General features: G+C 62.7%; 46 protein-coding genes (1 of these 46 cut by a window edge). 14 read left to right on the top strand and 32 right to left on the bottom strand.

All coding sequences use genetic code 11. The annotated features are described in order from the left end of the window. Positions 1 to 46 precede the first annotated feature (46 nt). Complete coding sequence (locus SPHINGO391_RS05790; RefSeq protein ID WP_152007937.1) at positions 47 to 3,103, top strand: PAS domain-containing protein; 3,057 nt, start codon at positions 47 to 49, stop codon at positions 3,101 to 3,103. Positions 3,104 to 3,280: 177 nt separating this feature from the next. On the opposite strand, the gene SPHINGO391_RS05785 is transcribed toward SPHINGO391_RS05790, so the two are convergent. Next, positions 3,281 to 3,916 carry a class I SAM-dependent methyltransferase gene (locus tag SPHINGO391_RS05785; protein ID WP_152007936.1) on the bottom strand — a complete coding sequence of 212 codons (636 nt, stop codon included), beginning with the start codon at positions 3,914 to 3,916 and terminating at the stop codon, positions 3,281 to 3,283. Positions 3,917 to 4,048: 132 nt separating this feature from the next. Between SPHINGO391_RS05785 and SPHINGO391_RS05780 the strand changes: the two genes are divergently transcribed. Then, positions 4,049 to 4,975, top strand: coding sequence for a LysR family transcriptional regulator (locus SPHINGO391_RS05780; protein WP_152007935.1), 927 nt, complete (start codon positions 4,049 to 4,051; stop codon positions 4,973 to 4,975). Here the strand turns inward: SPHINGO391_RS05780 and SPHINGO391_RS05775 are convergent. From SPHINGO391_RS05775 to SPHINGO391_RS05765, 3 genes are all read right to left on the bottom strand, one after another. Beyond that, a complete protein-coding gene (locus tag SPHINGO391_RS05775) occupies positions 4,920 to 6,098 on the bottom strand; it encodes an SAM-dependent methyltransferase (RefSeq protein WP_152007934.1) in 1,179 nt (392 codons plus the stop codon). The two genes, SPHINGO391_RS05780 and SPHINGO391_RS05775, sit on opposite strands and share 56 nt — an antisense overlap. Before the next feature lie 198 nt (positions 6,099 to 6,296). Continuing rightward, positions 6,297 to 7,082 carry an MBL fold metallo-hydrolase gene (locus SPHINGO391_RS05770; RefSeq protein WP_152007933.1) on the bottom strand — a complete coding sequence of 262 codons (786 nt, stop codon included), beginning with the start codon at positions 7,080 to 7,082 and terminating at the stop codon, positions 6,297 to 6,299. 90 nt (positions 7,083 to 7,172) lie between these two features. Then, positions 7,173 to 7,859 (bottom strand): zinc metallopeptidase, encoded by a 687-nt coding sequence (locus SPHINGO391_RS05765; protein WP_152007932.1) that lies wholly within the window; start codon positions 7,857 to 7,859, stop codon positions 7,173 to 7,175. A 219-nt stretch (positions 7,860 to 8,078) separates the two neighbouring features. Between SPHINGO391_RS05765 and ggt the strand changes: the two genes are divergently transcribed. After that, positions 8,079 to 9,824, top strand: a complete 1,746-nt coding sequence (gene ggt / locus SPHINGO391_RS05760; protein WP_152007931.1) for a gamma-glutamyltransferase — start codon at positions 8,079 to 8,081, stop codon at positions 9,822 to 9,824. A gap of 74 nt (positions 9,825 to 9,898) precedes the next feature. Here the strand turns inward: ggt and SPHINGO391_RS05755 are convergent, their stop codons facing one another. Together SPHINGO391_RS05755 and SPHINGO391_RS05750 are read right to left on the bottom strand one after the other, a co-directional pair. After that, the gene (locus SPHINGO391_RS05755; protein WP_244615123.1) at positions 9,899 to 12,586 is read right to left on the bottom strand and encodes a cation-transporting P-type ATPase; all 2,688 of its coding nucleotides are present in this window, start codon (positions 12,584 to 12,586) and stop codon (positions 9,899 to 9,901) included. 137 nt (positions 12,587 to 12,723) lie between these two features. Continuing rightward, complete coding sequence (locus SPHINGO391_RS05750) at positions 12,724 to 13,239, bottom strand: CreA family protein (RefSeq protein WP_152007929.1); 516 nt, start codon at positions 13,237 to 13,239, stop codon at positions 12,724 to 12,726. A 299-nt stretch (positions 13,240 to 13,538) separates the two neighbouring features. Between SPHINGO391_RS05750 and SPHINGO391_RS05745 the strand changes: the two genes are divergently transcribed. From SPHINGO391_RS05745 to SPHINGO391_RS05730, 4 genes are all read left to right on the top strand, one after another. Then, positions 13,539 to 13,730 (top strand): hypothetical protein, encoded by a 192-nt coding sequence (locus tag SPHINGO391_RS05745; RefSeq protein ID WP_152007928.1) that lies wholly within the window; start codon positions 13,539 to 13,541, stop codon positions 13,728 to 13,730. 88 nt (positions 13,731 to 13,818) lie between these two features. Further along, the gene (locus tag SPHINGO391_RS05740) at positions 13,819 to 14,418 is read left to right on the top strand and encodes an SCO family protein (RefSeq protein ID WP_152007927.1); all 600 of its coding nucleotides are present in this window, start codon (positions 13,819 to 13,821) and stop codon (positions 14,416 to 14,418) included. 33 nt (positions 14,419 to 14,451) lie between these two features. Beyond that, complete coding sequence (locus tag SPHINGO391_RS05735; protein WP_152007926.1) at positions 14,452 to 16,326, top strand: sodium:proton antiporter; 1,875 nt, start codon at positions 14,452 to 14,454, stop codon at positions 16,324 to 16,326. After that, complete coding sequence (locus SPHINGO391_RS05730; RefSeq protein WP_152007925.1) at positions 16,323 to 17,210, top strand: 50S ribosomal protein L11 methyltransferase; 888 nt, start codon at positions 16,323 to 16,325, stop codon at positions 17,208 to 17,210. Before SPHINGO391_RS05735 ends, SPHINGO391_RS05730 begins: the two co-directional genes overlap by 4 nt. Before the next feature lie 117 nt (positions 17,211 to 17,327). Here the strand turns inward: SPHINGO391_RS05730 and SPHINGO391_RS05725 are convergent, their stop codons facing one another. Continuing rightward, the gene (locus SPHINGO391_RS05725) at positions 17,328 to 17,501 is read right to left on the bottom strand and encodes a hypothetical protein (RefSeq protein ID WP_193217202.1); all 174 of its coding nucleotides are present in this window, start codon (positions 17,499 to 17,501) and stop codon (positions 17,328 to 17,330) included. Positions 17,502 to 17,795: 294 nt separating this feature from the next. On the opposite strand from SPHINGO391_RS05725, the gene SPHINGO391_RS05720 reads away from it, so the two are divergent. Next, entirely contained in the window at positions 17,796 to 19,625 is a 1,830-nt protein-coding gene (locus SPHINGO391_RS05720) for an aminopeptidase P family protein (RefSeq protein ID WP_152007924.1), read from the top strand. Between the two features lie 22 nt (positions 19,626 to 19,647). Here the strand turns inward: SPHINGO391_RS05720 and SPHINGO391_RS05715 are convergent, their stop codons facing one another. From SPHINGO391_RS05715 to SPHINGO391_RS05700, 4 genes are all read right to left on the bottom strand, one after another. After that, entirely contained in the window at positions 19,648 to 19,944 is a 297-nt protein-coding gene (locus tag SPHINGO391_RS05715) for an AzlD domain-containing protein (protein WP_193217407.1), read from the bottom strand. Positions 19,945 to 19,961: 17 nt separating this feature from the next. Beyond that, complete coding sequence (locus SPHINGO391_RS05710) at positions 19,962 to 20,672, bottom strand: AzlC family ABC transporter permease (protein WP_152007922.1); 711 nt, start codon at positions 20,670 to 20,672, stop codon at positions 19,962 to 19,964. 124 nt (positions 20,673 to 20,796) lie between these two features. Further along, a complete protein-coding gene (locus SPHINGO391_RS05705; protein WP_152007921.1) occupies positions 20,797 to 22,914 on the bottom strand; it encodes a bifunctional diguanylate cyclase/phosphodiesterase in 2,118 nt (705 codons plus the stop codon). Positions 22,915 to 23,054: 140 nt separating this feature from the next. Further along, on the bottom strand, positions 23,055 to 24,017 hold the full coding sequence (locus SPHINGO391_RS05700; RefSeq protein ID WP_244615122.1) for a LysR substrate-binding domain-containing protein: 963 nt from the start codon (positions 24,015 to 24,017) through the stop codon (positions 23,055 to 23,057). A gap of 71 nt (positions 24,018 to 24,088) precedes the next feature. On the opposite strand from SPHINGO391_RS05700, the gene SPHINGO391_RS05695 reads away from it, so the two are divergent. Together SPHINGO391_RS05695 and SPHINGO391_RS05690 are read left to right on the top strand one after the other, a co-directional pair. Then, complete coding sequence (locus SPHINGO391_RS05695; protein ID WP_210385765.1) at positions 24,089 to 24,286, top strand: YdcH family protein; 198 nt, start codon at positions 24,089 to 24,091, stop codon at positions 24,284 to 24,286. Between the two features lie 23 nt (positions 24,287 to 24,309). Continuing rightward, a complete protein-coding gene (locus SPHINGO391_RS05690; protein WP_152007920.1) occupies positions 24,310 to 24,489 on the top strand; it encodes a hypothetical protein in 180 nt (59 codons plus the stop codon). A 23-nt stretch (positions 24,490 to 24,512) separates the two neighbouring features. Here the strand turns inward: SPHINGO391_RS05690 and SPHINGO391_RS05685 are convergent, their stop codons facing one another. Continuing rightward, positions 24,513 to 25,235 carry a spermidine synthase gene (locus tag SPHINGO391_RS05685; protein ID WP_152007919.1) on the bottom strand — a complete coding sequence of 241 codons (723 nt, stop codon included), beginning with the start codon at positions 25,233 to 25,235 and terminating at the stop codon, positions 24,513 to 24,515. A 295-nt stretch (positions 25,236 to 25,530) separates the two neighbouring features. Here SPHINGO391_RS05685 and SPHINGO391_RS05680 point away from each other — a divergent pair, with 295 nt between their 5' ends. Beyond that, on the top strand, positions 25,531 to 27,027 hold the full coding sequence (locus SPHINGO391_RS05680) for an inorganic phosphate transporter (protein WP_152007918.1): 1,497 nt from the start codon (positions 25,531 to 25,533) through the stop codon (positions 27,025 to 27,027). 96 nt (positions 27,028 to 27,123) lie between these two features. Here SPHINGO391_RS05680 and SPHINGO391_RS05675 read toward each other — a convergent pair whose 3' ends face one another. Next, a complete protein-coding gene (locus SPHINGO391_RS05675; protein WP_152007917.1) occupies positions 27,124 to 29,595 on the bottom strand; it encodes an EAL domain-containing protein in 2,472 nt (823 codons plus the stop codon). 203 nt (positions 29,596 to 29,798) lie between these two features. After that, entirely contained in the window at positions 29,799 to 31,904 is a 2,106-nt protein-coding gene (gene ligA, locus SPHINGO391_RS05670; RefSeq protein WP_152007916.1) for an NAD-dependent DNA ligase LigA, read from the bottom strand. Between the two features lie 158 nt (positions 31,905 to 32,062). Here ligA and SPHINGO391_RS05665 point away from each other — a divergent pair, with 158 nt between their 5' ends. Continuing rightward, complete coding sequence (locus SPHINGO391_RS05665; RefSeq protein WP_152007915.1) at positions 32,063 to 32,662, top strand: hypothetical protein; 600 nt, start codon at positions 32,063 to 32,065, stop codon at positions 32,660 to 32,662. Between the two features lie 43 nt (positions 32,663 to 32,705). Here the strand turns inward: SPHINGO391_RS05665 and recN are convergent, their stop codons facing one another. From recN to SPHINGO391_RS05630, 7 genes are all read right to left on the bottom strand, one after another. Continuing rightward, positions 32,706 to 34,379 carry a DNA repair protein RecN gene (gene recN, locus SPHINGO391_RS05660; protein WP_152007914.1) on the bottom strand — a complete coding sequence of 558 codons (1,674 nt, stop codon included), beginning with the start codon at positions 34,377 to 34,379 and terminating at the stop codon, positions 32,706 to 32,708. Positions 34,380 to 34,390: 11 nt separating this feature from the next. Beyond that, on the bottom strand, positions 34,391 to 35,257 hold the full coding sequence (locus tag SPHINGO391_RS05655; RefSeq protein WP_152007913.1) for an outer membrane protein assembly factor BamD: 867 nt from the start codon (positions 35,255 to 35,257) through the stop codon (positions 34,391 to 34,393). 182 nt (positions 35,258 to 35,439) lie between these two features. Then, positions 35,440 to 36,393 (bottom strand): UDP-3-O-acyl-N-acetylglucosamine deacetylase, encoded by a 954-nt coding sequence (lpxC, locus tag SPHINGO391_RS05650; protein ID WP_152007912.1) that lies wholly within the window; start codon positions 36,391 to 36,393, stop codon positions 35,440 to 35,442. 291 nt (positions 36,394 to 36,684) lie between these two features. Next, complete coding sequence (ftsZ, locus tag SPHINGO391_RS05645; RefSeq protein ID WP_152007911.1) at positions 36,685 to 38,406, bottom strand: cell division protein FtsZ; 1,722 nt, start codon at positions 38,404 to 38,406, stop codon at positions 36,685 to 36,687. Positions 38,407 to 38,464: 58 nt separating this feature from the next. Continuing rightward, positions 38,465 to 39,793 (bottom strand): cell division protein FtsA, encoded by a 1,329-nt coding sequence (gene ftsA, locus SPHINGO391_RS05640; protein WP_152007910.1) that lies wholly within the window; start codon positions 39,791 to 39,793, stop codon positions 38,465 to 38,467. Continuing rightward, a complete protein-coding gene (locus SPHINGO391_RS05635) occupies positions 39,790 to 40,710 on the bottom strand; it encodes a cell division protein FtsQ/DivIB (protein WP_152011442.1) in 921 nt (306 codons plus the stop codon). Before SPHINGO391_RS05635 ends, ftsA begins: the two co-directional genes overlap by 4 nt. Then, on the bottom strand, positions 40,707 to 41,645 hold the full coding sequence (locus tag SPHINGO391_RS05630) for a D-alanine--D-alanine ligase (RefSeq protein WP_152007909.1): 939 nt from the start codon (positions 41,643 to 41,645) through the stop codon (positions 40,707 to 40,709). Before SPHINGO391_RS05630 ends, SPHINGO391_RS05635 begins: the two co-directional genes overlap by 4 nt. Positions 41,646 to 42,289: 644 nt before the next feature. On the opposite strand from SPHINGO391_RS05630, the gene SPHINGO391_RS05625 reads away from it, so the two are divergent. After that, positions 42,290 to 44,203 carry an EAL domain-containing protein gene (locus SPHINGO391_RS05625; RefSeq protein WP_152007908.1) on the top strand — a complete coding sequence of 638 codons (1,914 nt, stop codon included), beginning with the start codon at positions 42,290 to 42,292 and terminating at the stop codon, positions 44,201 to 44,203. Positions 44,204 to 44,397: 194 nt separating this feature from the next. Here the strand turns inward: SPHINGO391_RS05625 and SPHINGO391_RS05620 are convergent, their stop codons facing one another. Further along, positions 44,398 to 45,222 (bottom strand): GGDEF domain-containing protein, encoded by an 825-nt coding sequence (locus SPHINGO391_RS05620; protein WP_152007907.1) that lies wholly within the window; start codon positions 45,220 to 45,222, stop codon positions 44,398 to 44,400. 223 nt (positions 45,223 to 45,445) lie between these two features. Between SPHINGO391_RS05620 and SPHINGO391_RS05615 the strand changes: the two genes are divergently transcribed. Beyond that, entirely contained in the window at positions 45,446 to 46,552 is a 1,107-nt protein-coding gene (locus SPHINGO391_RS05615) for a P1 family peptidase (RefSeq protein WP_152007906.1), read from the top strand. Here the strand turns inward: SPHINGO391_RS05615 and SPHINGO391_RS05610 are convergent. The 10 genes from SPHINGO391_RS05610 to SPHINGO391_RS05565 all read right to left on the bottom strand — a co-directional run. Beyond that, positions 46,547 to 47,032: a DUF1579 domain-containing protein gene (locus SPHINGO391_RS05610; RefSeq protein WP_152007905.1), complete on the bottom strand. Its 486-nt coding sequence runs from the start codon at positions 47,030 to 47,032 to the stop codon at positions 46,547 to 46,549. The genes SPHINGO391_RS05615 and SPHINGO391_RS05610 overlap by 6 nt on opposite strands. 169 nt (positions 47,033 to 47,201) lie before the next feature. After that, positions 47,202 to 48,170: a UDP-N-acetylmuramate dehydrogenase gene (murB, locus tag SPHINGO391_RS05605; protein WP_152011441.1), complete on the bottom strand. Its 969-nt coding sequence runs from the start codon at positions 48,168 to 48,170 to the stop codon at positions 47,202 to 47,204. Positions 48,171 to 48,175: 5 nt separating this feature from the next. Continuing rightward, positions 48,176 to 49,600 (bottom strand): UDP-N-acetylmuramate--L-alanine ligase, encoded by a 1,425-nt coding sequence (murC, locus tag SPHINGO391_RS05600; protein WP_152007904.1) that lies wholly within the window; start codon positions 49,598 to 49,600, stop codon positions 48,176 to 48,178. Then, on the bottom strand, positions 49,597 to 50,724 hold the full coding sequence (murG, locus tag SPHINGO391_RS05595) for an undecaprenyldiphospho-muramoylpentapeptide beta-N-acetylglucosaminyltransferase (protein ID WP_152007903.1): 1,128 nt from the start codon (positions 50,722 to 50,724) through the stop codon (positions 49,597 to 49,599). The genes murC and murG overlap by 4 nt, the downstream gene beginning before the upstream one ends. A gap of 4 nt (positions 50,725 to 50,728) precedes the next feature. Next, complete coding sequence (ftsW, locus tag SPHINGO391_RS05590; protein WP_152007902.1) at positions 50,729 to 51,883, bottom strand: putative lipid II flippase FtsW; 1,155 nt, start codon at positions 51,881 to 51,883, stop codon at positions 50,729 to 50,731. Beyond that, positions 51,876 to 53,297 carry a UDP-N-acetylmuramoyl-L-alanine--D-glutamate ligase gene (gene murD, locus SPHINGO391_RS05585; RefSeq protein WP_152007901.1) on the bottom strand — a complete coding sequence of 474 codons (1,422 nt, stop codon included), beginning with the start codon at positions 53,295 to 53,297 and terminating at the stop codon, positions 51,876 to 51,878. Before murD ends, ftsW begins: the two co-directional genes overlap by 8 nt. Before the next feature lie 3 nt (positions 53,298 to 53,300). Next, positions 53,301 to 54,404, bottom strand: coding sequence for a phospho-N-acetylmuramoyl-pentapeptide-transferase (mraY, locus tag SPHINGO391_RS05580; protein ID WP_152007900.1), 1,104 nt, complete (start codon positions 54,402 to 54,404; stop codon positions 53,301 to 53,303). A 20-nt stretch (positions 54,405 to 54,424) separates the two neighbouring features. After that, a complete protein-coding gene (locus tag SPHINGO391_RS05575; protein ID WP_152007899.1) occupies positions 54,425 to 55,858 on the bottom strand; it encodes a UDP-N-acetylmuramoylalanyl-D-glutamyl-2,6-diaminopimelate--D-alanyl-D-alanine ligase in 1,434 nt (477 codons plus the stop codon). Beyond that, on the bottom strand, positions 55,855 to 57,324 hold the full coding sequence (locus SPHINGO391_RS05570; protein ID WP_152007898.1) for a UDP-N-acetylmuramoyl-L-alanyl-D-glutamate--2,6-diaminopimelate ligase: 1,470 nt from the start codon (positions 57,322 to 57,324) through the stop codon (positions 55,855 to 55,857). Before SPHINGO391_RS05570 ends, SPHINGO391_RS05575 begins: the two co-directional genes overlap by 4 nt. A gap of 78 nt (positions 57,325 to 57,402) precedes the next feature. Continuing rightward, a protein-coding gene (locus tag SPHINGO391_RS05565; protein WP_152007897.1) for a penicillin-binding protein 2 crosses the window boundary here: on the bottom strand, positions 57,403 to 57,671 show its 3' portion. 1,474 nt of this gene lie beyond the right edge of the window; only the last 269 of its 1,743 coding nucleotides appear in the window; its start codon lies off the right edge, out of view; its stop codon occupies positions 57,403 to 57,405.

The following is a 57,671-nucleotide window of genomic DNA, read 5'->3' as shown; positions in this document are numbered from 1 at the left end:
TGCCTGGCTCTTGACCATCCGGCCTCATCTCAGTGACGAAGATATTATGGACACATCCCTTTCAGCTCCGCTGATCTTTCTTGATTCCGATGCGGTGATCACCGGCTGGAGCGACGGCGCCCAGAGGGTGCTCGGCTGGAAGGCCGAGGAGATGATCGGTCATCCCTTCAGCGAGATCCATGATGATCGCGGCTTCTTCATGGGCGCAAGTGGCGCGCTCGACCTCGATTCCGTCTCGGTGCCGACGCCCGACAATGGCCGGGTCGTGGCGCTCAGGAGTTCCCAGACCAGGCATCTGCAAGAACGGCTCGACCTGACCATGACCAATGCCGATGTCATCGGCTCGTGGAACTGGGATGTCTCGCAGGATCTGATCTTCACCGACGGCCGCTTTGCCGCAAGCTTCGGGCTGGACCCGAAACAGGCCGAGACGGGGCTGCCGCTCGAGGAATTCATCAATCGCATCCATGAAGGCGACCGCGCGCGCGTTGCCGACGAGATTGTCCGCACCATCGAATCCGGGGACGCCTACAGTTCCGAGTACCGCATCAACCGGCCTGACGGATCGGTCTCCCACGTGCTGGCCCAGGGCAAGCTGGTCAAGGACGCCGAAGGCAAGCCGGCACGTTTTCCCGGCGTCCTGTTTGACGTCACGGCCCGCCGCAAGGCGGAAATGGACGCACTGGCCCAGCGCGAGCGCTACCGCAACCTGTTCGAGAACCTCGATTCCGGTTTTTGCGTGATCCGCATGATCTGGGACAAGGACGGAACCCCGGTTGACTACGAGTTCCTTGAAGCCAACAAGACCTTCACCCGCCATACGGGCATCGAGGATCCGATCGGCAAGTGGATGCGCCGCGACATTGCCCAGGGACATGAACAGCACTGGTTCGAGCTGTATGGAAATGTCGCCCGCACCGGTGAGCCGGTCAACACCGAGTTCCCGGCCAGCGAACTGAACCAGCGCTGGTTCAAGGTCCAGGCCTTTTCCATCGATGGTGTCGGCAGCGACAATGTCGCCGTGCTGTTTTCCGATACCACCGCGGAGAAGCGCTCCGAGCTCGCCCTCAAGGCCAGCGAGGAGGAATTCCGCTCGCTGTCGCAATCCCTGCTCAACCACATCTGGACCGCAACACCCGACGGCAAGATCGAATGGCTCAACGATCGTGTGCTTGCCTACAGCGGCGAGACCGCGGATCGACTGAAGGGCGATGGCTGGGCCAGTATCGTTCACCCGGAAGATTTTCCCGCCGCCGCTGCCGCATGGTCGCACTCTGTGGAAACCGGCGAGGTCTACCAGATCGAGTTCCGCATCCGCCGCCACGATGGCAACTACCGCTGGCACGTGGTCCGTGCCACGCCGGTCAAGACCGAGACCGGTGAAGTGCGCCGCTGGGTTGGCAGCAACACCGACATCGAGCACGCCAAGCTCAACGAGGCAGCGCTGGCGGAACTCAACGCAACACTGGAAGAGCGGATCGCCGAACGCACCGAAGAGCTGCTTCAGTCGCAGAAGGCCTTGCAGCAGTCCCAGAAGATGGAAACCATCGGCAAGCTCACCGGCGGCGTCGCGCACGACTTCAACAATCTGCTTCAGGTCGTCTCCGGAAACCTGCAGCTTCTGGCCAAGGATGTCTCCGGCAACGAGCAGGCCGGGACCCGGGTGAACAATGCCCTCGCTGGCGTTCAGCGCGGCGCCAAACTGGCAAGCCAGCTGCTGGCTTTCAGCCGCCGCCAGCCGCTCGAGCCGAAGGTCATCAATGTCGGCCGCTTCGTCCGCGGAATGGACGATCTGCTGCGCCGCTCCATCGGCGAAACCGTAGACATCGAGGTCGTGGTCGCCGAAGGCCTGTGGAACACCTCCGCAGATCCGACCCAGGTCGAAAATGCGATCCTGAACATGGCCATCAACGCCCGTGATGCCATGGACGGCACCGGCAAGCTGACGATCGAGGCTGCCAATGCGCGGCTCGACGACACCTATACCGCCGGCCTCGAAGACGTCGAAAGCGGCAACTACGTGCTGCTTGCGGTGACCGATACAGGCGCCGGCATGGATGAAGCCACGCTCGAGCAGGTGTTCGAGCCGTTCTTCTCGACCAAGCCCGAAGGCAAGGGCACCGGGCTCGGCCTGTCCATGGTCTACGGCTTCGTCAAGCAGTCCGGCGGACACATCAAGATTTACAGCGAACCCGGCCAGGGCACGACGGTCAAGATCTACCTGCCGCGAGCGCTTGCCGACGAGGAACAGGACATCCAGGCCCCCGCAGGCCCGGCCACGGGCGGAACCGAGACCATTCTCGTGGTCGAGGACGACGAGGATGTCCGCGCCACCGTGGTCGCGACGCTGAAGGACCTCGGTTACAGCGTCCTGACCGCGCGCGACGCCCAGGGCGGCCTGGCCGTCATCGAGAGCGGCGTTCCGGTCGATGTCCTGTTCACCGATGTGGTGATGCCGGGCACGCTGAAGAGCCCCGAGATGGCGAAACTCGCCAAGGCCATAAACCCTGATCTGGTGGTACTGTTCACCTCCGGCTACACGGAAAACTCCATCGTCCATGGCGGCAAGCTCGACCCCGGTGTCGAACTGCTCTCCAAGCCCTATACCCGCGAGGCGCTGGATGGCAGGATCCGGCATCTGATCGCCAACCAGAAACAGGCCTCGCAGGCGGCAGCCGCCCCGTCCTCGGCCCAGGCCACGGCCACCCCGGTCGGGGACGCAGAGCCGGCTGCGGCCACGTCCGGCCAGCGGAAGTTCAAAGTCCTTCTGGTCGAGGACGAGGCCCTGATCCGCATCAACACCGCCGACATGCTCACCGACATGGGCCATGACGTGATCGAGGCCGGAACCGCCGCTGAGGCGCTCGCGGCAACCTCGGAGCACGAGTTCGACATCCTCGTCACCGATGTCGGCCTGCCCGACATGAAAGGCGGTGAACTGGCCCGCAAGGTGCAGGCACTAAAACCGGGCGTAGGCATTGTCTTCGCCACCGGAGAGAGCCAGCTCCCTGAAGGCGCCGACGCCGAAGCGGTGCTGCTGACCAAACCCTATTCCGATGAGTCGCTGAAAGCGGCGCTGGAAAAGCTGGGTTCGCTTGCCTGACGGCGCTTGCTGAACCGCGGATTGATCCACTGCTGGACAGGCGTTGAGGCTGGGCATGCTCGACAGGGCTATTGAGCACAGACTCTCGCCTTCCGCAGTTTTCAGCCCGACGGGGTCCTGCAATTGTCCAGGAAGGACGATTGCGCCGCCGATGCAAGACCGATGCCCCTGCCCGCTTCACCGCTTGCGGGCCACGATGAAGAGTGCATGCCCTCCGGCTGCATGCAGGCCTGTTTCCTCAATGTCGAAACCGGCTTCCTGCATCGCTTGGCGCAACGCGTCCTTGCCAAAATAACTGACCGGCGGCGCCTTGCCGAACAGTTGCATCGCCGGGATGACCAGCCGGAGCATAACTGGCATGTCGCCGAGGCAGGGCGTTTTCGAGATCAGCAACCCACCCGGCTTGAGCAGCTTGCCAATCCGTGTCAGCGCATCCGGCAAGTCTTCAAGCAGGTGCAGCACATTGAAAGCCATCACGACGTCGAAAGCGGTCGGTTCGAGCCGCGCATCGGACAGCGCGGCGGCCAGGAAGGTGACATTGGCGGGACCACCGTCTGAGCGCCTTTCCTCGGCAATCGCGATCATTTCGGGCGAGATGTCAGTCCCGGTGATACGGCCGGAGTGGGGCGCAAGCCTGATCGCGGTGGAGCCCGTGCCGCAACCGATTTCGAGCACATCGTCAGTCGGTGTGAGCCATGCGCCGGTGCGCTCGAGCGTGGTCTCGTATGCCTTGCTGTCGGCGACCGGTCGGGCAGCATAACGTCGGGCCGAGCGGTCCCAGAAGCGGATCCTGGTGATCTCTGCAGGTGTCATGGCGTCGGTCCTGTTACATGCCGGTGCGATCATATCACGGAGCGCGCGGCCCCGCGGAGGGATCGCTGCTTATCACCCATGGATTTTTCTATGGAAATTGCGATTATTTGCAGCCTTGATATACATCTATGCATGAGCAAATTCGACTGGAATCATGCGCTGGCGTTCTGGACCACCGTGGAAGAGGGATCGCTCTCGGCCGCTGCCCGCAAGCTCGGATTGACCCAGCCGACCCTGTCGCGGCAGGTCGCGGCGTTGGAGCAGAGCCTCGGTGTCACCCTGTTCGAACGCCTTGGAAAGTCGCTGATGCTGACCGAAGCCGGCCTCGACCTGATCGAGCACGTGCGCGCCATGGGCGCCGCTGCCGAAACAGTTCGACTTGCGGCTTCCGGACAGACCCAGTCGATCGAGGGCCGCGTCACCATCTCCGCGTCCGATGGCCTTGCTGCCTATGTCCTACCCGACATTGTGCATCACATCCGGGAGGCCGCGCCACAGATCACGCTGGAGATTGTTGCCTCCAACGCCCTTAGCGACCTGCGACGCCGCGAGGCCGATATCGCCATCCGCCATGTCCGCCCCGATCAGCCCGACCTGATCGGCCGGCTGATCAAGGAATCCGAGGCGCATCTCTATGCTGCACAAAGCTGGGTAGAACAAAACGGCATGCCGCGCCATCCGGCCGATCTGGCAAGGACCGGCTTCATTGGCCTGGGCGGCGGCGCGCGGCTTGCGGGGCACTTGCAAAGCCGCGGCCTGCCGGTGACCGAAGCCAGTTTCATCCTCGCCTCGGAGAATTCGGTGGTGGTGTGGGAGATGGTCAAGCGCGGCCTTGGCATCAGCTTTCAGATGCACGAGATCGCCTCACGAACACCCGGTATCGTGCGGCTTCTACCGCAGATCGAGCCGTTTCCGGTGCCGATCTGGCTTGTCACTCACCGCGAACTGCGCACCAGCCGGCGCATTCGCACGGTCTTCGATCTTCTGGCCGAAGCACTGATCCTCACACCTCGAGCAACCCTTCGAGATGGTGGTGTTCAATCCCGAACATCGCCTTGATCTCGGCAATCTGCTTGAGCACCGCTTCGCGGTCGCGGCCAAACCGGCCGTCCTTTTCGGCCACGATCAGGTTGTTTTTCGGGGTGTGTGCGTCGGAGACGAACTCGAACACGCGGGTGCGGTAGCCGTTGAGTTCGAGCAGCAATGCGCGGAGTGTGTCGGTGACCATCTCGGCCTGGCGCTCGACGAAGATGCCGTGCCGGAGCAGCGGTTCCAGGGTCTCATCGGGCTTGCCGGCTTCCATCTGCCTACGGATCTGCTTGTGGCAGCACGGCGCCACGGCGATCAGGGCGGCCCCGGCGGCAATGCCCTTGAAGATGGCGTCGTCCGTGGCCGTGTCGCAGGCATGCAGCGCAATCACCGCATCGGCGCCCGAGGCGTCGAACGCCATGATCGTACCTGCCTCAAAACTCAATCCGGCGAAGCCCGACGCCTTCGCCGTGGCGTTGCCGTCCTCGACCAGTTGCTCACGCAGTTCAACGCCGACAATCCGCGCCGGCCGCTTCACCACGGTGGCGAGATAGTCGTAAAGCGCGAAATCGAGATAGCCCTTGCCCGCGCCCATATCGACGATCAGCGGCGGTTCGGCCTTCAGCGCGGCAACCAGCGGCGCAAAGATCTCGACCATCTTGTTGATCTGGCGGAACTTGTCCTGCGCGTCGTGGCGGATGGCGCCGTTCTTGCCGGCAAGCCCGAGCGCCTTGAGCCAGGGCTTTCCGGTTTCGGTCAGCGGCCGGTTCTTGGCGCGGTTGTGCTCGGTTGAGGGTGCCGCGCGGCCTTCCACCTCGGTCCGCTTGAGCCGCTGCTTTTCGCCGTTGCGCTCGAACAGCATGTCGAATCCGGTGGTCGCAAGCTGCGCGCTGCGGAATTCGACCGCCAGACCATCGCGCAGCAGTTCCATCGCCTCGTCTTCAGCGTAATTCTTGATCGTGTCGCGGGTCTTGTAGCGCCAGGTGAAGGAGTATTTCTCGCCGCCCTTGGTTGCGATCTTCTTGACCAGAACCGCCTTCAGTTCCGGCTCCGGTCCGTGGTAGCCGCCAAGCTTGAGCTGCACCAGCGCCCCGTTCGAAAAGGAGTCCCGGGTAGCGTTCAACAGCTCTTCGATGCGATCGGGGGAATTCACGGGCGGTCCTTCGGGGCGGTTGGCGTGCCTTCGGAAAATCAGGTTATCAGTGGCCCTTCTACCTGTCCGGCAGGAAGAAGCAAATCAGCCGGTTGGATATTCGGCCAATCGGGCTTTCGCGGTCCTCGACGCGAACCGGGCCCACGCTGGAAGCATGGGCCCGGTAGCACAAGTCAAAACTGGAAGACGCCTGTAGCCTCAGCCCATGGCGCCGTTGTACCAGTCGTGCAGTTTGACCTCGGTCGAACTGCCGGCCTCGCTCAGCATGTTTGCAAACACCTGCGGGTCCTGGGTGCCGCCGTCGCGGCCGCGGTAGTGGTAGGGGACGACCATGGCTGGCAAGAATTCGGCCACCGCGTCAGCCGCCTGTTCGGCGTCCATCGTGAACGGCAAATTCATGCAGACAAAGGCGAGATCGATGTTCTCGAGCGCCCGCATTTCCGGTGTCCCCTCGGTGTCTCCGGAGACGTAGACGCGGCTTCCGTCGATGGTCAGCACGAAGCCGAGGTCACCGCGGGCCTTGGGGTGGAAGTCCTGCCGGTCGGCGGAGGTGTTGTAGGACGCGATGGCCGCGATGGCGATGCCCATCATGTCGGTGCTGCCGCCCGGGGCGATGACCTCGGTGCGCGCCTGCAGGTCTTCCGGCATCATGCCCTTCACATCCGCATTGGTCAGGATTGGTGCCTCTGCAAGCGCGGCCAGAAGATCGGCATTGTAGTGATCACCGTGGCGGTGGGTGATCAGGATCAGGTCCGGCTTTGGCAGCGCCTCATACAGTCTGGCCTCGCCGACCGGATCGACATAGATGGTCCCCGCCGGGCTCTCCATGACGAAGGAGGCATGCTCCACCGGATGGATGACGATCTTTCCGTCCATCAGCTCGAAACTCGCCGCATGCGCGGCTGCAAGGCCGAGCGATGGCAACAGCGTGATGGCTCCGACAGCGGCGGCGCCGCCAACAATAAAGGTGCGTCTGGTGGTCATGGCAATCTCCTTCGGCATCGTTCTGGTTGGTGGTCTTGCAGGGACTTGGTTTTGCCAAATGCAGCGCCGCACCGGAAATTCAAGAGCACGTCACCTGAGCACCCTTATCCAGCGGGCCAGGTTGAGCACGCTGGTCAGGGCGGCGGCGACATAGGTGAAGGCCGCGGCCTTGAGCACGCTGCGGGCGCCGGCAAGGTCCTCGTCGGCGAGGTACCCGCCCTCGCGCAGGATCGGCAGCGCCTTGTTGAAGCTTGCATCATATTCGACCGGCAACGTGACCAGGTGCACCAGAACCCGAACGCCCAGCAGCCCGATGCCGATCACCGCCATGCCAAGCATCGCCGCCGGCGTGCGCAGCAGCACGGCCAGCACCGGTGCGGCAATGAAGAACACCGACGCGATCCGGTCCGTCGTCATTGCGACACCGACCAGCTTCTGCCTGAGCGCCAGCCCGCGCTCGCCGCCGTGATGCTGCAGCGCATGTCCGACCTCGTGCGCCGCCACGGCCACGGCGGTGAGGCTCGCGCCCTGGTAATTGGCCTGCGACAGGCGCACCACCCGCGCTTCCGGATCGTAATGGTCGCCCTTGTCGGTCATCTCCACGCCGACGCCGGACAGCTCAAAACGCTCGACCAGGTGCTGCGCCATCTCGCCGCCGGTACCGGGAAAATCGGGCCGCTCGTCGCTGTGACGACGCATCGTGTGGCCGACCCAGAACTGCGGCGCGTAAACCAGCGCCAGAATCAGCAGGACACCGAAGAGTCCGAGAAACGCCATGTCAGCCCTGATCCACCAAGATTGTTTCCATGCCTGTTAGATAGGTGCCGCGCCCGCCGGATAAAGGGCCGTACAGGCGGATCGGGCAGCAAAGCGCGAGGCCGTGACCGGCCCGCGGGTTGACGAACCGGCCGATGTGGCCTGTTGTAGTCCCTTGCCAGCCATGGCCTGCCCCGTCCCGGTCCTTGATCCAGGACGATCCGGAAAGGAAGTTATACCATGACACGCCCGATGCTCCGCCCGCTCACAGCGCTTACCGCTGCCGGTATGATCGCACTCGCACCTGTTGCCGCCAGCGCCCAGGAAGCGGCGATCTACAGCTCCATGGATGCCGTGCATCCGGTCTGGGCGAAATCCGCGATGGTTTCGGTACAGGAGGCGGTCGCCGCCGAAGTCGGGCTGCAGGTGCTCAAGGATGGCGGCAATGCGGTCGATGCAGGCGTCGCCGTGGCGCTGGCGCTGGCCGTCACCCTGCCCCGCGCCGGAAACCTGGGCGGCGGCGGCTTCATGATGGTGCATGACGCGGCGAGCGGCGAAACAAAGGCGATCGACTACCGCGAGATGGCGCCTGCGAGTGCCACACGCGACATGTATCTTGATGCCGAGGGCAATGCCGACAGCAATCTCTCGCGCTTTCACGGTCTGGCGGTGGGCGTGCCCGGCACCGTCGCCGGCATGCAGCTGGCGCTCGAAACCTATGGCACCATGACGCTTGAACAGGCCGCGGCCCCGGCGATCAAACTTGCCGAAGACGGCATCCTTGTCACCGCCGATCTGGCCGACAGCCTCAAGGCGCTGGAGAAGCGGCTCAAGACCTGGCCGGCCTCGGCGGCAATCTTCTACAAGCCCGATGGCAGTTTCTATGAGCCCGGTGACCTGTTCAAACAGCCGGACCTGGCGGCGACACTGAAGACGATCGCGGCGGAAGGCCCCGACGGATTCTACAAGGGCGAAGTCGCCGAGAAGATTGCGGCCTCCGTGCAGGAAGCCGGCGGCTCGATGACGGTGGAGGATCTGGCGAACTACAAGGCAGTGATCCGCGAGCCGGTGAGCGGGACCTATCACGGCCACGAGATCGTCTCGATGCCGCCGCCAAGCTCGGGCGGCACCCACATCATCCAGATCCTCAATGTGATGGAGGGCTACCCGATCGGTTTTCTCGGGCACAATTCATCGAACACCATCCATTTGATGGCGGAAGCGATGAAGCGCGCCTATGCCGACCGCTCGGAGTATCTGGGTGATCCGGATTTTGTCGATGTGCCGGTCAAGGCGCTCACCTCGAAAGACTATGCGGCCAAGATCCGCGAGGTAATCAGCCTCAACCGCGCCACGCCGTCGGCCTCGATCAAGCCGGGCAAGCTGGCGCCCTATGAGAGCGACCAGACCACGCATTTCTCGATCGTGGACAAGGACGGCAACGCGGTGTCGAACACCTACACGCTGAATTTCTCCTATGGCTCGGGCATGACCGCGGCTGGCACCGGCGTGCTGCTCAACAACGAGATGGACGATTTTTCCGCCAAGCCCGGCGTGCCCAATGCCTATGGCCTGATCGGCGGCGACGCCAATGCCGTCGAGCCCGGCAAGCGGCCGCTGTCCTCGATGAGCCCGACCATTGTGCTCAAAGACGGCAAGCCGTTCCTGGTCACCGGCAGCCCGGGCGGCTCGCGCATCATCACCACCACGCTGCAGGTGATCTCCAACATGATCGATCACGGCATGAATGTCGCCGAAGCCACCAACGCCGCGCGCATCCACCATCAATGGCTGCCCGACGAAATCCGCGTCGAAGACGGCGGGTTGAGCCGCGACACCGTGGCAGCACTCGAGGCCAGGGGGCATACGATTGCAGTCAAAAGCGTGATGGGCTCGACCCAGTCGATCCACGTCGATGCGGAGAAGGGCCTGCTTCTCGGCGCGTCGGATCCGCGCCGGACGGGCTCGGCCACGGTGGGGTATTGAGGGGCCGGAATCATACCGGAGGCTTCGCCCTGATCGCCGCCGGCGCGGCACTGGTGTTTCGAGGGTGAGCCGCCTCACCGCTTTCGAGGGCGAGTGAACGCCAGCCACGCCTGGCCGAGCACCAGTGGCACCAGGCTTGCGACGGCCGCCAGCGCCAGGCCTTGCGGGCCCGGCCAGGGCAGGCCGAGGAGGTTCGCGAGCGTCGGCAGCCCCACCGCAAAGCCGATCAGTCCGAGGCACAGCACGATTGCACCCCAGACGTAAGCGTTGCGGGTCACGTCGTTGCTGATGAGCCCGGCATCGGCATCGCGCATGTTGAACACATTCCACAATTGCGCCAGCGCCAGCGTCAGGAATGCCACGGTCACGGCGGCTGCGGGCGCCAATGCCAGCCAGGTGAGCGCCAGCAGGAAGGCGCCGAGCGTGGCGACGGTGATCAGCGCCCCCAGCACGGCGATGAGCCGCCAGCGCGCCCGGTCCAGGATCTGTTCCTTCGGATCGCGCGGCGGCTTGCGCATGACCTCCCCGTCGCCTCGCCCCAGCCCCAGCGCAAACGCCGGAAAGACATCGGTGACCAGGTTCAGAAACAGGATCTGCAGCGGCAAGAGCGGCATCGGCAGGCCTATGCCAACAGCAAGACCGACAACCAGCACCTCGCTGACATTGCACGACATCAGGTAGACCACGAATTTGCGGATGTTGTCGAAGATCACCCGGCCCTGCCGCATTGCCGAGATGATGGTGGCAAAGCGATCGTCGCGCAGCACCATGTGGGCTGCTTCCTGGGCAACCTGGGTGCCGCGCTTGCCCATGGCGATGCCGATATCGGCTTGCTTGAGCGCCGGCGCGTCGTTGACGCCATCGCCGGTCATGGCCACCACGTGACCGGCTTTCTGAAAGATCGACACCAGCACCAGCTTGGTTTCCGGCGCAACGCGCGCGAACACATCAGCCGACAACACCCGTTGCCGGGTCTCTTCACTGATCGCATCAGGGTCGATACCGCTGATGTCGTGGCCTTCGATCACGCTGAGATCGCCGTCGCCAAGGCCCGCCTGCCGGGCGATCGCCGCAGCCGTATCGGCGTGGTCGCCGGTCAACATGATGACCCGGACACCGGCAGCGCGGCTCGCGCGGATTGCCGGCGGCACATCCCCGCGCACCGGATCGTTGAGACAGACCAGCCCGACCAGGGTGAGGCCCGCATAGGGGTCCGCCTCGCCGCTTTCAGTTTGCTGCATCGCCAATCCGAGGAGCCGGTTCCCGGCTTGCGCGGCTTTCGAACTCCGGTCTTTCCAGGCTTTGCGGCTGGCGGCATCCAGCGGGCGCGGACCATCAGGGCCGAGACCATACTTGGCGCTGTCGATGACAGCCTCGGGCGCGCCCTTCACCGCAATCAGGAAACGGTCCCCGTCCTCATGGACAGTTGCCATCATCCGTATGGCGGGATCGAAGGCATGCTCGCGGATTTCCGGAAAATCCTTGAGGAGTTCGGACCGGGACAGCCCGGCTTGAACTGCCGCCTGCAACAATGCCAGCTCCATCGGATCGCCGGCATGCCCGTCTTCGCCGCCATCACCGAGTTCCGCATTGGTGCACAGGGCGCCGATCCGGATCGCCCAGCCAAGCGCCTTGTCTTCATCGGGATCGAGCCGTGCATCGCCAGCTTTGAGGATGTGTCCTTCACCATGACCTTCAGGGCCAACATCCCGCCCTTCGACCAGATAACCCACCACCGTCATCCGGTTTTCGGTCAGCGTCCCGGTCTTGTCTGTCAGGATCACCGTGGTTGCACCCAGCGTTTCAACCGAGGACAACCGCGTGATCACCGCATTGCGCCGGGCCATCCGCCACATGCCGCGCGCCAGGCTGAGCGTGGCGACCACCGGCAGCCCCTCGGGCACGGCCGCCACCGCCAGCGCCACGCCGGTCTGGATCATCGCAACCACGTCATGCCCGCGCAGAATGCCGGCACTGATGGTCAGCACCGCAAGCACGAAGGTCAGCCAAACCAGCCGGTGGCCGAGCCTGTCGAGCCGCCTCTCCAGCGGCGCCGCTTCGCTTTGCGCGCTTTGCACGAGATCGCTGATCCGGCCGATCTCCGTGGCCATTCCGGTTGCCACCACCAGCCCCTCGCCGGTCCCTTGCGTGATTGCCGTTCCCTTGAACGCCATTGAAGTCCGGTCGCCCAGAACCGCTTCGCGGTCCGTCGCTGTCTCGGCCTTGAGAACCGGGACAGATTCGCCCGTCAGCACCGATTCGTCGACCTGGAGATTGGAGGCCCGGCTGATCCGCAGGTCCGCCGTCACCACGTCACCCGCCTCGAGAATGACGACATCACCCGGCACGAGCCCGTGCGCATCGATCATCCGCTGCTGCCCGTCCCGCCGCACCCTGGTCTTGATCTCGGCGATGCGCATCAGCGCTTCCATCGACCGCGCGGCCCGGAGCTCGGTAAAGAAACCGATGGCGCCGTTGAGCAACAGCACCACGATGATGGCGCCGCCTTCGGCAATGTCACCTAGCAGAAAGGACATCAGCGCCGCCGCTGCCAGCAGCCAGACGATGACACTGCTGAACTGATGCGCGAGGATCGCAAGGCTGCTCTTGGTCTTTTGGCGGCGCAATTGGTTGGGACCGTGCGCGCTTAGCCGCTGACCCACGTCCCGATGGCTCAGCCCTGCTTCGGGATCGGTCTCCAGCCGGACGGCGACATCTGCCACGGAAAGCGCATGCGGGTTTTCAGGCCTGCCTTTTGTCACGTGAATGTCTGCCTTTGAAACGGATGCGGTTTGCTCGCCTGCCGCACAAGAAATGCGATGGACAGACAGACAGAACCACAAATCCCGTCACATCAGCATGACCGAGATCAAGTACCCGCAAACCGAAGGCGGACGGCTTACGGTTTGCCGTTTCTCCAGGTGACGTCCTGGCCGTAGAGCGGCACCGTCGAGATGTTCATCTTGGCCGAGCCGTCCTGCACCTGCTGCGAATTGACCAGGTAGATCAGCGTGTCGTTTTTCTTGTCGTAGATCCGGTTGACCACCAGCGACTTCCATATCAGCGAGCGTGATTCCTTGAACACCACTTCGCCGTTCTCATCCAGATCGATGTCGCCGATGCTGATCGGGCCGGTCTGGCGGCAGGCGATGGAGGCGTTGGAGGGGTCCTCGAACCAGTTGCCCTTCTGCAGCCTGTCGATGACACCGCGGTCGAAATAGGCGACGTGGCAGGTCACGCCCGCAACCTCGGGGTCGCTCACCGCATCGATCAGGATGTCGTTGCCGAGCCAGTCAACCCCGACCTCTCCGACCTGCTCGGCGGACGCCGGGCTTGCCAGCAGCGGCGCGGCGAGACAGCTCGCAGCAACCAGACCGGCGGACAGGATTGAACGGATGCGCGTGCTGTGGATCATGTATTTTCTCCTTAACCTGTGAAACGCGCCAGCAGGCGGGGTGTTCCACAAAGCGTGTTCTGTAAACTGACCATCCCGATATGGGTCCTTGACGTGACAAATGAAAATATGGGTCCTTGACGTGACAAATGAAAGAAGCAAGCCAAACCATGACGTTTCGCCAAGACGCATGCGGACAGACACCGTGCGCATTCCAACCACAGACCGCAGATCCGGTGCTCGCATCAGCGCGTCAACGGCGCGTTCTCCGTGCCATCAAACCTCTTCCCTTCGGACCTGATCGGCTCTAGATAGTGGACATGACCGCACGGACCGCGCTCAGGCGCCAAACATATCAGACCCGAACCGGGTCAAACGGGGTATTTGTCTACCGCGCACTCGGCCTTGTCGCTGCGGCCATGGTGACAGGTCTGGTTTTTGCCGCCTGGCAGTCAAACGGACCGGCCCTGCTCGAGGCGTTTGCCGCCAATGGTCTGGCCTGGTGCCTCTGATATAGATTGCGCACACTCAAGCCCACTTGCCATTTCAACTGCATGAGGCATCTGCCGCCAGCCTGCGGCAACCTTACTGGAGACATCGATGAAAACCATACGCCTTGTCCTTTGGGTTCTTGTCGCGGCCATGGCTGTGGCGCTCGGCTGGTTGACCTATGAATGGCAGCGGACCGAAAACGAACTGTCAGGCAAACCCTACGGCGTGCCGTTCGAGCTTGTCGATCAGAACGGTGAGCCCATCACCGAGACCGCTTTCCGCGGACGCCCGACGGCGATTTTTTTCGGCTTCACCCATTGCCCGGAAATCTGCCCTACCACCCTGTTCGAACTCGACGGGTGGCTCAGGCAGGTCGATCCGGATGGCGGCAAGATCGGTGCCTATTTCATAACCGTCGATCCCGAGCGCGACACGCCTGAACTGCTTGGATCCTACGTCTCAGGGGTCAGCGACCGGATCATCGGCATCTCGGGGGAACCCGATGACGTTTCCGGCGTTATCAAGGGATTCAACGTCTACGCCAAGAAGGTGCCGATCGATGCGGCCGACCCCGATGGCGAATACACCATGGATCACACCGCATCGGTATTCCTGCTGGATCCACAAGGCCGCTTCAAGGGAACCATCGCCTGGGGCGAAAATCCCGACATCGCCATAACCAAGCTTGAGAACCTGATCAAACCGTAACCAGCGCCAGGGGCGGCGCCAGAGGGGACAGACATGGACGACATCGTTCTCAAACTTGCCGTCATCGGAGCCGCCGGCATCGCCGCGCAATGGTTTGCCTGGCGGCTGCAGCTTCCGGCCATCGTCTTGCTGCTCGCGGCAGGTTTCATTGCCGGCCCGGCGACCGGATTTCTCGATCCGGCTGCCGATTTCGGTTCGATCTACCGGCCGATGGTCTCGATCGCCGTTGCGATCATTCTGTTTGAAGGCGGGTTGACGCTCAATTTCAAGGAAATCCGCGAAACCTCCACCGCCGTCCGCCGCATCATCATGTATGCCGGACCACTGACCTGGGGCATGTCGGCGCTTGCCGCTCACTACATCGGCGGCCTGAGCTGGCCCACGGCAATCGTGCTCGGCGCCATTCTCGTGGTTACCGGCCCGACAGTGATCATGCCGCTGTTGCGCCAGGCCCAGCTTGATGCCCGCCCGGCCTCGCTGCTGCGCTGGGAAGCGATCGTCAACGACCCGATCGGCGCCCTGTTCGCCGTGGTCGCCTTCGAGATCATCCTCGTCTATATCGGCCTGCACGAGGCTGACAACCTGATCCTGCTCTTGGGCGGCGGCTTCATTGCGGCCATCGGCCTGGGTTTCGCCGCAGCCAAGCTCATCGTCTGGTCCTTCGTGCGCGGCCATGTTCCCGAATTTCTCAAGGCGCCTGTGCTGCTCGCCTCCGTGGTGGCCGTCTATGCCGCGACCAATTCGGTGCTTGAGGAATCCGGCCTTCTGACAGTGACCGTGATGGGCGTCGTACTGGCCAACAGCCGCATCGCCTCGCTCACCGACATGCGCCGTTTCAAGGAAACCATCACCACCCTGCTGGTCTCCGGCGTGTTCATCATCCTCACCGCCTCGCTCAGTCTCGACGAGATCCGCTCGCTCGACTGGCGGGCCGCGCTGTTTGTCGCGGCCCTGCTTGTCGTCATCCGTCCGGTCGCCATCATGCTGGCCACCATAGGCTCCGGAGCCACTTTCCAGGAGCGCCTGCTCAGCGCCTGGATCGCGCCGCGCGGCGTTGTCGCTGTTGCCGTCTCGGGTCTCTTCGGCACGCTGCTGGCCGATGTCGGCGTCGAGGACGCGGGCCGCATGGTCGCCTTCACCTTCGCCGTGGTGGTCACAACCATCGTGCTGCATGGCTTCACACTGGCGCCGCTGGCAAGTTTTCTCGGCCTCAAGAAGGCCTCCAAGCCCGGTATTCTGATTGTCGGTGGTTCGCGCTGGTCGACAGCGCTCGCCGTCAAGCTCAAGGAAGCCGATGTGCCGGTGATGCTTGCCGACCAGAACTGGAACCATCTCGCCGAGGCGCGGCTGGCCAACATCCCGGTCTATTTCGGCGAGGTCCTGTCCGAAGCGGCCCATCACAGCATCGATCCGAAGCGGTTTTCAAACCTCATCGCCACCGGCGACAACGACGCCTACAATGCGCTTGTCTGCACGGATTTCGGTCCGGAACTGGGCCGCAGCCATGTGTTCCAGATCGGCCGCGTCGACGAAAAGGCCCGCCAGGCGCTCAGCTTCACGCTGGGCGGCCGCTCGCTGACCAGGGAGCCGGTCAGTTTTCTCGACCTTCGGGAAAAACTGCTGCAGGGCTGGACCTTTCAGCTCACCCGTCTGACCGACGAGTTCAGCTGGGAAGACTACAAGGCAAGCCGACCCGACGGTGCCATGATCCTGTTGTGGGTCAAGCCTTCGGGCGCGATCTCGTTTGCCACCGCCGCATCAAACTCGCCCGGTCAGAATGACAGGATCCTGAGCTTCGCCCAGCCAAAGGATGAAGCCCGCGCCGCGGCAGCCAGCAAGACCACCCGCAAGGCAGAAGAGACGGCCGCCGCCCAGGCCGCAACCGATGAAGGAAAGAAGCGGACGTGAGCGACCACAGATACTATTTCCGCACCGACGAAGCCGGAGCACAGCGCGGCCTGGATCTGCTCGACGCGGCCTTCGAGGATGAAGGCCTACCACTGACCACCATGGAAATCGACGAGGACGCCGGGATCTGGGAGGTTTCCGTCTACGCCCCCGGCGAACCGGACGAAACCCTGCGAAACCGGATTGCCGCCTGCATTGCCGACGTGTTTCCCGATGCCACGATCGACCTCGAGGCCTTTGGCGAAACCGACTGGATCGCCAAATCGCTCGAAGGGCTCAAACCTGTGCGTGCCGGGCGCTTTCTCGTGCACGGCTCGCATGACCGAGACGCAGTGCGCCCCAATGATCTCGCCATCGAGCTTGAGGCCGGACAGGCCTTTGGCACCGGTCATCACGGCACCACCGCCGGCTGCCTCGAGATGATCGAGATGGTCATGCGTGCCAGCCCTGGCGGTCCGCGCGGGACCGGTGCAGTGCTCGATCTGGGAACCGGTTCCGGAGTTCTTGCCCTCGCCGCAGCCCAACTCGGCCCGGTCCGGGTTCTGGCCACCGACATCGACCCGGTCGCCACCCGCGTCGCCCGCGAGAATGTCCGCCACAACCACCGGGCCGCCCAGATCCGCTGCGTCACCGCAACCGGATTTCATTCGACCGCCTTTTCCGATGCCGGTCCGTTCGGGCTGATCATCGCAAATATCCTCGCCCGGCCGCTGATGCGCATGGCGCCCGACATCAAGCGCAACCTCGCCCCCGGCGGCTCGGTGATCTTGTCAGGCATACTGGCAAGCCAGCGCTGGCAGGTTCTCGCAGCCTTCAGGGGCCAGGGCATGCGCCATGTCAAAACCCTCTGGCGCAATGGCTGGGTAACGATCCACCTTAATTGACGCGCAATCGATCACCGGATTCCACAAGAACATACCCGCAAAAACAAAAACGGCCCCCGAAGGAGCCGTTTGCATTGATATCGGTTCAAGGCGCCGTCATGGCGCAACCGGCAAGGCTTAGAAGAAGTACGCCTGGGCGCCTTCGCGCTGAAGTTCTTCGCGGGTGCGGCCGATCGACTTGAGCTGTGCGTCGTCCATTGCCAGGAGCGCACCGTTTACATAACGGCGAACCTGGCGTTCGCGGGCGCTGACGAGACGGTCGAAGGCGTTCTGAAAGATGTTCACGGACATTTGGTAATCCCCTTTGGGTAAGTGATTGTTCTGTCCTCCTGCAAACCAAGATAGTGATTTCGCCCGGAATGTGCAGAGCTTATGTTGCAGTGCAGCTATGTACAAGACGCATACCAAATCCAATAGCAATGCAAATTGCTGCCTAATTAGGCGGCAAACTGCATCGCACAGAGATTGTGCGCACGATAACGGGCAGTCCGTCTGTCCTGTCGGATCGAATCCGTTTCCCGGCCTCCCAATCCGGACCGGGATTGCTATAAGGAGAACCAAGGTACGGCTTGCAGGAATCCCATGATGTTTCAGAAATTTGAAGTGCTCTCTTCCCCGGACCAGGCGGCCGGGCGCGTTGCCCGCCTGCGGGCCCGTTTTGCCGACTGGGACGTCAACGCCGTCGCGGTGCCGCGCTCCGACGAGTATCTGGGTGAATATGTACCCGCCTGCGCCGAGCGGCTGGCCTGGCTGACCGGCTACACCGGCTCCGCCGGATCGGTGCTGGTGCTGCAGGACAAGGCCCATATCTTTGTCGACGGACGCTACACCAACCAGGTTCGCGCGCAGACCGACCCCTCTGTCTTCGATTACCAGGATGGCGTCGCAACGCCACTTGCCGCGTTTGTCGAGGCAGCAGACCACCCCGGCCTCAGGCTCGGTATTGACGCCTGGACCTGGCCCACAAGCGAGGTGCTGCGCCTCGAAAACGCCCTGAAACCACTCGACGGACAGCTGGTGTTCCTGCCGCGCAATCCGGTCGACGCCATCTGGGACGACCGGCCGCAACCGCCACTGGGCGCGGTATCGCTGCAGCCGCTGGACCTGGCCGGCGTGCCGGCCGGAGAGAAGCTGGCGATGATGGCTCAAGCCGCAGCCAAAGCAGGAGCCGACGCTCTGGTTCTTGCCGACCCGTCCAGCGTTGCGTGGAGCTTCAACATCCGCGGCGAGGATCTGCCATCGACACCGCACCCGCTGTCGCGCGCCATCATCCCGGCTTCGGGCCGGCCTCAGCTGTTCATCGACAAGCGCAAGACCGGCATCGAACCGGAAGCCTATCTCACCCAGCTTGCCGATCTCGAGCCGCCATCTGGCTTTGACGATGCGCTGATGGCGCTCGGCAAATCCGGCGCGCGAATCATGATCGATCCCGCCGTCGCACCGCATGCGGTCTCGTTACTGATCGAACAGTCCGGCGGATCGGTGCTCAGTGCCCCCGATCCCGCCCGCCTGCCCCGCGCCTGCAAGAACGCGGCGGAGATTGCCGGCAGCGCGTCCGTACACCGGCAGGATGGCGCCGCGATGGTGCGGTTTCTGGCCTGGCTTGATGACCAGGAGCCCGGCTCGATCGACGAAATCACGGCCGCCACACGGCTTGAGGAGGCCCGCAGGTCGACCGGCGAAGCCATGCAGATGCCGCTCCGGGCGCTGTCCTTCGACACGATCTCCGGCGGCGGTCCCAATGCCGCGATCATCCACTACCGGGTCAACACCCGCACCAACCGCCTGATCGAGTCCGGCGAGATGCTGCTCATCGATTCGGGCGGTCAGTACACCGCCGGCACCACCGACATCACCCGCACCATTGCAGTGGGCGAGGTCCCCCATGAGCAGAAGCGGTTTTTCACGCTGGTCCTCAAGGGCATGATCGCGATCAGCATGCTTCGCTTTCCTCCAGGCACCCGCGGCCTCGACCTAGATCCCTTTGCCCGCATCGCGCTTTGGAAGGCCGGCGTCGATTTCGCCCATGGCACCGGTCACGGCGTCGGCAGCTATCTCTCCGTGCATGAAGGCCCGCAATCGATCTCGCGGCGCGGAACCCAGGAACTGCTGCCCGGCATGATCCTGTCCAACGAACCCGGCTACTACCGTGACGGCGCCTTTGGCATCCGCATCGAGAACCTGGTGGTGGTGCATGAGCCGCAGGCCATCGACGGCGGCGACAGGCCGATGCTCGGCTTAGAGACCCTGACCCTGTGTCCCATCGACACGCGACTGGTCCTGCCAGAACTGCTGGATTCGGTTGAGCTGGAGTGGCTCAACGCCTATCACGCCCGCGTTTTCGACGAACTCTCACCGCTGCTGACAGATGATCCGGCGCTGGTCTGGCTCAAGAACGCGATCATGCCGATGTGAAAGCTTCGCTGTCAGCCGCGGATCACAGCCCTGCCGCCCTCAGCGCCACGATCAGCGCCCAGCCGATGCAGAACATCGCCATCATCGGCAGCCTGAAACCGATCGCCAGGCAGATGGCCAGCGTCACGGCTTCTGCCGGTCCGCTGGTCACGGCAGCGGGTGCGACCAGCGTGGCAAGAACCGCAGCCGGCACCGCATTGAGCGCCGCGTCGATGCGTGGCGGGATACGCCGGAACCGCGACAGCACCAGATGGCCGCCGGCCCGCGCCGCATAGGTGACGATCGCCGCGCCGATGATGGTCCAGACCGTCATCGGCAGGCCGAGGAACTCACCCGTCATGGCGCGATCTCCCCGTCTTCCGGGCTTTGCGGCGGCAGCAGCATGGCGACGGCCACCCCTGCCAGCGCCCCGAGACTAACATGCCAGGGGGAGCCGACCGTGTAGAAGGCAAGGATCGACCCCAGCCCGGAGGCAATCACCACCGGCAGCCAGTTGGGCCGCGCCCGGAAACCCAGAACCAACCCGAGGAAGTAGATCGGCAGCAGGAAATCGATGCCGAGAGCCCCCGGGTCGGTGATCAGGCTGCCGAACACGCCGCCGATATAGGCCTCGGCAATCCAGAGCACATAGACCGGCAAGGCCATGCCCATATACCAGCTCATGGTCAGGGCGAGTTTCCGGTCAGCCCGCGCCTCGGACGCTGCATACTGGGGGTCGGTGAGAAAGAAGAATGCGATCGGCTTCTGCCACGGCTTGAACAACCCGATCCGCCGGCCGAGCGCAGCCGAGTAGAGCACGTGGCGGAAATTGACCGCAAACACCGACAGCACCACGATCCAGGGAGCTATGTTGGCGCCGAACAGTTCGAGACCGACCATCTGGCTGGCCCCGGCGAACACGGTCGCACTCATCAGCACCGCCTCGCCCACCGTCAGACCGTTGTCGACGGCCAGTGCACCGAACAGCATGCCGAACGGCGCGGCTGCGGCAACAATAGGCAGGCTGGCGCGAACGCCCTGAAAAAACTCCGACCGGGTTGGGGACATGGAAAGACTCTCCTGTATCCCCTCGATAGGTCAGGGATACTGACCGGTCAATTCAATAGGTTTGATGTGAAACTTGAACAGGGCTGATGCGCCAGACCGCCGGGACCAGCAAACCTCCGCTCGATCAGGCCGAAAGGGTCACAGGCACTTCACCATCGCCGGGCTCTGATCGGATGGAGGTTTTGACCCGCGGTCCCTGTCCAGAGGCGGCTTCAGCGTTCAGGCTGATACGGCCGCTTTCAACCAGCATGCCGATCGGAATCGGCCTTCCCAGCAGAAACCCCTGTGCCTCATCGCATCCCTCTTCACCGAGCAACGACAATTGACCCTCCGTCTCGATGCCTTCGGCGAGGATCGGGATCTCAAGGCTCTTTCCAAGCGTCAGCACAGCCCGGATGATCGATTTGGCCTGAAGACTGTCCTCGGCCTCGTTGATGAAAGAGCGGTCGAGCTTGATCTTGTCGAAAGGGAAGGACCGCAGCATCTCGAGTGACGAATAGCCGGTACCGAAATCGTCAAGCGCGATGTTGACGCCCAGCGCCTTGATCTGCCGCAGCACGCTGAACGACCGTTCCTTGTCCTGGAAGATGGTCGATTCGGTCAGTTCCAGTTCGAGCCGGTTGGCTGCCAGGCCCGTCGACATCAGAACTTCAATGATCAGCTTGTGAAGGTCGGCATGGGCAAACTGGGCCGGAGACAGATTGACCGCCACCTTGTAAGGCGGCGTCCAGGAGGCAGCATCCGTGCAGGCCTGCCTGAGCACCCATTCCCCCAGTTGCACGATCAACCCGTTTTCCTCGGCGAGCGGAATGAACTGGGAAGGCGGAATAAAACCGTGCTCCGGGTGGTTCCAGCGCAGCAGAGCCTCAAAACCGCGGATCTGGTTTGTCGAGACCGAGGTCTGCACCTGGTAATGAACGGCAAGCTGATTGTTGTCGATTGCCGCGCGCAGGTCATTGACCAGGCAGCGGCGGGCCCGGACCACGTCATCCATGGACTGGTCATAGTAGCAGACATGGTGAGCGAGATCGGCCTTGGCCCGATACATGGCCAGATCGGCATTGTTGATCAGGCTTTCCTGGGTGGCTGCATTGTCCGGATAGAGCGCCACACCGAGACTGGCCCCCGGCGTGATTTCAAGATCAAGCACCTTGACCGGCTCGAAGAGGGCTGCCTTCAGCCGCGCCAGAAAATCCTCAAGCTGGGCCTGGTCGACATAGCGTTGGATCGCGGTGAACTCGTCGCCGCCGGTCCGCGCTACGAACTCGCCTTCGCGCGAGAGCTCCATCAGCCGTTTTCCCAGACTGCGCAAAAGCATGTCGCCGACACCATGGCCACGCAGGTCATTGACCTCCTTGAAGCGGTCGAGATCGATGCCGATCAGCGCCACCTTGCCGTTGGTCTCCTTTGCAATGTCGATCTCGTGATCGAGCCGGTCGGCGAAGCTTGCACGATTGGGCAGGCCGGTCAGGCTGTCATTGAGCGCCATGTGGCGCAACTGGTCGAGCGATTCCGTGCGGGCACTGTCATCAATCATGTAGCTGGCCAGACCCGCACCGACAATGACCAGCGCCACGATCGCCACCGCCAGAGCCAGTGCCTGCATGGCTGCCGGGTTGGAGAAGGAATTGTCGACAAGTAGCGGCGTTACCCTGAACGCCGTCATTCCGGTGAAATGAAGGCTGACGATCGCAAGGAAGAGAACCGCGGCGGACACAGACCTGCTCAACCGCATGGATCTTCGCAAGGCGACATGAACTGCCGCCGCCGACAGGCCGACCGAAAGAACAATCGACGCAAGCAGATAGGCCTTGTCCCAGGTTATGATGCCCTGTACCCGGTACGCCATCATCCCGGTGTAATGCATCACCGCGATCGCCATGCCGACCATTGCACCGCCAAGTGCCGGCGCATGACGCCTTGTGCCGCTGGCCGCCAAGAGAAAGCCCGACCCAGCCCCGACTATGGCGACAAGCAGCGAGATGATTGTCATCAGCGGATCGAAAGACACCGGCGCGCCAGGCTGATAGGCCAGCATGGCAATGAAGTGGGTACACCAGATCGCTGCGCCGGCCGCCACGGCGGTCAGAAAATGCCATCCCGCCCGCTGCATCCCGGTTGTGCGTGACGCCCGCTCGAACAGGCAGATGATTGCCCAGGAGCCCGCTGCGCAAACGATGGCCGCCACAACAACCAGCCAGATATTGTGCTTGTCGACCACGCAGTCGAGAATCATCATCATGGAGATCTGTCTTCGCCGCTTGGGGCCATTTGGCCACTGTCCGTTTTCCGGCGATACCAGCACGAGCCGGCTTAAGTCCCACTTAAGCGCTTACTGAAACACTTCGCAGTCGGATGTTAACCTTTGCTGCCAGACCGTGGTCAGGCGGTTGTCATCCCTTTGACGGACATCATGGAAACAGCTTTCCGCGCTTCTTCGCACAAGAGCCGGAAATGATCCGACCGGACAGAATTTCTGCGCCAGGCCAGGCCGATCTGCCGGTCAAGCGGCAGATCGGACAATTCGAAGAGTGTGATCCCTGTTTCACGCTCGAATTCGGAACTGACATAGGCGCTCGGGAACAGCGAAAGCCCCATTCCAATAGACACCATCTGGCGCAGGGCATCGAGGCTTGTTCCCTCATAGTCGCTTCGCATCTGCGCCCCGCTGACATCACACAGCCTCAACACCTGCTCGAACAGCCGGTGGCCCCGGCCGAGGGTCAGCAGCTTCTCGCCAGCAAGGTCCGTGGTACCGATGCTCCGGCGATCGGCGATCGGGTGTTCGTTCGGAACACCGAGGAAGATCTTCTCGACGCAGAACGGCATCGCATCAAACCCCTCGGTGGCAAGCGGCATCGGCGTCATGATGCAGTCGAGCTTGCCGTCTCTCAGGTCACTCTCGAGAGTGTTCGGGCGATCCTCGCGGATATAGATCTCCAGTGCCGGATACAGCCTGTGAAGTTGCGGCAGGTAATGCGGCAGGAAATAAGGTCCGAATGTCGGCGCAACGCCGAGCCGGACCAGCCCGCCGAGATTGTCCGCATCCACGCTGGCCATTTCGACGAACTCGTCGAGACCGGACAGGATCGTCCTGGCAAGCGGCAGAAGCCGGGCGCCCGCCGCGGTCGGAACCGCTGTTGCGCCGCCCCGCTCGATCAGAACCACGCCGAGCTGGTCTTCGAGAAGCTTGAGCTGCGTTGAAAGCGTCGGTTGCGAGGCATTGCAGGCCCGGGCGGCCTCGAGGAAGTGCCCCTTCTGTGCGACGGCGACAAAATACTGCAGCTGGCGATGGCTGGGGCGATAGGACAAGGCAACCTCATAGAGAAAATCTATGAGTGACATATAAACAATCGATTTGAACTATCAAGCGATCCTTCCCATCTTGGTGTTGTAACCAAGCACAGGAGAAGTTCATGATCGCACGACTGAATGCACTGCGCACCAGGCACGGAATTCTTGAGGCCAAGATTGACGCTGAACATTCACGCCCCAGGCCCGACACCATCCGCGTCAAGATCCTCAAGAAGATGCGCCTGAAGCTTCGCGATCAGATCAGCCGTTACGAACGCATCCTGGTGGGCTCCCGCCGCCAGATGTCATCCCAGTCGTAATTCAATTCAACCGGAGGAAACCAATGTTTCTCATGTGGGACGATTCTCACTCGAAATCTGACGAAAAAACCGAAAGGCTGAGGGATCTCGAAGCGCGCATGGACGCCTATCTTGTCCAGAAACGCGGCAAGGCTTCCAGCGAACTGGTCCGCGCCGTCGCCGAAGCCCGCGAGAAGGTGCGCGAGGCGATGAGCCCAAACTAGCTTGGGCAGGCATGCCAGGTTTTTCAGCCTGATGATTTGCGCGCCAGATAGACCGTCTGAGTGAATGGCTTGTCTTGCAACGGATTGTGAAATGTCACCGGTTCGGCCCAGGCGTGTGCAAACACGGCTGAGAGCCGGCCGGTAAACGCATCGTCGGTCCGCTCGTCCGACCACAGGCCGAACATCCCGCCGGGTTTGAGATGCGCGGCAAGCTTGTGAAGGCCCTCGGGCTGGTAGAAGCTCTCGCTGCGCGCATCAAGCAACGCATCCGGGGAATGGTCGATGTCGAGCAGGATCGCGTCAAACAGGCGGCCCGGAGCCTCCGGGTCGAACCCGGCTTCGCTGCGGGCCATCGCGAAGAAATCCCCCTCCACCAGCCGGCAGCGCGGATCGGCGACAAGCTCGGGTCCGAGTGGCAGCAGGCCGGTCTGGTGCCAGTCGATCACCGCCTCGAGATATTCGACGACGATCAGGGATCCCGTCCGCGGCTCGTCGAGCGCCGCCCTGGCGGTGTAACCAAGCCCCAACCCGCCGACCACCACGTCGAGCCCCTCGCCTTCGCAGGCCGCCAGCCCCAGTTGAGCCAACGCAATCTCGGACGCGGTAAACAGGTCCGACATCAGATGCTCGTCGCCGAGCTTGATCTCGAGAACGTCGACCCCGAGCCGCGCCTCGTGCCTGCGCCTGAGCACCAGTGCCCCGATCGGCGTCGGACGGTAGTCGAGTTCTTCGAACAGTCTGGACATGGTGTCTCCTCGCCCAAGGCAGATGATCATGGCAACCGATGCGAAAGCAATCGCCCGGGACTTATCGGCGCTTTGGTTGCGGATAACAAGAAGTGCCGTCTGCACGCAGATCGGCGTCAGCCGCTAGAAACAGCACCAAGCCGGCCTTCAAATCGGCAAAAAGCATGAATATCCGTTGAAACGCCCGGGCTGCGGCTTGACGGAACCCGCCGGGACCTTCATCGACGGCAGTCACAGAACTGTCACATTCGGCCGACGCCGGATCCGCACCGGAAAACGGGAAGCATCACCTCGCATGGCTGACACCTACCGCAAGCCCACCCTCGACAAGGATCTCGACAAGTTCGCGACGATGGAGGAGGCCACCGGCCTTCTCAATCGCGGCTTCGTCACGCCGGGTCTTGCGATCGTCTTCATCTTCCTGTGCGCCATCATTGCCGCGGTCTTCGTCACCGGCCATCCCGGCGCGGTGACCATCATCGCCGCCGCCATGATCGGCGCCTACATGGCGCTCAACATCGGCGCCAATGACGTGGCCAACAATGTCGGTCCGGCGGTCGGATCACAGGCGATGACACTCGGCGTGGCGCTGGCCATTGCGGCGGTCTTCGAAAGCGCCGGCGCGCTGATTGCCGGCGGCGACGTGGTCTCGACCATTTCCAAGGGCATCATCGACCCGGTCGCGGTCTCCGATCCCAACGTCTTCATCTCCGCGATGATGGCGGCCCTTGTTTCGGCCGCCATGTGGATCCATCTCGCCACCTGGCTCGGCGCGCCGGTTTCCACCACCCACTCGATTGTCGGCGGCGTCATGGGCGCGGGCATTGCCGCCGCCGGCGTCGACGCCGTCAACTGGCCGACCATGGCCTCGATTGCCGCAAGCTGGGTGATCTCGCCCTTCATGGGTGGCCTGATCGCCGCCGCCTTCCTCGCCTTCATCAAGACCGCCATCATCTACCAGGACGACAAGATCGCCGCCGCCCGGCGTTGGGTGCCGGTGCTGATTGCTGTCATGTCCGGCGTCTTTGCCACCTATCTGGCGCTCAAGGGCGTCAAGAAACTGGTTGCCATCCCGTTCGAAATGGCGCTGCTGATCGGGCTTGGCGTTGCGGTGCTGAGCTGGCTCGGCGCGAGACCGCTGATTGCGCGCCAGGCCCAAGGTCTGGAAAACCGCAACCAGTCCCTGCGCAAACTCTTCGGCCTGCCGCTGATCTTCTCGGCAGCCCTGCTCTCCTTCGCCCACGGCGCCAATGACGTGGCCAATGCGGTTGGTCCACTGGCCGCGATCGTGCACACCGCCGAACTTGGCGAAGTCGCGCCCAAGGTGGTGATCCCGCTCTGGGTGATGGCGGTTGGCGCCGTCGGCATCTCGCTCGGGCTGTTGCTGTTTGGCCCGAAGCTGATCCGCATGGTCGGCAACCAGATCACCAAGCTCAACCCCATGCGCGCCTATTGCGTGGCGCTGTCGGCGGCAATCACCGTGATCATCGCCTCCTGGCTCGGCCTTCCGGTCAGCTCCACCCATATCGCCGTCGGCGCCGTCTTCGGCGTCGGCTTTTTCCGCGAATGGTACACCGAGAAATCGACCCGCAGGGCCGATTATGTCGCCCGTCACAAGATCAACAAGTCCGGCGACGAAGCCGGCAACACCCGCCTCGCCGATCAGCGCCGCCGCAAGCTCGTCCGCCGCTCCCACTTCCTGCAGATCATCGCCGCCTGGGTGATCACCGTGCCGGCTGCCGCGGTGCTGTCTGGCGTGATCTTCGTGGTGTTGCGGGCTGTGCTGGTCTGAGACACCCCCGCGGCCGGCAAACAGGCTCGGACAGCACAGAACGGCCGGTGCGCGCGTGTCGGCGCCCGTCTTGAACCGAAAGCCTGTGCGAAGGCTTCAGGCGATCCTTCTTTCTTGTTGCAGTCGCTCCGTCGAGCCCAAACGACGCGTCACATAGTCGTCCAGCGGTTCCGGGCGATGCAGATGGAAGCCCTGGCCATGTGTCACACCCAGCTTGCGCAACTGCGTGATGATGTCCTCATTCTCGATTTTCTCGGCCACGACATTAAAACCAAGGTTTCTGGCCAGCTCCACGACGGCGGCAATGATCGCCCTGTCGACGGTGCTGTCGACAATTTTTTCAACGAATGCGCCATCGATCTTGATGCAATTGATGGGAAACCGGCGCAGATAGTCGAACGAGCAAAGTCCCGAGCCAAAATCGTCAAGCGAGACCATGCATCCGTGGTCTCGCGCCCTGCGAACAAAACGGCTTGCGGTCTCGAAACTGGTGACAGCAGCCGTTTCGGTAATTTCGAACGCGATCTGTGACAACTCGGTCCCATGTTCACGAGCGGCATCGTGAATGAAGGACCAGAGGCTTGGGTCGCTCAGGGTCTGAGCCGACAGATTGAATCCGATTTTCAGATCCAGCTTCTTGAGCAGAGGACCGTGGTCCGCAAGCGCTTTCCGGAAGATCCATCTGTCGAGGACCGGAGCCATCCCGAAGCGTTCAGCGGCAGGAATGAACCCATCCGGGCCGACAATACGGCCATCGCGCGCCCTCAACCTTGCCAGGATCTCCAATCGCCCGCACTGTTGCCCGGAATGCTCGATTGACTGAATCTCCTGGCCGAACAGGATCAACCTGTTTTCCTCAAGCGCTTCCGTCAGGTCAGCGACCTCACGTGCGGCGGAGAGTCCCGAAGTCGCCCTGGATTTGCCTTCACTGAAAAACGAGACCCGGTTTCGTCCCGAAGACTTGGCGGCGTAACAGGCGTCATCCGACTGCGCCAGCGCGTCTGAAGCAGAAATGAAGGGATCGCTGACGATGGTGATGCCTATGCTGCATCCCAGGCGAGGACCACCGACACGGTAGCCAAGATCAATCGCCTGCACGGCAGCGATCGTCTCGCCGGCTATTCTCTTGAGCTCCTCCCGCTCGGTCCCAAAGACCAGTATGGCGAACTCATCACCGCCCAGACGCGCAAAGATCGCCTTTTCGGGGAGGATATCGGCGACGCTGGCAGCGATCGCCTTCAATGCTTCATCTCCGGCAGCATGACCGGCAAAGTCGTTGAGCGCCTTGAAGTGGTCGAGATCCAGATAGAGGATGGCAAAAGCCGTCGTCGCTACATTCGCAATGGCCTTTTCCAGCGCGCCGTCAAAGGCAATCCTGTTGTACAGCCCGGACAGCGCATCATGATGGGCCGCATAGGCCAGTTGCTGCTGCCGGCGCGTTTCCTCCGAAATGTTCTGGAACGTGTAGACATTGCCACAGCTGTCACCCGAAGCGGAGAGGATGGGACGGCTTTTGCACCGGTACAGTTCGGAATAGATTTCCAGGGTCACGCCGTTCTTGAAGTCATCCCCGCAATCCAGATCGACACTCTGTATCGCTGCATCGTTTCGGAACAATCGGAAGATGTTCGAGCCTATCAAAGCGTCATGGTCCACCGACAGCATCCCCAGCGCGGACGGATTGGCGAAATTTATCACCCCAGAGACATCCGTGCTGATCACGGAATCGCTGATCGCCCCCAGGGTGATCTGGTACCGCTCCTTTTCGGCGTAGAGCGCGCGCGCGGCCCTGATCTCCTCGGTGACATCCTTGATCGTACCGACCAGATATCCGGCGCTTCCTTGGCTCTGCAGGGACTTTGCCAGTGTCTCCACATGGCGGACTTCGCCATCCTTCCTGACGATCCGGTAGGGGATCTTCACCACCTCGTTCTTGTAGATAGCCGCCATATGCTGGCGCTCCGCGTCAAGCTTGTCCTCGGGGTGGAGGAAACTCTCCCAGGTGTGGCTGTCGATCTCTCGGGAACGGGACTCCAGCCCGAATATCTCGCAGGTCTTGGCATCCCAGAAACTTCCCTCGCGCCCCACGTCGAAATGCCAGATGCCGGTCTCTGAGGCCGCAAGGGCAAGCTTGAACCGCTCATTCGTCAGGCTCGCGTCTCGCTCGGCCTCTTTCTGTTGAGTAATGTCGGTCTGAACACCCATCACTCTTGTTGGACGTCCGTCCTCGTCCCGTTCGACAATGGCGCCCCTGTCCAGCACCCAGACCCAGCGGCCATCCTTGTGTTGGAGCCGCAGCTCGGTCTCGATGCTGTCACACTTGCCGGCCAGATGCCGGTCACCGCTTTCGATTGCGCGTGCGCGATCTTCCGGATGAACCAGCAGAAGAAACAGATCCTCCTTGGCTGGAAGCTCCTTGCGTCGATATCCGAGCATTTGACACCAGGACTCGGAATACTGGGTGACGTTTGTCCTGAGATCCCAGTCCCAGACGCCCAGGCCCGCAACTTCCAGAGCCCGCCTCCAGGTGTCGGCGTCTTTCACGGTCGCATTTTTCGGATAGTCCATCAAACAGCTCCGCCCGGGGTCTTGTCCCAACCCTCAGCCTTGATCATGGGTCGAGGGGTGTCAAAAAGCCGTTAAGCAGAACTGCAAGTTCTAAAGAACCAATCTCCGGCCACAGCTGTCACGTCCGGGTTGGCATCCCGCCACGAACAGGAAGCGCCGGCACGCCGCGGCCAGCGCCGAGAGTTCGATTGGAGAGTGCCGCCCTACCCGACCAGTTCGAACCAGCCGTCCTCGTCCATGGTGCGCACGCCGAGTTCCTGGGCTTTCGCAAGCTTGGATCCTGCGCCGGGGCCGGCCACCAGGATGTCGGTCTTCTTCGACACAGAGCCCGCCACCTTGGCGCCGAGCCGTTCGGCCATCGCCTTGGCCTCGTCGCGGGTCATCTTCTCGAGCGCCCCGGTGAAGACGACGGTGAGGCCGGCGACGGGGGAATCCTGCGCCGGTTTTTCGGCTTCAAGGATCGTGAGTTGCTCGGTGAGCCTGTCCACCATCCCGATATTGTGTGGCTCGCCGAAGAAGCGGCCGATGGCCTCCACCACCGCCGGACCAATGTCATCGAGTGCGTCCATCTCCTCGATGGCTGCCTTGTCGCCGCCAGCAATCGCAAGCGCGGCCTCATGCACCGAGGCCCAGTCGCCATAGGCCCGCGCCAGCGTCTTGGCGGTCTGTTCGCCGACGTGGCGGATGCCGAGCGAGAAGATCAGCCGGTCCAGCGCAACCGTGCGCGCCGCATCAATCGCGTCGAACAGCTTCTGCGCGCTGGTTTCGCCATAGCCTTCGCGGTTCTTAAGGCGCTGCAGCCCGTTGGCCTCGTCGCGCGCCTTCAGTGTGAAGATGTCGGCAGGCTGACGGATCGGCAGCAGGCTGTCGTCGTAGAAGAACTCGATCTGCTTGTCGCCCAGGCCGTCGATGTCGAAGGCCTTGCGCGAAACGAAGTGCTTCAGGTGCTCCTTGCGCTGGAACGGACAGGCAAATTCCCCCGAGCAGCGGCGGATGACGCCTTCCACACCGCCCGCGGTTTCCTCGCGGATCACCGGCGTTTTCAGATCGCACGGACAGGTGGTGGGGAATTCAAACGCGACGGCGTCCTCTGGCGAGGAGACCACGCCGAGCACCTGCGGGATGACATCACCGGCACGCTGGATCTGGACGATGTCGCCGATCCTGACACCCAGTCGCTCAATCTCCTCGCCATTGTGCAATGTCGCATTGGTCACCACCACGCCGCCCACCGTGATCGGTTCAAGCCGCGCCACCGGCGTCAGCGCGCCGGTGCGCCCGACCTGAATGTCGATGGCTGTCAGCCGCGTCGAGGCCTTCTCGGCCGGGAACTTGTGCGCGATCGCCCAGCGCGGGCTGCGCGAGCGGAAACCCAGCCGCGCCTGCAGATCCAGCCGGTCGACCTTGTAGACGACGCCATCGATGTCGTAGGGCAGATCGGCGCGTGCCAGCCCGATCTCGTTGTAATGCTCGATCAGCGCCTCGATGCTTTCGAGCCGCCTTGTCAGCGGATTGACCGGAAAGCCCCAGTCTTTGAAGATCTCGATCATGGAATGCTGGGTGTCGGCCGGCATCTCAGACATCTCGCCCCAGGAATAGGCGAAGAACCTTAGCTTGCGGCTGGCGGTCACCTTGGCATCGAGTTGGCGGAGCGAACCCGCGGCGGTGTTGCGCGGATTGACATAGGTCTGCTTGCCTTCCGCAGCCATCCGTTCGTTCAGCGCCAGGAAATCCTCCTTCGCCATGTAAACCTCGCCGCGCACCTCCACCACCGAGGGCGCGCCGGCAGGCAGCGTGTTGGGGATCTCGGAGATGGTTTTCACGTTGGCGGTGACATTTTCGCCCGTGGTGCCGTCGCCCCGGGTGGCGGCCGAGACCAGCTTGCCGTCCTCGTAACGGATCGACATCGACAGCCCGTCAATCTTTGGTTCTGCGGTCAACGCAATCGAATTGTCCGGCAACTGTCCCAGAAACCGGTAGATCGAATGGACGAAGTCGCGCACGTCTTCATCTGAAAACGCATTGTCGAGCGACAGCATCGGCACCCGGTGGGTGATCTTGCCGAAACCCTCCGCAACCGCGGCGCCGACTTTTTCTGAAGGGGATTCAGCCAGCTTGAGATGTGGAAACCGCTCCTCGATGGCAAGGTTGCGCCGCTTCAACGCATCATAGTCGGCGTCGGCGATGATCGGCGCGTCCTGGGTATGATAGGCCTCGTCATGGCGGCCGATTTCGGTCAAGAGCCGCTCAAGTTCGGCTTTTGCCTCCGCCTCGCTCAGCGCATCGACAGGCTTGGTCTCGTTCTTCATCTGCGGCACTCCGGAATCGTCTGTGTTGTAGCGCAACTGACGCGAATGAAAAGCCGCTTGCCTTCCCCTTTGCCGCGGTCAATCGGCGGTTAAGGATTGGCTGATAGACTTCACACAGTAAGCACCGACTTGATCAGACCATCAGGAAGACCAGACGAATGCTCGTCGGAGCCATCCACACCTTCACGAAAGCCCCCTTGAGCGAACGCACCGCCCCCGCATACGAGCAGCCCGACGAGAACACGTCAGGCGCGCTGGACCGGCTGGGAAACCTCACCGAAGCCGCGGCCCACAGCCGCAAGGCCTTCGCCGAGGAACGCCTCAAGCAGCTTCGCGAGCAGATGAACAAGCTGATGCTGTTCGACATGGCGCCAGGTGTCCAGGCGGGCCGGTCCGCACAGTTCGCCCGGGAACTCAAAGCTGCAGCAGAAGATTTTGCCGGCGCATTCGAAGCGCTCGCCGCCCTGCCGCGCCCTGAAGCCCAGGGACTGTCGCTGGCTCAACAGGCCTACCTCGATCTCGACGACGGCCCGCAACCCGCTCAACCGTCCCGCAGCCAGGCCGATATCGAGACGATGGACAGCTTCATGAGCGCCGCAAAGCAGCTCACAGCCATGGCCGAAAGCGCCAATTCACACATAGATCGCAGGGACAACGCATCCGCCCTGGCGGGCGAAGCCTACGGCACCGCGTCGGAGGTGATCGAGATGATGGGTCGCGTCAAGAGCGCCTCGGCGCCCAGGTCGTTCTACTGGTAGAAGGCCTCAAGGCCGCAGGACATTGCACCTGCACAGCATCCCTTCAGACATTGCCCTCAAGCAAGCGGCCAGCGGCGGCGCGCGCCTCGTCCGTCACGTGTTCGCCGGCCAGCATCCGCGCGATTTCCTCGCGCCGCGCATCCGCGCCCATGGTGGAAACCCGTGTCGACACCGTTTTCGAGCCCGCTTCGGTCGGCCCCTTGGCGATCAGCAGGTGCGTGGCGGCGCGTGCTGCGACCTGCGGCGCATGGGTGACAGAAAGCACCTGGACGCCCGCCGACAGCCGCTTCAGCCGCTTGCCGATCGCATCGGCCACCGCACCGCCCACTCCGGTGTCGATCTCGTCGAACACAAGCGTCGGCGCCGAACCGCGATCGGCCAGCGCCACCTTCAGCGCCAGCAGGAAGCGTGACAGCTCGCCGCCGGAAGCCACCTTCATGATCGGTCCCGGCCGCGAGCCGGGATTGGTGCGCACGTGAAAGGCGACGCTGTCGATGCCCGACGGCCCGGCATGGGCTATGTCACTGGCGATCTCGACGAGAAACTCAGCCCGTTCGAGCTTCAGCGCCGGCAATTCCGCCATTACGGCGGCCGCCAGCGCCTCACCGGTCTTGTGCCGGCGTTCGGAGAGCTGCTCCGCCGCGTGCAGGAAGGCGGCCTTCGCCTCGCGGACCCGGGTTTCCATCGCGGCAAGCCGTTCCTCTCCGGCATCGAGATCCGAGAGGTCGGCGACCATCCGCGCGGCCAGTTCCGGCAGTGCCTCGACCGGCACATTGTACTTCCGCGCCGCCCCCCGAAGCGCAAACAGCCGTTCCTCGGTCTCTTCGAGCTCGCGCGGATTGAAATCAGCCGCACGAAGGGCCGCTTCAACCGCCGTCTGCGCATCGGCCAGCGCGTTGAGCGCCGCATCGAGCGCTGAGACCGTATCATTGAGCAGTTCCGGCGCTTCCTGCGCCTTGCGCTCCAGCCGACGCACCAGTCCGCTGATCACCGGCATCGGCGAGCCCTGGCCGTTGAGTACCTCGTTGGCCTCGTTGATGTCGCTCGCCATCTTTTCGGATTTCATCATCAGCGACCGGCGGATCGCAAGCTCCTCCTCCTCGCCTTCGACAGGGTGAAGCTTTTCCAGTTCATCGACGGATGACCGCAGCCAGTCGGCCTCCCGCCGGGCTTCCTCGACCTTGGCCCGGTGCGCCTTCAACGCCCGCTCGGCTTCGCGCCAGCCTTCGTGCAGACGCCCGACGTCCGCGGTTCGCTCGCTCAAGACGCCAAAGACATCCAGCAGGGCCCGGTGTGCATCGGTGTCGATCAGTGCGCGGTCATCATGCTGCCCGTGGATTTCCACCAGCAAAGATCCTGCCTCGCGCATCAACGCCACGCTGGCAGGCTGGTCGTTGATGAACACCCGGGTACGGCCATCGCCCGATTGCACCCGGCGGAACACCAGGTCGCCGTCATCATCAATGTCATTGGAGCGCAAGAGCTTGCGCGCGGGATGATCCGCGCCGACGTCGAAGACCGCCGTCACCTGCCCCTTGTCGGCGCCGTGGCGCACGAGGCTGCCGTCGCCGCGACCGCCAAGCGCCAGCGAAAGTGAATCAAGCAAAATGGATTTACCGGCACCGGTCTCGCCGGTGAGCACCGAAAGACCTGCGTCAAACTCGAGATCAAGCCTCTCGATCAGAACGATATCGCGGATCGACAGCTGGACAAGCATCGCCGTCCGTTTCAGGAGCCGACGAGGGCGGCCCCGGCGCGTGAAATCCATGACCCCTTGTTTTCCCGTGGCTCGAGGCCTCGGGTCGACAGGAGCCTGTAGGAATCCGCATACCACTGGCTGTCGGGATAATTGTGCCCGAGAACGGCCGCCGCCGTCTGTGCTTCGCTTTCCAGTCCCATCGCGTAATAAGTCTCGACCAGACGCGCCAGCGCCTCTTCGACCTGACGGGTGTTGGGAAACTGCTCGACCACCAGGCGATACCGATTGGCAGCAGCGACATATTCCCTGCGCTCCTGGTAGTAGCGACCGACCTGCATTTCCTTGCCGGCCAGCTGGTCACGCGCGTAGCGCAGCTTCGCCTGGCTGTCCTCGACATATTCCGAATCGGGATAGCGCTCGACCACTTCCGTAAACGCCGCGATCGCCCGCGCCGAGGTGCGCTGATCGCGGGTGACTTCGGGGATCTGCCGGTAGTAGGCAAGCCCGACGATGTACTGCGCATAGGCGGCATCTTCATCGTTCGGGTAAAGGCTGAGGTAGCGGTTAGCCGTGTTGATTGCCTCGGTATACTGCGCCTGGCGGTAATTGGTGAAGGCACTCATTACCATCGCCTTGCGGGCGAATTCCGAATAGGGATGCTGTTTGTCGACGGCGTCGAACTTGCGGCCGGCCTCGGTCAGCTGACCCGCCTCGAGATTGGCAAGTCCCTGATTGTAAAGTACGTCGGCAGGCTCGATCGACTGCGCATAGGTGCTGATATCGATGTCCGGGTCAGATTGGCAGCCGCTGACGAAAGATGAAATGCCAGCCAGTCCGGCGACAAGGAGCGCTACCCGAAACACGCGTCTGCGCTCGCCCATGACCGAAGTATTCATCCTGCAAACCTCTCAACAGCCGCGGAAACCAGATGCCCCGCGGAACCAGACCAGCGTTTCTATCCGGAAATGACCGAACTTCGCAACGTCATGAAGACGCTTTGCCGCAATTTTGTGGCAGCGATCCTCTTCAATATCACGAGTTTAGAACCTGATGGTGACAGGAAAGCCTGATCGAGCCGTTAAAGCGCCCAAGGAGCGAAGACCGCGGCATTGACAGCCACCAGTTCACCATGACGAACCGTGTCGCGGCGCGCCGGTGCCTCGACCACTTCATAGGCCGACTGATCAGCCAGAAGCGCCCGCAGCGCAAGCGCGTTGAGCTTGTGGCCACCGCGGTAGCTGCGATAGCAACCGATGAACTGTGCGCCGGCAAGTGCAAGATCGCCAACCGCATCCAGCGTCTTGTGACGAACAAACTCGTCACGGTAACGCAGACCCTCGACATTGATGACCTTGTCGTCATCGCCGATCACCACGGAATTGTCGAGCGACGAGCCCAGCGCATGGCCGGAAGCCCAGAGCCGTTCAACATCGCGCATGAAACCAAAGGTGCGGGCACGGGCCAGTTCGCGGCGGAACGTGTCTGCGGTGACTTCACCTTTCCAGGACTGGCGTCCGATCAGCGGAGTCTCGAAATCGATGTCGATCTCGAAGCGGGTGCCATTGTGCTGGCTGAATTCTGCCCAGGAGCCGCCCATTTCAATCCGCACCGGCTTGATCACCCGGATATAGCGGCGCTTCACCGAATGATTGACAAGACCGGCGGTATCGAGCGCCTCGATGAACACGGCGGCGCTGCCGTCCATGATCGGCACTTCGCCACCGTCAAGATCGATGTTGATATTGTCGACGCCAAGCGCGTAAAGCGCGGCCATCAGGTGCTCGACGGTCGCGATCGAGCGATCCGGCGCCTTGCCAAGCAGTGTGCAAAGATCCGTGGAACCGACCTGCGACGAGACAGCGCGGACACTGACCACATCACCGGAGGGAAGCTGACGGTTGAAGACGATGCCGTTGTCGGGATCTGCGGGATGAAAGGAGATAGAGACATTTTCACCGGAATGGACTCCGATGCCAGACAGAGAAATCGACCGCGAAATTGTGGTCTGCAGTCCTACTACATCACTACTCATAAGGTTCGCCGTTTCCCGCAATATCTGGCATGGCCGGTAAAGACCATGATGTCCCCAATCGTCAGGAGCAGCCCCACTCTTCCCCAGTGCGGTCGGCTACCCCAGCCCCTTGTTGTTGCGGGGCAAGATACGGCGATGGACCCAAGTTTCCAAATCACGCTTTTTTTCCATCTGTTACGAAACCGTAACGCCAAGACGATTTAAAAACCTCACGCTAAACAAGCAGTTAGAAATGGGCATGGCGACCCGGTGGCCGCCATGCTCAAAGCTATGTAACAGATCGTTGCCGGTTCACTTGGCCTGACGGCGCAGGAACGCGGGAATTTCGAGCTGTTCGTCTTCATGCGCCGAGCGGGCCTGCGGTGTCATCCGGCCCTGGTCGTCGAGCTGTCCGCGGCGTGGGGCATAGACGCTGGCTTCTGGCGACAGCGGCCGCCGCGCTTGCGGTGCCTGGGCCGCGGCCGGCATCTGGGAGGATTCCTCTTCCTCACGGCGCCCCAGCGTGCTCGAGATCCGCTTCAGCAAACCCATCGGCCCACGCTCGTCGGCGTTGCCCTGCGGAGCGGCGCGATGTTCCATCTCGGCCTTGACGACCGGCGGGAAGTCTTCAACCCGCGGCATCCGGGTCGGCTGCGGCTCCATGCGCATTTCAGGGACCGGCTGCGGCTGCGGTGCCGCCGGGGCGGCTGTCGCGGCAGGGCGTTGCGGCGCGGTCATCGCCGGCTGCGGCTGAGCCATCTGCGGCGCAGTATCGGCTGCACCTGCAAAAAGCCGGCTCTGCGGCTGGAAGCCGGGCTGGGCAACCGGCGCTGCCGGCTTGGCCGCCTGGGCCTGAGCGGCAAGTTCGATCTCGCCGGCGATATCCAGTTCCCGTTCCAGATCGGCTTCCGCCGACAGGATGGTTTCTGCGACGGCGTCTGCCTGGCTTGCCGCAGCAGGCTGCGATGCGGGCGCTGCCGGACGGGCAGGTTGCTGCTGGGCGGTGACCGCCGGACGGGCAGCCGGACGCGACGCCTGCATGGTCGGACGCTGTTCGACAGCACCTTCCACCCGGTCGATGCCGGTTGCAACGACCGAGACCCGGATCAGGCCTTCGAGAGCTTCGTCGAAGGTTGCACCAAGGATGATGTTGGCGTCTGCATCGACCTCCTCGCGGATGCGGGTTGCGGCTTCGTCGACCTCGAACAGGGTCATGTCGCGACCGCCAGTGATCGAGATCAAGAGGCCCTGCGCGCCCTTCATCGTGGTCTCATCCAGCAACGGGTTGGCGATCGCAGCCTCGGCGGCGGCCATCGCGCGGCCCTCGCCCGAAGCTTCACCGGTGCCCATCATGGCGCGGCCCATCTCGCGCATCACCGAACGGACGTCGGCGAAGTCGAGGTTGATCAGGCCTTCCTTGACCATCAGGTCGGTGATGCAGGCAACGCCCGAGTAAAGCACCTGGTCGGCCATCGCGAAGGCGTCGGCGAAGGTGGTCTTGTCATTGGCGATGCGGAACAGGTTCTGGTTCGGAATAACGATCAGCGTATCGACGCATTTCTGCAGCTCCTCGATACCCGATTCCGCCAGCCGCATGCGACGCTGACCTTCGAAATGGAATGGCTTGGTGACCACGCCAACGGTCAGGATGCCCTTGTTGCGCGCAGCCTGGGCAACGACCGGGGCAGCGCCAGTGCCGGTGCCGCCGCCCATGCCTGCGGTGACGAAGCACATATGGGTGCCGTTCAGGTGATCGATGATCTCGTCGATGCACTCTTCAGCGGCCGCGCGGCCGACTTCCGGCTGCGAGCCGGCGCCAAGACCTTCGGTGACCGCCACGCCCAACTGCACCAGCCGGTCGGCCTTCGACATCGTAAGCGCCTGGGCATCGGTGTTGGCGACGACGAAGTCGACGCCCTGCAACCCGGCATTGATCATGTTGTTGACGGCATTGCCACCACCGCCGCCAACCCCGAACACAGTGATGCGGGGCTTCAGCTCGGTGATGTCCGGCTTCTGCAAATTGATGGTCATGGCACCCGTTCCTTCCTTTGGCATGGCCCGCACCGCCGCGTTGGCCAATTCTGTGAATTCAAAAACTCTCTTTGAGCCACTGCCCCATACGGGACAGGCGGCCGCCGGCGCCGGCCATGGCGGCAAAGCCGCCCTCACCCGCGCCGTGTGATTCAAGATGGGCGACCTGGGGATAGATCATCAGCCCCACTGCCGTTGAGAATGTCGGCCCCTTGGCCGCGGCCGGCAGCCCCGAAACCCCCAGCGGCCGTCCGATCCGGACATTGCGGGCCAGGATGCGCCGGGCAGACTCGGCCAAGCCGGTCATCTGGCTGGCGCCGCCGGTCAGCACCACACGCTTGCCGACAAGCGAGCCGTAGCCCGACTGTTGAATTCGGTCGCGCAGCATTTCGAGTGTCTCTTCAACCCGTGCGCGCACGATGCGCGAGACCAGTCCGCGCGGCACATGCGTCGGCAGGTCCCGTTCATCCTCGCCGAAAGGCGGGATCGAGATGACGTCCCGGTCCTCGCCAGCCTGCGGCAGCGCCGAACCATGCACCACCTTGATACGCTCGGCATCGTCAAGCCGGGTCGACAGTCCGCGCGCCAGATCCATGGTGACGTGATGGCCGCCAAGCGCGATTGCATCGGCGTAGACCAGCTTGCCTTCGGAAAACACAGAGATCGTGGTGGTGCCGCCGCCCATGTCGATTGCCGCGCAGCCCATTTCGGCCTCGTCGGAGACAAGTGCTGCAAGCCCGGAAGCATAAGGTGTCGCCACCATCGCCTCGACGGTCAGGTGTGCCCGGTTGATCGACAGCTCGAGATTCTTGAGCGGCGCCCGGTCGGCCGTCAGCACATGCATGTCGACCCCCAGCAGGTCGCCATACATGCCGGCCGGATCACGGATGCCGCGCTCGCCATCAAGCGTATAGCTCGAGGGCAGCGAATGCAGGATCGCGCGCTCGTGGAGCTGGCTCTGCCGGGTTGCGGCATTGACCACCTTGGCCAGATCGCCGGACGCGATCTCGTGACCGCCGAGATTGACCGAGGCGGAATGGGTCTCGCTCTTCAGCCGACCTGCCGTGACATTGACGATCAGGCTTTCCACGGTCACGCCGGCCATCCGTTCGGCGGCGTCGACAGCCAGCCGCACCGAGCTTTCGACAGCATCCATGTCGGAGATCACGCCGGCCTTCAGTCCGCGTGACTTCTGGTGACCGATCCCAAGGATCTCGATGCTGTGAGTGCGGCCCGAAAGAACCTCCGCACCCTCGACAGGTGTCAGCCGGCCGATCATGCAGACCACTTTCGACGAGCCGATATCCAGCACCGTGACGATGCTGACGCGCTTTGATGAAAGCGGCTTGAGCCGTGGGAGCATGGAAGAGGGGCGGAACAGGCTCACGATTTTTGACCCGCCTTGATCAGCTTGGCGCGGGCTTCGAGCGCCTGCTGGCGGCGCTCATAGGAAGCTTCGCTCAGCCGCAACGTCACCCGGTCTTCAAGCCGAAGATCGACAGCGGTGATATCGCGCGACAACACATCACGGCCGGCATCGAATTCGGCAAAGCGCTTCAGCGCCGCGCCAACATTGTCAGCGGGCAGGCTCAGCGTCACGCCATTGTCGAGCCGCAGATCCCAGCGACGGTCGGCGATACGGATCGCGGCCTTCACCCGGGCGCGCAGTTCCGGATAGAACAGCAGCCGCGCCTCAAGCTCGTCGGCATGACGGTCGGCGCCCAGGCCGACATACAGAGGCAGTCCGGCATGACGGGCGCCGTTGAGCGGGGCGATCACGTCGCCGCGCGCATCGATCAGCGACAGCATGTCGCCGTGCTGCCAGATGCCCACCGGCTTGCGTTCGACGAGCTGGACCGAGAGCCCGCGCGGATAGACCTTCTGGACCTGCGCATCGGTAACCCACGGCAGTTCCATCAGCTTTTCGCGCGCGGCATGAGCATTGATCGCCACCACCGAGGTCGACCCGTCGAGACCGAGCTGCTGCAGGATATCGATGTCGGAGGTCTCGACATTGCCGCTGACCTGAACGTCCTCGAGCGCGAATCCTGCGCCGGTTGTCACGGCCTGCGTCACGGCCTGGGTGTGGCCACCCAGCGCCATTCCGTACAGGCCGGTCGCGGTAAAAAAGGCAAAAGCGGCAACCGAGCCTGCATGCGGACGGATACCGACACGACCGGTGGCCAGCGCGATGCCGAAACGCACCGGGCGTCTGAGGAAACGGGGCAGCACAAACGCGCCGGAGAACGCATCACGCCCCGACCCGCTGGCCGCATGAGCGGCACTGCCCTTGTTTCCCTTCATCGACGACACGAAGCGTCCTCCACCATCCAGCTGACAAATTCTTCAAACGAATGGCCCGCCTGCAGGGCCATTTCCGGCGCCAAGGATGTCGGTGTCATGCCGGGCTGGGTGTTGACTTCGAGCCAGATGACCTCCCCTTCTTCGGAGAAACGGTCATCGTAACGAAAATCCGACCTGCTCACGCCGCGACAGCCGATCGCTTGATGCGCCTTCAAAGCCAACCTACGTATTTTTTGGTAAACAATTGGTGAAATTTCCGCCGGACAAACGTGTTTGGAGCCCCCGGCGACGTATTTAGAGTCATAATCGTAAAAGCTGTGTCCTTGCGGCACTATCTCGGTCACCGCCAGAGCCACATCGCCCATGATCGTGCAGGTCAGCTCGCGGCCGGCGACGTAACGCTCGACCATGACCGTGTCGCCGTATTTCCATTCCTTCGAGGTGATCACCTGCGGCGGATGCGACTGGCCTTCACTGACGATGACGACGCCGAAGCTTGAGCCCTCATTGACCGGCTTGACCACGTAGGGCGGCTGCATCGGGTGGGCTGAAGTGAACTCATGCCGGTTCATCACCTTGGATTCCGCAACCGGGATGCCCACCGCCTTGGCAACGATCTTCGACAGCCGCTTGTCCATCGCCAGCGCCGAGGCCGTGACCCCCGAATGGGTATAGGGAATGCCCAGATACTCGAGCAGGCCCTGGATCGTGCCATCCTCACCGTAAGGCCCGTGCAGCGCGTTGAAGCAGACATCGGGCTTCACATCGGCCAGGACAGAGGCCACATCGGGACCGACATCAATCCGCGTCACCTGATACCCGGCGCTCTCCAGCGCATCGGCGCAGGCGGCACCCGACGACAGGCTGACCGGCCGCTCGGAAGAAAATCCGCCCATGAGCACGGCCACGTGCTTTTTCGCTGTATCAGCAGTCATCCCATTCCCTCATGTTCAGACGCGGGAGACCCCGGGAGGAACCTCACGCCGGCCCGCCGGGCCAGATTCATCAAGGCAGCACCCGGCGCATTGCCGGGCGCACACCACTAAGCACTACCCTTCAACTTACAAAACGAAGATTGCGCCAAACCGGTCGAGCCAGGAAAAATGAGGCATGCACCGCCGGGCTCAAACGATTTTGAGCCGACCATGAGTGAACGTGCAAGAGCTTGAGGATCAACAATCGTCAGGAAACGCATGGCCCGCGAGCCATGGCGGACAACACGTCTGCAGGCGTTCAAGTATAACCGCCACCAACCTTCCAGCATCCCATGGAACGGACAACTCAACCCAGTTGAAACAATTTTTTAAGCAGAACTAATCAACGATCTTCTCAAGAACAGTACATTAACCGTTACCCCTTAGGGTGTGACGCGTAACAAGAGACGGAAGGCTGTTCATGACAGAACACGCGCTCAAGATCCTCTCTTGGAGATGTCAACGCACCCGTCCGTTCAGCCGAACCGGGCACCTGGCACAATTCCCGAACCATAAGCCGACCGCCGCCGCCTCCCTGGAGAGGAGCTGCACGGACCGCATTCGGACGTTGTTGTTCAAAACGCTGATTTGAGAAAAGTGTAGATATGAAACTGGTCAGTCTGTTCGGCAATATTGCCCCCTCGATCGACCCCTTGCGGCAACAGGCCATGGCAAGGGCCTATACGCCGATCATTCGCACCATTCTTGTGCCCGGATGCGCCTACTATCTCTTTATTACCTTCAGCCACTGGCGGGATGAAACCGGATTGCCGCTTGCCGTTCTCGGCTCGCTGAGCGCCTTTACCGCCTTTTGCTTCTACCTGCTCAGACAGCACGTGCTGACTGAAAAATCGACTTCGCTGCTGCGGCTCGAATTGTCGGGGCTACTCATCAACCTGCTGCTCTACACTAATGTCCTTGTCTATCTGCTGATCAATTTCGAGCAATCGAAACTCGTCTATTTTGCCATGCTGGCAGTGGTCTTCTCCACCACCGCGGTGACACTGAGGATTACCCTGGCCAGCGTCTTCCTGTCGCTGACCACACTCTACTGGTTTGCCTCCAGCCTTTCGACGGAACTGTTCGACCAGTATGTCTCGATCGGAGTTGCCACCGCCTTCGGTTCGCTTGCCATGGCAACCCTTCTGCGCAAGGCCATCCTGCAGCAGATCGATGCGCGGCTGCTTGCAGACAGACTGGCTGCCAAGGCGCGCCGCCTGGCCGACACCGACATGCTCACCGGCGTACCGAACCGGCGGGCCATCTTCGAGAAGATCGATTATCTCGTCCAGCAGCGCCGGCCTTTCTGGATGGGCATTTTCGACCTCGACGGGTTCAAGGCGATCAATGACGTTTACGGTCACATTGTCGGGGACGACCTCCTGTGCGCCGTTGTCAACCGCGCATCCGCGCTCAACATTGAAGGCGCAACCTTCGGTCGGATTGGCGGCGACGAGTTCGTTGCGATCTTCACCGGACAGGTTGACGCCAAGACTGCCGAACACCTCGGCGCGACTGTCATCGATGCCATCAGCACCCCCTACCCGGTAGATCTCCTTCACCTCTCGATCGGAGCTTCGGCCGGCTTTTCCCATTTTCCCAGCATGGGCGCTTCCGGAGCCCAGCTCTACGAGAAGGCCGATTACGCACTTTTCAAGGCCAAGACCCAGACCCGGGGCCAGTGCGTGCTGTTCGACACGGCTGAGGACGAGGAAATGAAGCGGGCCATCGAAATCGAGCGTGCACTGCGCGAGGGCGATCTGGAGCAGGAATTGTTCCTGCTATACCAGCCGCAGTATTCGCCGGAACAAGAACGCGTCGTTGGCTTCGAAGCCCTGGCGCGCTGGCAGAGCCCGAAACTGGGCCTGGTGCGCCCCGACCTCTTCATTCGCGCGGCAGAACGCGCCGGCCACATCCGCCGGGTGACAAACATCCTGTTCAGCAAGGGCCTGGCCGAAATGGCGCACTGGCCGACCGACATCAGCCTGTCCTTCAACCTCTCGGCCCAGGACATCTCCGATCGCGCCTTCATTCTATCGTTGCTGGGCCAGATCATGAAATCGGGAATCGCGCCGCAACGCATCGAATTCGAAATCACCGAAACCGCGGTGATGACCGACCTCGACACTTCGAGCAAGCTGCTCGAGGAACTGCAGGCCAGCGGCTGTCGGATCGCGCTTGATGATTTCGGCTCGGGCTATTCCAGCTTCGAGTACATCGACCAGTTGCCGCTCGACAAGGTCAAGATCGACCGCAGCTTCGTGCGCAAGGTCGCTCACAGCAACACATCCCGCGAAATCGTCGCAGGCGTCATCGGTCTCTGCCGCAAGCTGGACCTGCGCTGCGTTCTCGAAGGTGTCGAGACCGAAGCCGAAATGGATATTCTCGGCAAGCTTCAGCCGGACCTGATCCAGGGTTATCTTTTCGGCAGGCCCATGAGCGCGGAGGATGCCAGGCGCAAGATCCTCGAACAGGACGGCGCAAAGCCCAAGTTGAAACCGGTGCCCCGGTCGGCCTGAAACCGGTCGGAAGACAAGACAAACGGCGGGGAAACCGGAGCACTACGTTTTTGAATCGAGACGAATCCAGAGAGCGGTAGGCTTTTCTGCCCGTCGTCGCCGAGCAAACGATCACCCCGCTGTAACGCTGACGGTCAATACCCGTGGTCGGCTTTCATAACCCGGGGTCTTTCCAGGCGCTGGCCGGAGACGGCTCAGGCGACCTTGCGCCCTCGCTCCGGCTGGCCTGTTTTGTCACCGGTCTCGTAACAAATCACGATCCTGTCCCGGCCGCCAGACTTGGCCTCATAGAGCGCCTTGTCCGCCCGGGAAAAGACTTCGCCAAAATGTTCATGCGGCAATGCCCGCGCCAGGCCCCCCGATACAGTGACCGAAAACTCCCCGTCCTTCGTCGCAAACCGCATGCCGGCGATTTTCCTGCGCGCTAGTTCTCCAAGCACCATGAACTCGCCAAAGGGCATGTCCCGGCAGAACACGGCGAACTCCTCGCCGCCGATCCGGGCGCACAGGCACCGGTCGTTGAACACCGTTGCAAGCATCTTGCCGACCTTGACGATCACCTCGTCGCCGGTCATGTGGCCATAGGTATCATTGACCGATTTGAACCGGTCCAGATCGATCACCAGCATCGCCTTGTCGCCCTCGCAGCCGTCGAACTGCTCAAGAAAGGCCCGCCGGTTGGCAAGCCCCGAAAGCATGTCGGTCCGGCTCAGCTTCTCGAACTCCGCCCGCGAAACACCCAGGTCGTGGATGGCAAAACCAACCGCGATATAAGCAGCAACCGAGACAACAAAGGTGATCGGCGGGGTCAGCGCCGTGGCGATGATCAGCGCCGAGCCCAGGCTGTAGGGCATAAGGCCGAATGCATGGAGCAGGAAATGGGCGCAAAGGTTGAGGCCATAGGCAACCAGCGAGACCTTGAGCGCCACCCACACCGACTTGCGGCAGACATCGCGATAGCTGGCGAATTCGCCAAACATCAGCTGATCGACAATCCATTTGCGGATGACGCTGACCATGGAACCACTCCTGTTTATTGGGGACAATTTTAGGTATGCCGCGTTAAGAATATGTTTCCAATAGATATTTCCCAAAGGTCGGCCGCGCGATTAGGGGCGCCCGGGCTGTGGACGGGATGTGGTCCATGCTTCTCGCGACAGCTTGCTCCGTCTTGTGCGCCGGCCCGGTTCCATGTCACCTGTCTCTCGCCATTCACCTGCCCAGCCAAAGGAGAGCCGCCCGATGAAGCCGGAATGGAACACCACACCATCAGGCAAGCTGCGCGGCAGGGGTCTCGGCCTGCCGTTCGAAGGCATCAGCGGACCGTTCAACGCCATCACCGACGTGCCGGGCGTGAGCGTCGGCTATTCGACGATTATTGAAGGCAACGGCGTGCTCAAGCAGGGCGCCGGTCCCATCCGCACCGGCGTGACCGCGATCGTGCCGCGCCCGCTTGACCAGATCGATCAGCCGTTGTTTGCAGGTTTCTTCAGCCTCAACGGCAATGGCGAGTTGAGCGGCACCCATTACATCGAGGAAACCGGCAAGATGGCGTTGCCGATCACCATCACCAACACCCATTCCTGCGGCATCGCCCGCGACGCGACGATCAGATGGGCCGTCGATTTCCTGGCCGAACGCTACCACGACGACTTCGCCCTGCCGGTGGCGGCCGAGACCTATGACGGCTTCCTCAACGACATCAACGGCTTTCATGTCGAGGCGCGGCATGTGATCGAGGCGATCGACACGGCGCGCGGCGGTGCCGTCGAGGAAGGCAGCGTCGGCGGCGGCACCGGCATGAAGTGCTTTGGCTTCAAGGCCGGCTCAGGTACCGCCTCGCGGCTGGTCGGTTACGACGGCGAGGCGTTTACGGTGGGCGTCTTCGTGCAGGCCAATTTCGGCACCCGCCGGCACCTCACCATGCTCGGCAAGAACATCGGCGCCGATCCGGATTTGCCGCAGATGCGGACCAACACCAGGGACACCGAGCTTTCGTCGATCATCGCCGTCATCGCCACCGATGCACCGTTCCTGCCCCACCAGTTGAAGCGGCTTGCCCGCCGCGCCAGCTTCGGCATCGGCAGGACCGGCGGCATGGCCACCCACGGATCCGGCGATCTGTTCCTGGCCTTCTCGACAGCCGCATCGGACCTGGGCGGCGGCGCGATGCGTACGGTGCGCTTCGTGCCGGACGAAGACATCGACCCGTTCTTCGAGGCCGTGGTGCAGGCGACCGAGGAAGCCATCCTCAATTCGATGGTCGCCAACGAGGACATGACCGGGCGAGACGGAAATTTCGTGCCGGCGTTGCCGCATGAGGCGGTGAAATCGGCGCTGGGACTATGAGAACTCGCCGGCCCGGCTGAACTGCATCGTCCAGTTGGTTTCCCAAGTGCTGCCGCCATCGGCGGAAAATGCCTGTTCCCAAAGGCAGGTGTCCTTATCGAGGCTGATCCAGGTGAAGCGGACCTTGATCGGTCGCCCTTCGAAACAATCATCGGCCAAAAAAGTCCCGACCCCGTTCTCGAAGCGGCCGACCACCGGGACGTCAAGATGGTGCGGATTGCGCTGGTCAAGCCACCAGATCGCCCAAAGCCCGGTGGCCTTGTCATAGGACCGCAGAGCCACGGCGCGATAGGCGCCGCCCGGGAATTCGATGAAGTTGTCCTCGAGATTGCCATTGCCGCCCAGCACCGGGCGCGTCGAACTGGTGCCGTCGAACTCGTCCCACACATCGCTGCCCGCAAGGCGCACGGTCAGACGGCGGTGGCGAACGAGCCAGTCGCCAAACACGAAATCGAAATCGCGGCAAACATCGTCAGACATGGCTTGCTCCCGATGGCAGGCGAAACCTGATGACTTCAGGTTTCATTCCCACCACCTAAGCACAAGAACAAACCAAAAACATTTGAATTGTTGTGCGCGATTCGCAACTGGAATTGATGGGAAGCCCGGACCATATCCAGACCTTCCACCTCACTTCAGGAAGTCGGTCTCATACCAACTGCCCCAAAAATTCCTGCACCACCTGCCCCGGCTCGAACAGGCCGAGCCGCTTGATTTCCCATTCGAGACGGATGCCCGAGTTTTCCAGTACTCTTGCGCGCACGGTCTCGCCGAGATTTTCGAGCTCGTAGCCCGAGGCGGTGCCGGTGTTGATCATGAAATTGCAGTGCATCGGCGACATCTGCGCCCCGCCCACGGTCAGGCCGCGACAGCCGGCCTCGTCGATCACTTTCCAGGCCGAATGGCCTTCCGGGTTCTTGAAGGTCGAACCGCCGGTCTTTTCGCGGATCGGCTGCACCGTCTCGCGGTGATGCTGGACGGCGTCCATCGCGGCCCGGATCTCGTCCCTGTCGGCGGGTATGCCTTCGAAGATGGCGCGGGTGAAGATCAGGTCCTTCGGCGCCGACGAGTGCCGGTAGGCATAGCCCATGTCGGCATTCGACAGCACATGCCGCACGCCCTTGCGGTCAATGGCGTGAACCTCGACAACGCGCTCACGGGTTTCAACCCCGTTGGCCCCGGCATTCATCCGAAGCGCGCCGCCGATGGCGCCGGGAATGCCGTGATAGAAGTGAAATCCGCCAAGCCCGCTCTCGAGCGCCAGCGCCGCCAGATGCTTGTCCGGGCAGACCGCGCCCGCTGCGAGCCGCGTGTCCGACACCTGTTCGGCGCGGCCGAACCCCTTGGCCGACAGCCGGATCACCACACCTGGGATGCCGCCGTCGCGCACCAGCAGGTTCGATCCGATTCCCACCGGCAGGACCGGGACCTCTTTCGGCAGCGCTGCCAGAAAGGCCGAGAGGTCGTCTTCATCCACCGGCTGGAACATGAGCTCCGCCGGACCGCCCGTGCGGAACCAGGTCACCTTCGACATGTCGGCATTCGGGGTCAATCGGCCCCGGACATCACCCAGCCTGCCGTCGAGCGATGCCAGAAGCTTTTCCCCATCGACCTGCAACGGCTTCATGCGTTGCTCCCGGACTGGGGCTTGAGCGCATTGAGTTCCTTGGGCAACTGGTTGGCCCACTGGGTGATGGTGCCGGCCCCGAGGCAGACGACATAATCACCTGGCCGGGCGATCTCGGCAACCAGCGGCGCCAGCGCCGCCGGTCCGTCGATCAGCCTTGCATCGCGGTGCCCGCCCGCCTTCATGCTCATCACCAGATGGGCTGAATCAATCCCCTCGATCGGATCCTCGCCGGCCGCATAGACCGGTGCCATGATCACCGTGTTGGCGTCATTGAAGCAGGCGGAAAAGTCATCAAACAGGCTTTCAAGCCGGGTGTAGCGGTGCGGCTGGGCGACGGCAATCACCCGGCCCTGGCAGGCATCGCGGGCAGCCGACAGCACCGCCTTGATCTCGACCGGATGGTGACCGTAGTCGTCGAACACCTCGACCCCGTTCCAGCTTCCGGTATGGGTAAAGCGGCGCTTGACCCCGCCGAACTGCCCGAGCCCCTTGGCGATCTGTTCCGGAGTCAGCCCCAGCTCGCTGGCGACGGCAATCGCGGCGACAGCATTGGAGACATTGTGCTTGCCCGGCATTGGCAGCCTGAGGTCCTTGAGCTCGACAGTCTTGCCGGTCTTGCGGCTGTGGATCACCACGTCGAAGACCGAAACCGGACCATCCATCCGGTGGTTCGAATAGCGCACGTCCGATTGCGGGTTCTCGCCATAGGTGATGACCCGGCGGTCCTCGATGCGGCTGACCAGCGCCTGCACTTCCGGGTGGTCGAGGCACATCACCCCGAAGCCGTAGAACGGCACGTTCTCGACGAATTGCCGGAAAGCGGCGCGCACCGCGTCAAATGTCCCGTAATGATCGAGGTGCTCGGGGTCGATATTGGTGATGACCGCAATGTCGGCGGGCAGCTTGAGGAAGGTGCCGTCGCTCTCGTCGGCCTCCACCACCATCCACTCGCCCTCGCCCATGCGGGCATTGGTGCCGTAGGCATTGATGATGCCGCCATTGATCACGGTCGGATCAAGCCCGCCGGCTTCCAGAAGCGTTGCAACCATCGAGGTGGTCGTGGTCTTGCCGTGGGTGCCGCCGATCGCGATCGCGTTGCGGAAGCGCATCAGTTCAGCCAGCATCTCGGCACGGCGCACCACCGGCAGGAGCCGCTCGCGGGCCGCCATCAGCTCGGGGTTGTTCTTCTTGATGGCGGTCGAAACCACCACCACTTCGGCATCACCCAGGTTGGCGGCCGAATGGCCGATATGCACCTCGATGCCCTTGTCCCTGAGCCGCTGCACATTGGCGCTTTCGGATTGATCCGAGCCCTGAACCTTGTAGCCAAGATTGTTCAGCACTTCGGCGATGCCGCTCATGCCGATGCCGCCGATGCCGATGAAATGCACCAGGCCGATTGTTTGTGGCATCTTCATGCGGGCGGACTCCTGAATTGATCTACACTGACGCCCTCCGCAATAGCTTCTGCCAGATTGGCAAGCAAGCGCGCGGCGTCGGGTTTTCCCGTAGCCTGGGCGGCGGCGGCCGTCGCAGCCAGACCGGCGGGATCTTCCATACGGTCAGCCAGCATGCCCGCGAGAACCTGTGGTGTCAGGTCCGATTGCCTGACGACACTAGCCCCGCCCTTGTCCATCAGCGCCTGCGCATTGGCCGCCTGGTCATGATCGAGCGCATAGGGATAAGGCACGAGAATAGCCGAGCGACCGATGACGGCGATCTCCGAAACGGTGGAAGCACCGGAACGTGAAATCACCAGATGCGCAGCCCCGATACGTGCCGCCATATCGGTAAAGAACGGCGAGACCTCGGCCTCGACCCCCATTTCCTCGAGCCGCGCCCTGACATGCGCCTCGTCCTCGGGCCGGGCCTGCTGGGTGAGTTGCAGCCGCGCCCTGAGCGGCTCGGGCAAGAGCCCGATGGCCGATGGAATGGCATCGGAAAAGAACTGCGCGCCCTGGCTGCCGCCAAACACCACCAGCCGGAACGGCTCGCCATCGACCGAAGGCACATAGGGGATAGCCGCCGCCGCAATCACTTCGGGACGCACAGGATTGCCGGTGATCACCGTCTTGTCCGCATAGCGGCCCTTGCCTTCGGGCAGGAAGCCGCCGGCAATCGCCTTGACCCGCGAGGCCAGCGCCCGGTTGGCGCGCCCCATCACCGCGTTCTGCTCATGCAGCATCGTCGGCAGCCCGGCATTCGATGCCGCAAGCAGCGGCGGGATGGTCGGATAACCCCCAAAACCGATCACCGCGTCGGGCCTGATCTTCCGGATCAGCGCGCCTGCCTCGCGCACACCCTTGAACAGGGTCCACAGCGATTTGATCACCTTGAGCGGGTTCTTCGAGCCGATGGTGGCCGAACGCACGACGTGAATGTCGGAGGCGGGAAACTTGCCGGAGAACCGTTCCGCGCGGCTGTCGGTGACCAGGTGTACCCTGTGCCCGCGCGCGGTCAGTTCGTGCGCCAGCGCCTCGGCCGGAAACAGATGCCCGCCGGTGCCGCCCGCCGACAGCAGAAAAAGCTTGGTCTTGGTCATGATGCTATTCCGCCGCCACGCTCGCCACCGGCCGGTAGATGCCGCGCGGCTGCGCCCGGCTTTCGGGCCTGCGCCGGGTCAGCGCCAGCACGAAGCCTGCGGTCACCGCCACCGCGATCATCGAGGAGCCGCCATAGGAGATCAGGGGCAGCGTCATGCCCTTGGCCGGCAGCAGTTCCAAATTGACGCCGATATTGATGAACGACTGGAACCCGATCAGCAGCGACAGCCCGGCCACCGCCAGGCGGGTAAAGTCATCCTGTTCCTGTCCGGCGCGAATGAGGCCGCGAACGACCACGAAGGCAAACAGGGCCACCAGCACCATGCAGAAGATAATGCCGAATTCCTCGGCCGCGACGGAAAACACGAAGTCGGTGTGGCTGTCGGGCAGGATACGCTTGATCGTGCCTTCGCCCGGCCCCTGGCCCAGCCAGTCTCCACGGATGATGGCTTCGCGCGCCGTATCGACCTGGAAACTGTCGCCTTCGCCGAAGAGAAAGCCGTTGATGCGTTCCGCCACGTGCGGGAACATGAAATAGGCGGAGATGAAGCCTGCAATGGCAAGCCCGCCCAGCAGCACGATCCAAAGCCAGGACATGCCGGCCATGAAAAACATGCCGCCCCAGACAGCGGTGGTCAGCATGGTCTGGCCAAGATCGGGCTGGGCGACGAGAAGTGCGGAAACGATGCCGAACAGGATGATGGCAAACAGGTTGCCCGGGATTTCGGGATGCCGGGACCGCTCCGAGAACAGCCAGGCACAGATCACCACGAAGGCGGGCTTCATGAATTCCGATGGCTGAACCGAGACTCCCAGGATCGACACCCAGCGCCGCGACCCCTTGATCTCGACACCGAAGAACAGTGCCAGGATCATCATCAGGATCGAGCCGACCAGCAGCAGCAAGGCCACCCGGCGCACCTGCCGCGGGCTCATGAACGACACGCCGATCATCACCGCCAGCGCCGGCAGCAGGAAGAAGCCGTGACGTTCGACGAAATGGAAACTGTCGAGCCCGAGCCGCTCGGCCACCGCCGGGCTGGCGGCAAACGACAGCATCAGGCCGATGCCCATCAGCCCGACAAAGGCCGCCAGGAACAGGCGGTCGATGGTCCAGAACCAGTCCGCGACCGGTCCACGTTCGACGCGGCTAACCATGGCGTTCTCCATTGTTTTCAACATCGATGAGCATTTTCGTATCACTCAGCGCTGACACCAGGCTGACGAAGGCATCGCCCCGCACCTCGAAGTTGCGGTACTGGTCGAAGCTGGCACAGGCCGGCGACAGCAGTACTGCGGGCATCTCCGCCGTGTCGGAAGCCGCGTCCCGCGCAGCCGCCGCCACGGCATTTTCCAGCGTATCCGAAATCTCGAAGGGCGCATGCGCACCGATCGTGGCCGCAAACCCGGCCGCCGCCTCGCCGATCAGATAGGCTTTGGCAATGCGCGGGAAAAACGGCTCCAGCGCGGCAATGCCGCCCTCTTTCGGCAACCCGCCGGCAATCCAGTAGATCGGATCGAAGCTTTGCAGGGCCGGAGCGGCAGCTTCGGCATTGGTCGCCTTGGAATCATTGACGAAGATGACCTTGCCGCGCCGGGCAACCGGCTGCATCCGATGCTTGAGCCCGGGAAAGACGGCAAGCCCGGCGCGGATCTCGTTTTCACTCAGTCCAACGGCAAGACAGGCGGCGATCGCTGCCGCGGCGTTTTGGGCATTGTGTGCACCGCGCAGCGTGGCGATGCCGCTCAGGTCGGCAAGATCATGAACCTTGCCACCCCTGGCCAGCTGGATCAGTGAGCCTTGTGCAAACAACCCGTCATCGAGGGGATGATCCTTGGAAACCCGCTCGACACGGCGCTGCTGGCCTTCAAGCCTGTCTGCAATCGCCCGGCACCAGTCGTCGTCAACGCCGATGATTGCCACATCGCTGTGCGCCACCAGCCGCGCCTTGACGTCGGCATAGTGCTGCATCGTGCCATGCCGGTCGAGATGATCCGGCGTCAGGTTGAGCAGAAGCCCGGCACTCGGGTCAAGCGATGGCGCCAGATCGATCTGGTAGGAGGAGCATTCGATGACATGGATGCGCTCCGGCGAAGGCGGGGCCAGCGTCATTACCGCCGTACCGATATTGCCGCCCAGCTGTGCATCGCGGCCGCTATGGGCGATCAGGTGCGCGATCAGCGCCGTGGTGGTGGATTTTCCGTTTGTTCCGGTAATCGCGATGAATGGACTTCCCGGCGCGTGCGCCCGCCGTTCGCGCACGAAGATCTCGACATCGCCGATGATCTCGACGCCATGGCTGCCCGCCAGTTCCGCCGTCCAGTGGGGCTTCGGATGGGTGAGCGGCACGCCGGGCGCCAGCACCAGCGTGTCAACCGACGCCCACTCAAGCTCGCGCAGATCGACGACCGGAATTCCGGCGGCCCTCGCCGCGTCAACCTGGGCCGGATTGTCGTCCCATGCCGAAACATCTGCTCCTCCGGCGGCCAGAGACCTGGCAGTGGCGAGCCCGGAGCCCCCCAGCCCGAAGAGCGCCACGCGTTTGCCGTCAAATGTCGACGCCGGGATCATCGATCACCTCAGCTTCAGCGTCGCGAGACCGATCATCGCCAGCCCGACCGAGATGATCCAGAACCGCACCACCACCTGGCTTTCGGTCCATCCAAGCTTTTCGAAATGGTGGTGGATCGGCGCCATCAGGAACACCCGCTTGCCGGTGAGCTTGAACCAGCCCACCTGAATGATCACCGACAGCGCTTCGATGACGAACAATCCACCGATAATCGCCATGACGATTTCGTGCTTGGTGGCGACCGCGACGGTCCCGATCAGGCCGCCGAGCGCCAGCGAGCCTGTGTCGCCCATGAAGATCGCCGCCGGCGGCGCATTGAACCAGAGAAACCCGAGGCCCGCGCCGATCACCGCGCCAAGGATGACGGCAAGCTCGCCGGTGCCGGGGACGAAATGGATCTGCAGGTAGTTGGCAAACACCGCATTGCCCGCCAGGTAGGCGATGGCGCCGAAGGAGGCGGCGGCGATCATCACCGGCACGATTGCCAGCCCGTCCAGACCGTCAGTCAGGTTCACCGCATTGCCGGCCGCAACGATCACGAACGCGCCAAAGACGATGAAAAACAGGCCCAGGTCCAACAGCAGATCCTTGAAGAACGGGAACGCGATCGAGGATCCGAAGGTCGAGCCGTTGACAGTCGGTGCCGCCATCGAGGCCTGCATGATGAAGAACACCGCCGCTCCTGCGATGATGAACTCGATCCCCAGCCGCGCCTTTCCGGAAAACCCCTTGTCGCTCTGCTTGGTGACCTTGAGATAGTCGTCGTAAAAACCGATCGCGCCAAAGCCGAGTGTCACCAGCAGCGTGGTGACCACATAGACGCTCGAAAGATCCGCCCACAGAAGCGAGGAGCCGACGATGCCGGCCAGGATCATCAACCCGCCCATGGTCGGCGTCCCGGCTTTCAGGAAATGGGTTTGCGGACCATCCGCCCGGATCGGCTGCCCCCTGCCCTGACGCACTTTCAACGAAGCTATGATTCGAGGTCCGAACAGGAACACGATCAGCGCGGAGGTGAACATCGCCCCGCCGGTCCGGAAGGTGATATACCTGAAAAGATTGAAAAACTGGACCTCGTCCGCCAGATCCACCAACCAGATGAGCATGAGTTCGGTCCCCGCGCCGTTTAATCTTGAGTGCTGCTGTCAGACAGCACCGGATAGTTGTCAAGCAATGCCTTAACAATACGGCCGAAGCCGATGCCGAGCGAAGACTTCACCATAACCACATCGCCATCCCGCAAGACCGACTTGAGATAGTCGGCCAGTTCCGTGGCTTCTTCCCTGTAGACGGTCTCGATATTGGTGCCCAGTTCGTCGCGCAGGGCACGCATTTCCGGACCGGCCAGGCAGACCAGGTCCGCGCCGGCTTCGGCCAGCGGCGCGGCCAGCTCACGGTGGACTTGCTCGGAGAACCGCCCCATCTCAAGCATGTCGCCGAGCACCGCGATGCGGCGGCCCCTGAGCCGCACCGGAGAATCGCGCATCAGTTCCAGCGCCGCCCGCATCGAAGCCGGGTTGGCATTGTAGCTTTCATCGATCAGCACGAAGCTGCCGCCGTCAATCTTCAGGGTGTGGCGCGCGCCCCGGCCCTTTTCGGCCGAAAGCCCGGCAAGCGCATGGATCGCCTTGGCCAGGTTTGCGCCCGCAAGCTGCACCGCTCCAAGCACCGCCAGCGCGTTCTGCACCTGATGCCGTCCGGGCGCGCCGATCTTGACCGCAACTTCATCCGGTCCGATCCGTGCGGTGATTGTCGAACAGTCAGGCAACAGCTTGCATTTGAGCAGCCGGTAGTCTGCCTTGGCGTTTTCCCCGAAACTCAGAACGTTCCCGACACCCAGTTCTCCGGCGCGCTTTTTCAGCCAGCCATACTTCTCGTTGTCGCGATTGAGAAGCACATGACCGTCTTCCACCACGCCTTCCATGATCTCGGACTTTGCCGCCGCGATTTCCGTCAGGTTCTTGAAATTGCCCAGGTGCGCCGCGGCAATGGTGGTGATGATGGCAATATGCGGTCTGACCATCTTGACCAGCGGACGGATCTCGTCGGGATGGTTCATGCCGATCTCGAACACGCCATAGGCCGTGTCCGCAGGCATCCGCGCCAGTGTCAGGGGAACGCCCCAGTGGTTGTTGAACGACGCCGCAGACGCGTGAACCGCGCCGCTGGGCTCGAGCGCATGGCGCAGCATCTCCTTGCTGGAAGTCTTGCCCACCGATCCGGTCACCGCGATGATCCTGGCTTCCGACCGCTCCCGGGCGGCGCGTCCGAGGTCTTCGAGCGCGGCCAGAACATCCTTGACCACGATCATCGGTGCGGTCAGCCGGCCGAGCGCCGGCAGTTTGGATTCCGACACGACGAGCAGGCTGGCCCCGTTGGCCACCGCCACACTGGCGAAATCATGACCGTCAAAACGGTCGCCCTTGATGGCGAAAAAGGCGTCGCCCTCACCCACGGTCCGGCTGTCGATGGAAATGCCCGTCACGCCATCCGGCACAGCGCCGACCGGACGCCCGTCCATGGCTTCGATCATCTCTTGCGCGGTCCACAGCAGGGTCATGCCTTGAGTTCCTCCAGTGCCTTGCGGATTTCGATATGGTCTGAAAAGGGCAGCACTTTCTCGCCGATGGTCTGTCCTTCTTCGTGCCCCTTACCCGCGACAATCAGCGTGTCGCCGGCGTTGAGCATGCCGACCGCCTGACGGATCGCCGCCGCCCGGTCGCCGATCTCGGTCGCGCCTTGAGCCGCAGCCATGATCTCGGCGCGGATGGCCGCAGGGTCTTCAGAGCGCGGATTGTCATCGGTGACGATCACCACGTCGGCGAGTCGCGTCGCGATTTCGCCCATGATTGGCCGCTTGCCGCGGTCGCGGTCGCCGCCGCAACCGAATACGACGATCACCCGGCCGGTGGTAAACGGCCGCACAGCCTCCAGCACGTTTTCCAGCGCTTCGGGCTTGTGGGCATAATCGACATAGGCGGGCGCCCCCTTCGACGTCGTGCCCACCAGTTCGAGCCGGCCCGATGCCCCGCTCAGATGGTGCAGCGCCGCCATCGCCTGGTCTGCTGACGTGCCGCTGGCAATCGCCATGCCGGCCGCAACCAGCGCATTGGCAACCTGGAAATCGCCCGCCAGCGGCAGGTGGACCTCGAAGATCCGCCCGTCCATGTGAACTTCGGCAATCTGCTTGTCGCGCAGGTGCTCAACCCGCTTGAGGCTCAGAAAACCGCCCTTGCGGCCAACGGTCAGCACGCGGGCACCTGCCCTTTCGGCAACCTCGACAGCCTTCGGAGACCAGCGGTCGTCAGCGAAGATCACCGCCGGCGCACCTTTGGGAAGCAGCGTGTCGAACAGGCGCATTTTTGCCGCCATGTAGTCGTCCATGGTCGGGTGATAGTCCATGTGATCACGGCCCAGATTGGTGAAGCCGGCAACGCTCAGTGCCACACCGTCGAGCCGGCGTTGATCGAGCCCGTGGCTCGAGGCCTCCATCGCCGCATGGGTCACACCTTCGCTGGCCAACTCGGCCAGCAAACGGTGCAGCGCCACCGGGTCCGGGGTCGTCAGCGTGCCGTATTCGGTACGATCGGGCGCTGTCACGCCGGTGGTGCCGAGCATGGCAGCCTGCTCGCCGGCATGGGCCCAGATCTGCCGGAGGAAGGAGGCGACCGACGTTTTTCCAGCCGTGCCGGTCACCGCCGCCATGACACGCGGCTGCGGACCGAAGAAGGCGGCCGCCATCCGCGCCAGCGCCTGTCTCGGATCCTCGGCCCTCAGCACCGGCACGCCGATATCCGGGAGCTCCGAGCTCAGGCCCGCGACAACAGCCACGGCGCCTCGGGAGACAGCCTGCACGGCAAACCGCGCACCGTCGGTCTTCACGCCCGCCAGCGCAAAGAACAGGTTTCCCGGTTCGACCATGCGGCTGTCGGCTGTCAGCCCGGTAACCGGAAGCTCGGTATCGGCGGTCTGCGAAGCGACGACAGATCCGGGTGGCAGGGCGGAGATCAGGGCGGACAGTTTCATAAAGTGCTATGGTCTTTCATTGCTGCGGCGGAACCCGGAATATAGGACAAGCAAACGCCCTGCCCGCCACTTGTGTTTTCAGTATGACAGGGACAAAGCCTGCATATCATTTCCAAAACGCGGCCTGACACCCAGAAATGCAGCCGAGCGACGAATGATTGCGCCAACCGTTGGAGCCGCATTCAGACCGGCAGTGGCCGAACGCATCCCCTCTTCCGGTTTCGGCTCATCGATCACCACCAGTACAACATACTCCGGATTATCGATCGGGAAGGCAGAAAGGAAGGCATTGAAGCGAACAGCCGACGAATAACGGCCATCAACCACCTTTTCGGCCGTTCCGGTCT

Source organism: Hoeflea sp. EC-HK425, from assembly GCF_902498795.1.
GTDB lineage: Bacteria > Pseudomonadota > Alphaproteobacteria > Rhizobiales > Rhizobiaceae > Hoeflea > Hoeflea alexandrii.
The sequence above is the reverse complement of the archived record's forward strand: the minus strand, read 5'-3'. Positions and strand labels throughout refer to the sequence as shown.

Coding starts and splice junctions, on each gene's coding strand:
- SPHINGO391_RS05575 (WP_152007899.1), bottom strand. CDS start 55,858: ATGACCCTGCTGTGGACCGCGCAAGAGATGATCGAAGCCATGGACGGG.
- murG (WP_152007903.1), bottom strand. CDS start 50,724: ATGACCAAGACCAAGCTTTTTCTGCTGTCGGCGGGCGGCACCGGCGGG.
- SPHINGO391_RS05610 (WP_152007905.1), bottom strand. CDS start 47,032: ATGTCTGACGATGTTTGCCGCGATTTCGATTTCGTGTTTGGCGACTGG.
- SPHINGO391_RS05745 (WP_152007928.1), top strand. CDS start 13,539: ATGACCGCACGGACCGCGCTCAGGCGCCAAACATATCAGACCCGAACC.
- SPHINGO391_RS05655 (WP_152007913.1), bottom strand. CDS start 35,257: ATGAATACTTCGGTCATGGGCGAGCGCAGACGCGTGTTTCGGGTAGCG.
- SPHINGO391_RS05685 (WP_152007919.1), bottom strand. CDS start 25,235: ATGTCCAGACTGTTCGAAGAACTCGACTACCGTCCGACGCCGATCGGG.
- murD (WP_152007901.1), bottom strand. CDS start 53,297: ATGATCCCGGCGTCGACATTTGACGGCAAACGCGTGGCGCTCTTCGGG.
- SPHINGO391_RS05625 (WP_152007908.1), top strand. CDS start 42,290: ATGAAACTGGTCAGTCTGTTCGGCAATATTGCCCCCTCGATCGACCCC.
- ftsW (WP_152007902.1), bottom strand. CDS start 51,883: ATGGTTAGCCGCGTCGAACGTGGACCGGTCGCGGACTGGTTCTGGACC.
- SPHINGO391_RS05710 (WP_152007922.1), bottom strand. CDS start 20,672: ATGTCCCCAACCCGGTCGGAGTTTTTTCAGGGCGTTCGCGCCAGCCTG.
- SPHINGO391_RS05790 (WP_152007937.1), top strand. CDS start 47: ATGGACACATCCCTTTCAGCTCCGCTGATCTTTCTTGATTCCGATGCG.
- SPHINGO391_RS05740 (WP_152007927.1), top strand. CDS start 13,819: ATGAAAACCATACGCCTTGTCCTTTGGGTTCTTGTCGCGGCCATGGCT.
- SPHINGO391_RS05705 (WP_152007921.1), bottom strand. CDS start 22,914: ATGATGATGATTCTCGACTGCGTGGTCGACAAGCACAATATCTGGCTG.
- SPHINGO391_RS05630 (WP_152007909.1), bottom strand. CDS start 41,645: ATGACTGCTGATACAGCGAAAAAGCACGTGGCCGTGCTCATGGGCGGA.
- recN (WP_152007914.1), bottom strand. CDS start 34,379: ATGCTTGTCCAGCTGTCGATCCGCGATATCGTTCTGATCGAGAGGCTT.
- SPHINGO391_RS05690 (WP_152007920.1), top strand. CDS start 24,310: ATGTTTCTCATGTGGGACGATTCTCACTCGAAATCTGACGAAAAAACC.
- ftsZ (WP_152007911.1), bottom strand. CDS start 38,406: ATGACCATCAATTTGCAGAAGCCGGACATCACCGAGCTGAAGCCCCGC.
- SPHINGO391_RS05695 (WP_210385765.1), top strand. CDS start 24,089: ATGATCGCACGACTGAATGCACTGCGCACCAGGCACGGAATTCTTGAG.
- SPHINGO391_RS05765 (WP_152007932.1), bottom strand. CDS start 7,859: ATGGCGTTTCTCGGACTCTTCGGTGTCCTGCTGATTCTGGCGCTGGTT.
- ggt (WP_152007931.1), top strand. CDS start 8,079: ATGACACGCCCGATGCTCCGCCCGCTCACAGCGCTTACCGCTGCCGGT.
- murC (WP_152007904.1), bottom strand. CDS start 49,600: ATGAAGATGCCACAAACAATCGGCCTGGTGCATTTCATCGGCATCGGC.
- SPHINGO391_RS05635 (WP_152011442.1), bottom strand. CDS start 40,710: ATGAAGGGAAACAAGGGCAGTGCCGCTCATGCGGCCAGCGGGTCGGGG.
- SPHINGO391_RS05675 (WP_152007917.1), bottom strand. CDS start 29,595: ATGGACTATCCGAAAAATGCGACCGTGAAAGACGCCGACACCTGGAGG.
- SPHINGO391_RS05720 (WP_152007924.1), top strand. CDS start 17,796: ATGTTTCAGAAATTTGAAGTGCTCTCTTCCCCGGACCAGGCGGCCGGG.
- SPHINGO391_RS05770 (WP_152007933.1), bottom strand. CDS start 7,082: ATGACCACCAGACGCACCTTTATTGTTGGCGGCGCCGCCGCTGTCGGA.
- SPHINGO391_RS05700 (WP_244615122.1), bottom strand. CDS start 24,017: ATGTCACTCATAGATTTTCTCTATGAGGTTGCCTTGTCCTATCGCCCC.
- SPHINGO391_RS05570 (WP_152007898.1), bottom strand. CDS start 57,324: ATGAAACTGTCCGCCCTGATCTCCGCCCTGCCACCCGGATCTGTCGTC.
- SPHINGO391_RS05785 (WP_152007936.1), bottom strand. CDS start 3,916: ATGACACCTGCAGAGATCACCAGGATCCGCTTCTGGGACCGCTCGGCC.
- SPHINGO391_RS05680 (WP_152007918.1), top strand. CDS start 25,531: ATGGCTGACACCTACCGCAAGCCCACCCTCGACAAGGATCTCGACAAG.
- SPHINGO391_RS05780 (WP_152007935.1), top strand. CDS start 4,049: ATGAGCAAATTCGACTGGAATCATGCGCTGGCGTTCTGGACCACCGTG.
- SPHINGO391_RS05750 (WP_152007929.1), bottom strand. CDS start 13,239: ATGATCCACAGCACGCGCATCCGTTCAATCCTGTCCGCCGGTCTGGTT.
- SPHINGO391_RS05725 (WP_193217202.1), bottom strand. CDS start 17,501: ATGTCCGTGAACATCTTTCAGAACGCCTTCGACCGTCTCGTCAGCGCC.
- mraY (WP_152007900.1), bottom strand. CDS start 54,404: ATGCTCATCTGGTTGGTGGATCTGGCGGACGAGGTCCAGTTTTTCAAT.
- SPHINGO391_RS05620 (WP_152007907.1), bottom strand. CDS start 45,222: ATGGTCAGCGTCATCCGCAAATGGATTGTCGATCAGCTGATGTTTGGC.
- lpxC (WP_152007912.1), bottom strand. CDS start 36,393: ATGAGTAGTGATGTAGTAGGACTGCAGACCACAATTTCGCGGTCGATT.
- SPHINGO391_RS05735 (WP_152007926.1), top strand. CDS start 14,452: ATGGACGACATCGTTCTCAAACTTGCCGTCATCGGAGCCGCCGGCATC.
- SPHINGO391_RS05615 (WP_152007906.1), top strand. CDS start 45,446: ATGAAGCCGGAATGGAACACCACACCATCAGGCAAGCTGCGCGGCAGG.
- SPHINGO391_RS05665 (WP_152007915.1), top strand. CDS start 32,063: ATGCTCGTCGGAGCCATCCACACCTTCACGAAAGCCCCCTTGAGCGAA.
- ligA (WP_152007916.1), bottom strand. CDS start 31,904: ATGAAGAACGAGACCAAGCCTGTCGATGCGCTGAGCGAGGCGGAGGCA.